Origin of the sequence: Nocardiopsis synnemataformans, assembly GCF_965343085.1 — a bacterium.
Classification (GTDB): domain Bacteria; phylum Actinomycetota; class Actinomycetes; order Streptosporangiales; family Streptosporangiaceae; genus Nocardiopsis; species Nocardiopsis alborubida.
Genome location: NZ_CBDRFA010000013.1, coordinates 57,672 through 113,695, shown reverse-complemented (window position 1 = coordinate 113,695; position 56,024 = coordinate 57,672). Strand labels below are relative to the sequence as shown.

The 56,024-nt window shown below is 73.1% G+C and carries 51 protein-coding genes (2 of these 51 cut by a window edge); 20 read left to right on the top strand and 31 right to left on the bottom strand.

Going from position 1 to position 56,024, the window contains the following annotated elements:
* The 3 genes from ACSIH6_RS10145 to ACSIH6_RS10135 form a co-directional block, all read right to left on the bottom strand.
* Positions 1-128, bottom strand: the 5' portion of a protein-coding gene (locus tag ACSIH6_RS10145; RefSeq protein WP_435107979.1) for a PTS sugar transporter subunit IIBC family protein. The gene continues 181 nt to the left of window position 1, outside the view; 128 of the gene's 309 nt are visible here — the first part of the coding sequence; its start codon is at positions 126-128; the stop codon falls past the left edge of the window.
* The gene (gene mtlA / locus ACSIH6_RS10140) at positions 128-1,237 is read right to left on the bottom strand and encodes a mannitol-specific PTS transporter subunit IIC (protein WP_435107978.1); all 1,110 of its coding nucleotides are present in this window, start codon (positions 1,235-1,237) and stop codon (positions 128-130) included. Before mtlA ends, ACSIH6_RS10145 begins: the two co-directional genes overlap by 1 nt.
* Positions 1,238-1,369: 132 nt before the next feature.
* Positions 1,370-2,131 carry a DeoR/GlpR family DNA-binding transcription regulator gene (locus ACSIH6_RS10135; RefSeq protein WP_435107977.1) on the bottom strand — a complete coding sequence of 254 codons (762 nt, stop codon included), beginning with the start codon at positions 2,129-2,131 and terminating at the stop codon, positions 1,370-1,372.
* Between the two features lie 329 nt (positions 2,132-2,460).
* Here ACSIH6_RS10135 and pfkB point away from each other — a divergent pair, with 329 nt between their 5' ends.
* From pfkB to ACSIH6_RS10120, 3 genes are all read left to right on the top strand, one after another.
* Positions 2,461-3,402 carry a 1-phosphofructokinase gene (pfkB, locus tag ACSIH6_RS10130; RefSeq protein WP_435107976.1) on the top strand — a complete coding sequence of 314 codons (942 nt, stop codon included), beginning with the start codon at positions 2,461-2,463 and terminating at the stop codon, positions 3,400-3,402.
* Positions 3,403-3,455: 53 nt separating this feature from the next.
* A complete protein-coding gene (locus ACSIH6_RS10125) occupies positions 3,456-3,725 on the top strand; it encodes an HPr family phosphocarrier protein (protein ID WP_061080697.1) in 270 nt (89 codons plus the stop codon).
* A gap of 131 nt (positions 3,726-3,856) precedes the next feature.
* A complete protein-coding gene (locus tag ACSIH6_RS10120) occupies positions 3,857-4,036 on the top strand; it encodes a hypothetical protein (protein ID WP_435107975.1) in 180 nt (59 codons plus the stop codon).
* 30 nt (positions 4,037-4,066) lie between these two features.
* Here ACSIH6_RS10120 and ACSIH6_RS10115 read toward each other — a convergent pair whose 3' ends face one another.
* Positions 4,067-4,831, bottom strand: a complete 765-nt coding sequence (locus ACSIH6_RS10115) for an SDR family NAD(P)-dependent oxidoreductase (protein WP_435107974.1) — start codon at positions 4,829-4,831, stop codon at positions 4,067-4,069.
* 316 nt (positions 4,832-5,147) lie between these two features.
* Between ACSIH6_RS10115 and ACSIH6_RS10110 the strand changes: the two genes are divergently transcribed.
* Complete coding sequence (locus tag ACSIH6_RS10110) at positions 5,148-6,035, top strand: LysR family transcriptional regulator (RefSeq protein ID WP_435107973.1); 888 nt, start codon at positions 5,148-5,150, stop codon at positions 6,033-6,035.
* 146 nt (positions 6,036-6,181) lie between these two features.
* Here the strand turns inward: ACSIH6_RS10110 and ACSIH6_RS10105 are convergent, their stop codons facing one another.
* The 4 genes from ACSIH6_RS10105 to ACSIH6_RS10090 form a co-directional block, all read right to left on the bottom strand.
* Positions 6,182-7,174, bottom strand: coding sequence for a YihY/virulence factor BrkB family protein (locus ACSIH6_RS10105; protein WP_435107972.1), 993 nt, complete (start codon positions 7,172-7,174; stop codon positions 6,182-6,184).
* 156 nt (positions 7,175-7,330) lie between these two features.
* Positions 7,331-7,903 (bottom strand): DUF3618 domain-containing protein, encoded by a 573-nt coding sequence (locus ACSIH6_RS10100; RefSeq protein ID WP_435107971.1) that lies wholly within the window; start codon positions 7,901-7,903, stop codon positions 7,331-7,333.
* Positions 7,879-8,295: a phage holin family protein gene (locus ACSIH6_RS10095; RefSeq protein WP_435107970.1), complete on the bottom strand. Its 417-nt coding sequence runs from the start codon at positions 8,293-8,295 to the stop codon at positions 7,879-7,881. Before ACSIH6_RS10095 ends, ACSIH6_RS10100 begins: the two co-directional genes overlap by 25 nt.
* Positions 8,296-8,305: 10 nt before the next feature.
* Positions 8,306-8,968 (bottom strand): hypothetical protein, encoded by a 663-nt coding sequence (locus tag ACSIH6_RS10090; protein ID WP_435107969.1) that lies wholly within the window; start codon positions 8,966-8,968, stop codon positions 8,306-8,308.
* A gap of 415 nt (positions 8,969-9,383) precedes the next feature.
* Between ACSIH6_RS10090 and ACSIH6_RS10085 the strand changes: the two genes are divergently transcribed.
* Together ACSIH6_RS10085 and ACSIH6_RS10080 are read left to right on the top strand one after the other, a co-directional pair.
* Positions 9,384-10,631 carry an MFS transporter gene (locus ACSIH6_RS10085; protein WP_435107968.1) on the top strand — a complete coding sequence of 416 codons (1,248 nt, stop codon included), beginning with the start codon at positions 9,384-9,386 and terminating at the stop codon, positions 10,629-10,631.
* A 368-nt stretch (positions 10,632-10,999) separates the two neighbouring features.
* Entirely contained in the window at positions 11,000-12,034 is a 1,035-nt protein-coding gene (locus ACSIH6_RS10080; protein WP_435107967.1) for a nitronate monooxygenase, read from the top strand.
* Positions 12,035-12,173: 139 nt separating this feature from the next.
* Here ACSIH6_RS10080 and ACSIH6_RS10075 read toward each other — a convergent pair whose 3' ends face one another.
* From ACSIH6_RS10075 to ACSIH6_RS10065, 3 genes are all read right to left on the bottom strand, one after another.
* On the bottom strand, positions 12,174-12,458 hold the full coding sequence (locus ACSIH6_RS10075) for a DUF1540 domain-containing protein (protein WP_435107966.1): 285 nt from the start codon (positions 12,456-12,458) through the stop codon (positions 12,174-12,176).
* A 427-nt stretch (positions 12,459-12,885) separates the two neighbouring features.
* On the bottom strand, positions 12,886-14,223 hold the full coding sequence (gene fes, locus ACSIH6_RS10070) for an enterochelin esterase (RefSeq protein ID WP_435107965.1): 1,338 nt from the start codon (positions 14,221-14,223) through the stop codon (positions 12,886-12,888).
* Positions 14,224-14,257: 34 nt separating this feature from the next.
* Positions 14,258-14,731, bottom strand: coding sequence for a MarR family winged helix-turn-helix transcriptional regulator (locus ACSIH6_RS10065; protein ID WP_435107964.1), 474 nt, complete (start codon positions 14,729-14,731; stop codon positions 14,258-14,260).
* A 56-nt stretch (positions 14,732-14,787) separates the two neighbouring features.
* On the opposite strand from ACSIH6_RS10065, the gene fepB reads away from it, so the two are divergent.
* The 3 genes from fepB to ACSIH6_RS10050 all read left to right on the top strand — a co-directional run bounded on the left by fepB (position 14,788) and on the right by ACSIH6_RS10050 (position 19,814).
* On the top strand, positions 14,788-15,783 hold the full coding sequence (fepB, locus tag ACSIH6_RS10060) for a Fe2+-enterobactin ABC transporter substrate-binding protein (protein WP_435107963.1): 996 nt from the start codon (positions 14,788-14,790) through the stop codon (positions 15,781-15,783).
* Positions 15,784-15,893: 110 nt separating this feature from the next.
* On the top strand, positions 15,894-16,931 hold the full coding sequence (locus ACSIH6_RS10055) for an SRA domain-containing endonuclease (RefSeq protein ID WP_488185971.1): 1,038 nt from the start codon (positions 15,894-15,896) through the stop codon (positions 16,929-16,931).
* Positions 16,932-17,243: 312 nt separating this feature from the next.
* On the top strand, positions 17,244-19,814 hold the full coding sequence (locus tag ACSIH6_RS10050; RefSeq protein WP_435107961.1) for a penicillin acylase family protein: 2,571 nt from the start codon (positions 17,244-17,246) through the stop codon (positions 19,812-19,814).
* A gap of 115 nt (positions 19,815-19,929) precedes the next feature.
* On the opposite strand, the gene ACSIH6_RS10045 is transcribed toward ACSIH6_RS10050, so the two are convergent.
* Positions 19,930-20,823: an oxidoreductase gene (locus ACSIH6_RS10045; protein ID WP_435107960.1), complete on the bottom strand. Its 894-nt coding sequence runs from the start codon at positions 20,821-20,823 to the stop codon at positions 19,930-19,932.
* Positions 20,824-20,932: 109 nt separating this feature from the next.
* Between ACSIH6_RS10045 and ACSIH6_RS10040 the strand changes: the two genes are divergently transcribed.
* The gene (locus ACSIH6_RS10040) at positions 20,933-21,526 is read left to right on the top strand and encodes a TetR/AcrR family transcriptional regulator (RefSeq protein ID WP_435107959.1); all 594 of its coding nucleotides are present in this window, start codon (positions 20,933-20,935) and stop codon (positions 21,524-21,526) included.
* A 31-nt stretch (positions 21,527-21,557) separates the two neighbouring features.
* Here ACSIH6_RS10040 and ACSIH6_RS10035 read toward each other — a convergent pair whose 3' ends face one another.
* The 5 genes from ACSIH6_RS10035 to ACSIH6_RS10015 form a co-directional block, all read right to left on the bottom strand.
* Positions 21,558-22,346: an ABC transporter permease gene (locus ACSIH6_RS10035; RefSeq protein WP_435107958.1), complete on the bottom strand. Its 789-nt coding sequence runs from the start codon at positions 22,344-22,346 to the stop codon at positions 21,558-21,560.
* Positions 22,343-23,332 (bottom strand): ATP-binding cassette domain-containing protein, encoded by a 990-nt coding sequence (locus ACSIH6_RS10030; RefSeq protein ID WP_435107957.1) that lies wholly within the window; start codon positions 23,330-23,332, stop codon positions 22,343-22,345. Before ACSIH6_RS10030 ends, ACSIH6_RS10035 begins: the two co-directional genes overlap by 4 nt.
* A 94-nt stretch (positions 23,333-23,426) precedes the next feature.
* Positions 23,427-23,636, bottom strand: coding sequence for an MbtH family protein (locus ACSIH6_RS10025; protein ID WP_435107956.1), 210 nt, complete (start codon positions 23,634-23,636; stop codon positions 23,427-23,429).
* An 11-nt stretch (positions 23,637-23,647) separates the two neighbouring features.
* Positions 23,648-33,946 (bottom strand): amino acid adenylation domain-containing protein, encoded by a 10,299-nt coding sequence (locus ACSIH6_RS10020; RefSeq protein ID WP_435107955.1) that lies wholly within the window; start codon positions 33,944-33,946, stop codon positions 23,648-23,650.
* A gap of 485 nt (positions 33,947-34,431) precedes the next feature.
* Positions 34,432-34,614, bottom strand: a complete 183-nt coding sequence (locus ACSIH6_RS10015) for a hypothetical protein (RefSeq protein WP_435107954.1) — start codon at positions 34,612-34,614, stop codon at positions 34,432-34,434.
* 201 nt (positions 34,615-34,815) lie between these two features.
* On the opposite strand from ACSIH6_RS10015, the gene ACSIH6_RS10010 reads away from it, so the two are divergent.
* Complete coding sequence (locus tag ACSIH6_RS10010) at positions 34,816-35,460, top strand: nucleotidyl transferase AbiEii/AbiGii toxin family protein (protein ID WP_435107953.1); 645 nt, start codon at positions 34,816-34,818, stop codon at positions 35,458-35,460.
* Between the two features lie 92 nt (positions 35,461-35,552).
* Here ACSIH6_RS10010 and ACSIH6_RS10005 read toward each other — a convergent pair whose 3' ends face one another.
* Entirely contained in the window at positions 35,553-36,809 is a 1,257-nt protein-coding gene (locus tag ACSIH6_RS10005; protein ID WP_435107952.1) for a hypothetical protein, read from the bottom strand.
* Between the two features lie 160 nt (positions 36,810-36,969).
* Here ACSIH6_RS10005 and ACSIH6_RS10000 point away from each other — a divergent pair, with 160 nt between their 5' ends.
* The 3 genes from ACSIH6_RS10000 (at position 36,970) to ACSIH6_RS09990 (ending at position 41,120) form a co-directional block, all read left to right on the top strand.
* Positions 36,970-38,775 (top strand): sensor histidine kinase, encoded by a 1,806-nt coding sequence (locus ACSIH6_RS10000; protein ID WP_435107951.1) that lies wholly within the window; start codon positions 36,970-36,972, stop codon positions 38,773-38,775.
* A gap of 49 nt (positions 38,776-38,824) precedes the next feature.
* Positions 38,825-39,478: a response regulator gene (locus ACSIH6_RS09995; RefSeq protein WP_435108002.1), complete on the top strand. Its 654-nt coding sequence runs from the start codon at positions 38,825-38,827 to the stop codon at positions 39,476-39,478.
* A gap of 277 nt (positions 39,479-39,755) precedes the next feature.
* Positions 39,756-41,120: an alpha/beta hydrolase family protein gene (locus tag ACSIH6_RS09990; protein ID WP_435107950.1), complete on the top strand. Its 1,365-nt coding sequence runs from the start codon at positions 39,756-39,758 to the stop codon at positions 41,118-41,120.
* A 125-nt stretch (positions 41,121-41,245) separates the two neighbouring features.
* On the opposite strand, the gene ACSIH6_RS09985 is transcribed toward ACSIH6_RS09990, so the two are convergent.
* Both ACSIH6_RS09985 and ACSIH6_RS09980 read right to left on the bottom strand, forming a co-directional pair.
* A complete protein-coding gene (locus tag ACSIH6_RS09985; RefSeq protein ID WP_435107949.1) occupies positions 41,246-42,163 on the bottom strand; it encodes an ABC transporter permease in 918 nt (305 codons plus the stop codon).
* Positions 42,164-42,237: 74 nt separating this feature from the next.
* A complete protein-coding gene (locus ACSIH6_RS09980) occupies positions 42,238-43,416 on the bottom strand; it encodes an ABC transporter ATP-binding protein (protein ID WP_435107948.1) in 1,179 nt (392 codons plus the stop codon).
* Between the two features lie 187 nt (positions 43,417-43,603).
* Here ACSIH6_RS09980 and ACSIH6_RS09975 point away from each other — a divergent pair, with 187 nt between their 5' ends.
* On the top strand, positions 43,604-43,798 hold the full coding sequence (locus ACSIH6_RS09975) for a DUF1918 domain-containing protein (protein ID WP_435107947.1): 195 nt from the start codon (positions 43,604-43,606) through the stop codon (positions 43,796-43,798).
* Positions 43,799-43,961: 163 nt separating this feature from the next.
* Here ACSIH6_RS09975 and ACSIH6_RS09970 read toward each other — a convergent pair whose 3' ends face one another.
* The 5 genes from ACSIH6_RS09970 to ACSIH6_RS09950 all read right to left on the bottom strand — a co-directional run bounded on the left by ACSIH6_RS09970 (position 43,962) and on the right by ACSIH6_RS09950 (position 46,322).
* Positions 43,962-44,453: an FBP domain-containing protein gene (locus tag ACSIH6_RS09970; protein WP_435107946.1), complete on the bottom strand. Its 492-nt coding sequence runs from the start codon at positions 44,451-44,453 to the stop codon at positions 43,962-43,964.
* Between the two features lie 367 nt (positions 44,454-44,820).
* Positions 44,821-45,402: a GNAT family N-acetyltransferase gene (locus tag ACSIH6_RS09965; RefSeq protein ID WP_435107945.1), complete on the bottom strand. Its 582-nt coding sequence runs from the start codon at positions 45,400-45,402 to the stop codon at positions 44,821-44,823.
* Positions 45,399-45,527 carry a hypothetical protein gene (locus ACSIH6_RS09960; RefSeq protein ID WP_435107944.1) on the bottom strand — a complete coding sequence of 43 codons (129 nt, stop codon included), beginning with the start codon at positions 45,525-45,527 and terminating at the stop codon, positions 45,399-45,401. Before ACSIH6_RS09960 ends, ACSIH6_RS09965 begins: the two co-directional genes overlap by 4 nt.
* A 160-nt stretch (positions 45,528-45,687) precedes the next feature.
* A complete protein-coding gene (locus ACSIH6_RS09955; protein ID WP_013155257.1) occupies positions 45,688-45,891 on the bottom strand; it encodes a hypothetical protein in 204 nt (67 codons plus the stop codon).
* A 62-nt stretch (positions 45,892-45,953) separates the two neighbouring features.
* Entirely contained in the window at positions 45,954-46,322 is a 369-nt protein-coding gene (locus tag ACSIH6_RS09950; protein ID WP_435107943.1) for a DMT family transporter, read from the bottom strand.
* A gap of 172 nt (positions 46,323-46,494) precedes the next feature.
* Here ACSIH6_RS09950 and ACSIH6_RS09945 point away from each other — a divergent pair, with 172 nt between their 5' ends.
* From ACSIH6_RS09945 to ACSIH6_RS09935, 3 genes are all read left to right on the top strand, one after another.
* On the top strand, positions 46,495-46,821 hold the full coding sequence (locus tag ACSIH6_RS09945; protein WP_435107942.1) for a DMT family transporter: 327 nt from the start codon (positions 46,495-46,497) through the stop codon (positions 46,819-46,821).
* A gap of 81 nt (positions 46,822-46,902) precedes the next feature.
* Positions 46,903-47,472 (top strand): TetR/AcrR family transcriptional regulator, encoded by a 570-nt coding sequence (locus tag ACSIH6_RS09940; RefSeq protein ID WP_435107941.1) that lies wholly within the window; start codon positions 46,903-46,905, stop codon positions 47,470-47,472.
* Positions 47,473-47,713: 241 nt separating this feature from the next.
* Positions 47,714-48,580, top strand: a complete 867-nt coding sequence (locus tag ACSIH6_RS09935) for an LLM class F420-dependent oxidoreductase (protein WP_435107940.1) — start codon at positions 47,714-47,716, stop codon at positions 48,578-48,580.
* 109 nt (positions 48,581-48,689) lie between these two features.
* Here ACSIH6_RS09935 and ACSIH6_RS09930 read toward each other — a convergent pair whose 3' ends face one another.
* The 6 genes from ACSIH6_RS09930 to ACSIH6_RS09905 form a co-directional block, all read right to left on the bottom strand.
* On the bottom strand, positions 48,690-49,094 hold the full coding sequence (locus tag ACSIH6_RS09930) for a four-helix bundle copper-binding protein (RefSeq protein WP_017563665.1): 405 nt from the start codon (positions 49,092-49,094) through the stop codon (positions 48,690-48,692).
* A 228-nt stretch (positions 49,095-49,322) separates the two neighbouring features.
* Positions 49,323-49,796, bottom strand: coding sequence for an SRPBCC family protein (locus tag ACSIH6_RS09925; protein WP_435107939.1), 474 nt, complete (start codon positions 49,794-49,796; stop codon positions 49,323-49,325).
* Between the two features lie 4 nt (positions 49,797-49,800).
* Positions 49,801-50,061 carry an acyl carrier protein gene (locus ACSIH6_RS09920; RefSeq protein ID WP_435107938.1) on the bottom strand — a complete coding sequence of 87 codons (261 nt, stop codon included), beginning with the start codon at positions 50,059-50,061 and terminating at the stop codon, positions 49,801-49,803.
* Positions 50,062-50,119: 58 nt separating this feature from the next.
* Positions 50,120-51,331, bottom strand: coding sequence for a beta-ketoacyl synthase N-terminal-like domain-containing protein (locus tag ACSIH6_RS09915; protein ID WP_435107937.1), 1,212 nt, complete (start codon positions 51,329-51,331; stop codon positions 50,120-50,122).
* Positions 51,328-52,596, bottom strand: a complete 1,269-nt coding sequence (locus tag ACSIH6_RS09910) for a beta-ketoacyl-[acyl-carrier-protein] synthase family protein (protein ID WP_435107936.1) — start codon at positions 52,594-52,596, stop codon at positions 51,328-51,330. Before ACSIH6_RS09910 ends, ACSIH6_RS09915 begins: the two co-directional genes overlap by 4 nt.
* Positions 52,597-52,897: 301 nt before the next feature.
* Positions 52,898-53,560 (bottom strand): HNH endonuclease family protein, encoded by a 663-nt coding sequence (locus tag ACSIH6_RS09905; RefSeq protein WP_435107935.1) that lies wholly within the window; start codon positions 53,558-53,560, stop codon positions 52,898-52,900.
* A gap of 538 nt (positions 53,561-54,098) precedes the next feature.
* Here ACSIH6_RS09905 and ACSIH6_RS09900 point away from each other — a divergent pair.
* Complete coding sequence (locus ACSIH6_RS09900) at positions 54,099-55,244, top strand: FecCD family ABC transporter permease (protein WP_435107934.1); 1,146 nt, start codon at positions 54,099-54,101, stop codon at positions 55,242-55,244.
* Positions 55,244-56,024: the 5' portion of an ABC transporter ATP-binding protein gene (locus tag ACSIH6_RS09895; RefSeq protein ID WP_435108001.1), read on the top strand. It continues 8 nt past the right edge of the window; 781 of the gene's 789 nt are visible here — the first part of the coding sequence; its start codon is at positions 55,244-55,246; its stop codon lies off the right edge, out of view. The genes ACSIH6_RS09900 and ACSIH6_RS09895 overlap by 1 nt, the downstream gene beginning before the upstream one ends.

Genomic DNA, 56,024 nt, shown 5'->3' with positions numbered 1-56,024 from the left:
TGCTCGACGGTCACGCCGTGCGGGGACAGGGTCTTGCTCAGCTGCGAGGTGAGCAGGACGCTGCTGCCCATGCCCGCGTCGCAGGCGACGACGACCTTCTTGATGGCGGAGCCCTCGATACTGCTCATCAGCTGTTCTCCTGGTTCTGGGCGGCTTCCTGCTGGGCTTTCTCCTCACGCTCGACCTTGCGCTCGGACCGGCCGAAGCCGAGCAGGAACGAGGCGATGACGAAGGAGACGATGGTGGCGGCGACGACCCCGGCCAGGACCGACAGGTGGCCCCCCGGCGGGGTGACCGCCATGATCGCGATGATGCTGCCGGGGGAGGCGGCGGAGATGAGCCCGGCGTCCAGGATCATGAAGGTCGCGACGCCGGACATGCCGCCGCCGATCGCGGCGAGGATCAGCTTGGGCTGGGCGAGGATGTACGGGAAGTAGATCTCGTGGATCCCGCCGAAGAAGTGGATGACGGCGGCTCCGGACGCGGTGGCGCGGCTGACCTTGGAGCCGAAGAACATCAGGGCCAGCAGGATGCCCAGGCCCGGTCCGGGGTTCGACTCGATGAGGAACTCGATGGCGCGGCCGTCGGCGAGCGCGCGGGCCGTGCCCAGCGGGGTGAAGACGCCGTGGTTGATGGCGTTGTTGAGGAACAGCACCTTGGCGGGTTCGACGATGACCGAGACCAGCGGCAGCAGGCTCAGGTCGATGAGGAACTGCACGCCCGCGCCCAGGCCCTCGGCGATGCGCTCCACCACCGGGCCGACCGCGTAGACGCCCAGGGCCGCCAGGAGCGCCGCGAGGATGCCGGCGCTGAAGTTGTTGACCAGCATCTCGAAGCCGGCCTTGATGCGCGGCTGGACGACCCGGTCGAAGTGCTTCATGAGGTAGGCCGCGAACGGCCCCATGAACATCGCGCCCAGGAACATCGGGATGTCCGCGGAGACGATCACGCCCATGGTCGCGGCCGCGCCGACCACGCCACCGCGCCTGTCGTGCACCAGCGCGCCGCCGGTGTAGGCGATCAGCAGCGGCAGCAGGTACTTGATCATCGGGTCGACGAGCCCGGCCATCTGCTCGTTGGGCCACCACCCGTCGGGGATGAACAGGGCGGTGATGAGGCCCCAGGCGATGAACGCGCCGATGTTGGGCATCACCATGCTCGACAGGAAGCCTCCGAAGCGCTGTACTCCGGAGCGCACCGAGGCGAGTCTGTCCGTGCTCTGCTGTTGTGTGGTCATGGGGGACCTCCTGGGAGGTGCGACGGGCGGGCAGCCCGCCGATGAGATGGGGAGGGGAAGTGGGTGGGCGCGGGGCGTCCGGGCGGGGCGGTCCCGGACGGTGGAACCGCCCCGCTCGGTGTCCCGCTCTGGTCAGACCACCTGGACCCGGGGTCCGGCGGCCTCCAGTTCGTCGGCGAGACCGCTGGCGAGACCGGTGTCGGTGATGACCAGGTCGAGGTCCTCGACCGCGGCGAAACGGGCGAAGTGGTCGTTGCCGACCTTGGTGTGGTCGGCGAGCAGGACGCAGCGGCGGGCCGAGGCGATCATGGTCCGTTTGACCTCCGCCTCAGCGGGGTCGGGGGTGGTGAGCCCGCGTTCGGTGGAGATGCCGTTGGCCGCCATGAAGGCGACGTCGACGTAGGACTCGGCGAGGGAGCGCAGCGCCCAGGCGTCGACGGTGGCCTGGGTGCGGGTGCGCAGGCGTCCGCCGAGCAGCATGAGGTTGATGTGGGTGCGTGGGGCGAGTGTGAGGGCGATGGACAGGGAGTTGGTGACGACGGTGAGTTCGCGGTCGGAGGGCAGCTGCTCGGCGAGGCGTCCGGTGGTGGAACCGGCGTCGAGCAGGATGGCGCCCTCCTCGGGGAGTTCGGCCAGGGCCGCCTTGGCGATCCGCTCCTTCTCCTGCGTCATGACGGAGTCGCGCACGTTGAGGGCGGGCTCGAAGCCCAGCCGCTCGACGGGGATCGCGCCACCGTGGACCCTGCGCAGGACCCCGTGGCGTTCGAGTGCCGTGAGGTCGCGCCGGATGGTCTCGTAGGTGACGTCGAACTCCGCGGCAAGCCCCGTGACGTCGACCCGGCCGTCCCGCCGGGCGCGTTCGAGGATCGCCTTCTGGCGCTCTTCCGCGTACATGTTGGATCACCTGTGTTTCGGTGTGGTTTTCTGTGAGTTTAGTGGTGTTGCCTGGGACACACAAGAGGTACCTTGAACCAATATCCCAGCAACACCGCTCGACGCGAAGCCCCTTGCTCCGCCCGAACCCACCAGGAGCGTTTCCTCTCCCTCCACTGCACCCGCGCACCCGGACACCGGTGACGCGAGCCTCCTCCACCCGTGACCGACAGTGGCCAGAACCGGAAACCAGGACACAACAGCATTGACACACGCAGATAAACACACATAATCAAAGGTAGTCCCACATCCGGACCGGGCCGGGCGCAGCCACCTCGAAAAGAGCACCCATGATCCTGACCCTCACCCCCAACCCGAGCGTGGACCACACCCTGGAGGTCAGCCACCTGACCCGCGGTGAGGTCCTGCGCGTGGGCTCCACCCGCGCGCAGGCGGGCGGCAAGGGCGTCAACGTCTCCCGCGCGCTACGCCGCGCCGGCGTGCCCACCACGGCGGTCCTACCCGTGGGCGGCGGCGGAGGCGCCGAACTGACCACACTGCTCGGGGACCTGCCCTGCGTCGCCGTCCCCATCGAGGGCGAGACCCGGGGCAACATCGCCGTCACCGAGGACGACGGCACCACCACCAAGCTCAACGCACCCGGCCCCGTGCTCTCCCCCGAGGAGACCGACGCCCTGCTCGCCGCCCTGGAGGGCGAGCTGGACCGGGGACCCGTGTGGGTGGTGGCCAGCGGCAGCCTTCCCTCCGGCACCCCCGACGACCTGTACGTGCGCGTCGCCGAACTGGCCGCCTCCCACGGGGTCCCGCTGGCCCTGGACACCTCCGGCAAACCCCTGGAGGCGGCGGCCCGCGCGGGGTCGGTGTCCCTGCTCAAGCCCAACCACGAGGAGCTGGCCGAGCTGATCGGCCGGGAACTGCCCACCGTGGGCGCGGTCACCGAGGCCGCCCGCGAGGTCCTGGGGTGGGGCAACGGCTCCGCCCTGGTGACACTGGGGGGCCACGGTGCGATACTCGTGGATCCCGAGCACACCTGGTGGGCGCGCGGGCCCCGGGTCCGCACGCGCAGCACGGTGGGCGCGGGCGACTGCTCCCTGGCCGGGTTCCTGGGCACGGACGGCTCCCCCGAGGACCGGCTGCGGCACGCCGTGGCGTGGGGGACGGCCGCGGTCTCCCTGCCCGGAACCACCGTCCCCTCCCCCGACGACGTGGCCGCCGACGCGATCACCGCGGTGGCCGACCCCGACCCGCAGTGGCCGGTCGACACGCTCTGACCCGGGCCTCCCCGCCCACCCGACGATCTCCCGACGACTTCCCTAGGACTGACATGCCCCAGCGCACCGTGGCCATCGCCTCCCAGCTCGGCCTGCACGCCCGCCCCGCCAGCCTGTTCGTCCAGGCCGTCAACGGCTCCGGCCTGCCCGTCAAGGTCGCCCGTGAGGGCCAGGACCCCGTGGACGCGCGCAGCGTGCTCGCGGTGATGGCGCTGGGCGTCAAACACGGCGAGACGGTCACCCTGTCCTGCGAGGAGCAGGAGAACGCGGACAAGGTCCTGGACGAGCTGGTGGAGATGCTGTCCCGGGAACTCGACGCCTGATCCGGGCTCCGCCCGGCCCCCGCCCGGCCCCCGCCCGGACACGGGCCGTCCCCCGGACGGGGGGCGGCCCCGACGGGGCACGGGGCCGCCCGACCCTGGTCTTCGGGGTCGGCCGGGGCTACCTTGCTGCCATGGACAACTCACGTGACGACACCGTCATCGGCCCCTCGGGGATCTGCAGGCGGGGGCAGCACGACTGGAAGCACGATCCCCCCGGGGCGAAGCGGCAGATCTGCACCCGGTGCCGTTCCATGTCCACGACGAACTACTGCGACTGCGCCGAGTGCGCGTCCGGCGGCGCGGAGGCCTGAGCCCCGTGGGGCCGGGCCGAAGGGCTGCCCCTATGCCTCTCCCCGCGCGACGCGGTGGACCTTGTGCTGGGCGGCCTGCGCGCGCGGGCGCACCACGAGCAGGTCGATGTTCACGTGCGGGGGCCGCGTGACCGCCCACACGATGGTGTCGGCGACGTCCCCGGCGGTCAGCGGGTCGGGCACACCGGCGTAGACGGCGTCGGCGGCGCCGGAGTCCCCGCGCATCCGGTTGAGGGCGAACTCCTCGGTCCTGACCATGCCCGGCGCGACCTCCAGCACGCGCACCGGCTCCCCGCACAGCTCCAGGCGCAGCGTGGCGGCCAGGGAGTGCGCGCCGTGCTTGGCGGCCACGTACCCGCCGCCGCCCTCGTAGGCCACGTGGCCCGCCGTGGAGGAGACGACCAGCACGGTGCCGTCCCCGCTGGCGATCAGCTTGGGCAGCAGGGCCTGGGTCATGTTGAGCACGCCGATGACGTTGACCTCGTACATGGCGCGCCAGTCGGCGGGGGCGGCCTCGGCGACGGTCTCGGTGCCGATGGCGCCGCCCGCGTTGTTGACCAGGACCTCGCACGAGGACAGGGAGTCGGCGAAGGCGTCGACGGCAGCCCTGTCGGTGACGTCGAGGACGTGGGCGCGGGCGCCGCGGCCCTCCTCGGCCAGTTCCTTCGCCAGCGCCTCGATCCGGTCGGCGCGGCGGGCGACCAGGACCACGTCGTAGCCCTCCTCGGCGAGGCCGCGCGCGGTGGCGGCCCCGATCCCGCTGCTGGCTCCGGTGACGACGGCGGTCGCTGACATGGTGGTTCCTCCCGGAAGTCGCTGTCGCGCCGAGCGTATCCGGTGGCCGTACCCGGCCCGTCGGGAGGAGGGGGCCGCCCGGGCCCACGGGTCCCAGCGGCGGCCGTGACGCCCCGGACCGAGGGGTGTCATACACGCGCACAACCCCACGGACCGAGCACCGCGCGGGTCCGCCTTTCGCCGCGCCCCTTCGCCACACGAGAGCCGGTCGACCGGGCGGGACGCGTCCCGTGCTTCTATGAGGGATGCTCGCCGGCCCGACGCGTGTCGGGGGCGGCGCGCGCCATGTCGGCGGACACGAGGGGGGACGGACCGGTTGCGGGGTATCGAGATCCGGGAGCTGGAGTGCTTCCTCGTCCTGACCGAGGAGCTGCACCCCGGACACGCCGCGGTGCGGCTGGGTGTGCCCGCGGACACGGTGGACCGGCTGCTGCGCGCCCTGGAGGACCGGATCGGCGCCCCTCTCCTGGACCGCGCGGGCCCGCGCCTGTGCCTCACCCCGTTCGGCGAGGAGTTCCTCGACGCCCTGCGGCCCGCCTACCAGAACCTGGCGGCGGTGGTGGACGGCGCGCGCGACCGCGCCCACGGCGGGCCGTCCCTGGTCCGCCTCGGATTCCGGGGAAGGGTGCACGGCCCGGTGGCCGAGGCGGTGCGCGCATTCGAGGAGCGCGAGCCCGGCACGCGGGTGCGGATCGTGGAGACGGCGCACTCGGACCCGTTCAGTCCGCTGCGCGAGGGTGAGGTCGACGCCGCCGTCGTCCTGCTGCCGGTGCGCGAACGCGACCTGGTCGTGGGGGCGGTCTTCTCCCGGCAGCCGCAGCGGCTCGCGCTGCCCGCCGACCATCCCCTCGCCTCGCGCCCCGGCGTCGGGGTCGAGGACATGGCCCGGGTCTCGCTCATCCCGGTCCGGCGGACCCCCGACCACTGGCTGCGCGTCCACGCCCCCACCCTCACCCCTCTGGGCAGGACCATCCACCACGAGACCGGCGTGGACACCCTGCGGGAGGGGTTCTCCCAGGTCGCGGCGGGACGGGGGGCCATGCTGCTGAGCGGGGACGTGGCGGACCACGCCGACCGGGACGAACTCGTCCTCGTCCCGGTCAACGGCCTGCCGGAGTCCTCCCTCGGCCTGGTGTGGCCGCGCGGGGACCGGCATCCGAGCGTGCCGGTCCTGGCCGCCGCCCTCGCCGAGACCCTGGGTTAGTGAGCTGGCCGGGTCTGTTATCAGCGTGAAGCATGGGGCTCTGACCTGGGATGATCTTGTACCTGTAGCGAGGTTCGACGGCCCAGACTCGCTATGAGTACAAGATCACGCTGAGGGGGCGCGCCCGTCGCCGCGGCCCGGGTCCCTCACTCCTGCTCGTGGTGGGCCCGGTGCTTCTTCTTGGGAACGTCGCGCATGTCGACGTAGGGCTCCTCGTCCACCGGCTGGCCGCCGGAGATGGCGCGTCCGCGTTCGATCTCGGCGTTGAACTCCTCGCCGAGCAGGATCGCGATGTTGGTGATCCACAGCCACACCAGGAAGACGATCACCGTCGCCATCGTCCCGTAGGTCCTGTCGTAGGACGCGAAGTTGGCCACGTAGAAGGCGAAGGCGGCCGAGGCGAGCAGCCAGATCACGACCGCCAGCACGCTCCCCGGGCTGACCCAGCGGAACCCGCGCTTGGCGTTGGGCGAGGCCCAGTACAGGAGCGCGATCATGAACACCACGATGAGCAGCAGCACCGGCCACTTCGCGATGTTCCACACCGTCACCACGGTCGAGCCCAGGCCCAGCAGCTGCCCGACCCAGGCCGCGGCGCTGCCGGTGAGGGCGACGCCGACCACGGTCAGGGACAGCAGGACGACCATCAGCAGGGTGACGCCGACGCGGATCGGCAGCGTCTTCCAGATGGGGCGCCCCTCGGGCACGTCGTAGACGACGTTGGAGGCGCGCATGAAGGCCGCGATGTAGCCGGAGGCCGACCACAGGGCGATCGCCAGGCTGACCAGGCCGAACACGCCCGCGGCCGCCTGGTTGCCCTGGAGGTTCTCGATGGCCGTCGTCACCAGCCCCGCGGCGTCGGCGGGCATGGTGGCGGAGATGTTCTCGGTCAGGGTCCGTGTCGCGGAGGGCCCCGCCAGGCCGAGCAGCGACACCAGCACGAGCAGTGCCGGGAAGAGCGACAGGATCGCGTAGTAGGTGAGTCCGGCGGCCAGGTCGGCCAGCGCGTCCTCCTTGAACTCGCCGACGGTCCGGCGCAGCGACGCCCACCACGACGACGCCGACATGTCGGTCGGTTTCTCGGCCTCCTCCGGAGAGGAACGGCCGTCGTAGGCGTCCGAGGAGTCGCGTCCCACCATCTTCCCGCTCCTTTCCTCACCGGTCCCGGGGACCGGGGCCCTGGAGGAGGCGGGGCGAAGGGCCCTCGGCCCCTCGCCCCGCCGCGCTTCCCCGCCGCGCGGACACACCCGGGCGGCGTCCCGGCCCGGAGGCGTTCCTCCGGGCCGGGGTGGGACTCAGGAACCGCGCATCTCGTCCTTCGCGGACATGGCCTCGTGGCGGGCCTGCTCGCCCGTGGTCTGCGCGGCCTCCGAGGCGCTGCCCTTGAGGTGCTCCCCCGCGGTCCGCGCGGACTCCACCGCCTGCTCCTTCACGTGGGCGGCCGACTCCGCGACCGCCTGGCGGGCCGGTTCGATCGCGTCGGCGTGCTCGCCCACCCGGCGGGCCGCGCGCTGCTCCGCACGGCTCTCGGAGAGGACGGACGCGGCCAGGAGACCGGCCCCGAAGGCGATCAGCCCCGCGGCGATGGGGTTGCCCTGGGTCTGGTGCACGGCCCGCTCCGGCAGTGACTTCGCCATGCCGACCGCCTGGTCGGTGGTGTGCCGGATCCCCTCGGCCGCCTCTCCGGACGAGAGGGCCGAACCCATGACCCGGTCCTTCAGGTCCCGCGTCCCGTGCCGGACCTTGCGGGTGCGCCGGTGCACGACGTTGCGCGGGTTGGCGTGGTCCACCAGGCGGTCGGTGTCGTGGGTCAGCTCCGAGCGGGTCCGCTCGATGTCCTGCCTTATCTGGTCGGGTGTTTCGCCCATTGCGCGTCCTCCTTGAGGGTCTCGATGGTGCGTTCCGGTTTCGGAGAGACCTCGCGCATGCGGTTGCGGCCCACGACGGCCAAGGCAGCGCCGACGATCGCCCACACCACCGCGACGACCAGCGCGGCCCAGCCCAGGCCGATGAGCTCCGCCAGGCCGAACATCACCGCGAGGCTGAGCAGCAGCAGGGCCAGGTATCCGGCCACCGCGGCCCCGCTCAGCAGGCCTGCGGCCTTGCCGGTCTTGACCGCCTCCTCGCGCATCTCGGCCTTGGCCAGCGCGAGTTCCTGGCGGAACAGCGTCTGTAGGTCTCCGGTCACCGCGCCGAGGAGTTCGGAGAAGGACTGCTCCTCCTCGCCCGTCTCCCGCCGTGCTCCGGGAATGGTCGCCATGTCAGCCCCCTCAGAACGTGCGTCCCCGCGGCCCCGGATCCGGCGGTGGCGGACCGATGTCCTCCGGCCGGGGTGTGACGGGCGGACGGGAGGACGCGCTCCCCTCGTCCTGGTCGGTCTCGCTCAGGCGCGGTGCGGGCGGACGGACCCGCTCACCGGCGGGGAGCGCCTCGGGACGGCTGTCACCGACCCCTTCCCTGCCCGCGGAGATGTCGGACGAGGCCTTGAGGACGCGCCCGAGCGCGAACCCGGCGATGGCGGCACCGGCCAGGAAGGCGACGGGCCTGCGGCGCGCGAAGCTCCTGGCCTCCTCCACCAGACCTTCCATTCCGCGTTCGTCCAGGAAGTCGGCGGCCCCGCGGCCGCTGTGGGCGATCTGACGCACGGCACCGCTCACCGGGGATCCCTGCTCCCCGCTGTCCGCCATGGACGACAGTTCCTCGGACCACTGGCGCAGGTTCTGCGACGTGCGCTGGGTCTGTTCCTGGACTTCCTCACGCAGGCGGGTCTGGACGTCGTCGGCGACGTGTCGGGCCTCGGACCGGGCCTCGTCCGCCAGGGAGCGCGCCTGGTCCCCCGCCGTGGAGGCGACTTCGCCCGCCGCCCCGCGAGCGGTGTCGGTCAGGCGGCCGCCCGTATCCCCGAGTCCGCCTCTTCCCTCGTGTGACTGCATCGCCAAGCCTCCTTGGAGTCGGCCTGTTGCTCGGTTGGCACCGCGACTACCCCGGCCCCGCCCGGTCATGCACACCGAAACGCCGCACTTCACACAAAACGTCGTTCCAGGTCACCGGGGCGCGGGCTGGCGTCTCCGGGGGCCGCCTCGTGCGGCGATCGGCCGCCGCGTCGCCGTCGGGCTCGGGGAGTCCGCCGCCGCGGGGAGCGGGGAGCGGGGAATTCGAACGGCCGCCGCGCTGTCGCCGGGCTCGGGAAAACCAGTCGGCCGCCGCGTCACCGCCGGGTTCGGGAAAAGCCGTGGCCGCTCCGGGACGCGCGTGCTAGCTTGGGCGGAATTTCCCTCCGGAACCGCGAATTCCCCGTAACCACGGGGCTCATCGGAGCCGCGACGTTCCTCGACCAGGAAAACGCCCATGCCCGTGGAGAGAACCGCCGAATCGTCATTGTTCCTGCGCTACACCTCGTTCGCCCTTCTCGGCGCTTCGGCCGATTTCCTTTTCGGCGCGGTTTTCGTCACGGTCCTGCTGGGACGCGGGGCGGATCCGTGGCTGCTGGGGTTGATGCTCGGCTCCACGAACCTGGTGGCCCTGCTGGTGGAGGCCCCCAGCGGTGCGCTCGGTGACCGCTACGGCCACCGCAGGCTGCTGGCGGTGGGACTCGCCGTGTGGGGCGCGGGCTTCGTGCTGATGGGGTACGCGGACGGGCTCGCGCTGACGCTCGCGTCCATGTACCTGTGGGCGGTCGGCTTCCACCTCCAGTCGGGGACGCTGGTCGCGCTCGTGGTCAACCGGATCGGTGACCGCGACCGCCCGGCGCGGATCGCGCGGACGGTGCGGTTCGTCCAGGTGGCGGGGAACAGCGGCGCGGTGCTGGGGGCGGCCTCGGTGATGGTGGCGGGCGCCTGGCTGTCCGCGGACGCCCTGATACTCGCGAGCGGCGTGGTGCTGGTGGCGCTGGCGCTGCTGGCGCCGGTGTGCTTTCCCCGCTCCCCCGGCCAACCGGGGCGTCCGCTCACCGCGATCGTCCGAGAGTCGGCCGTACTGGTGGTGAGCAGGCGTTTCGTGCCGCTGGTGGCCCTGACGGCGGCGTCGGTCTCGGGGCTGGCCGCCCTCGTGCTCTCCTGGCAGCCGATGCTCGCGGCCGAGCACGGCGCGGACGTGCGGCTCAACGGCCTGGTGCTGCTGGTGATGATGGCGGCCATGGCGGCGGGTTCGGCGTGTTCGCGGTTCGTGGGGCGCGACCGGCCCCATGTGTGGGGACCCGTCTTCGCGGCCTCCTCGAGCCTGCCCCTGGTGCTGGCGGCGCACGGGGCCGTGCCGTTGGTGGTGGGGCTGGCGGCGGCGGAGTTCCTGCTCGGCTTGGCCGTGGTGCTGTCGCACGTGTGGCAGCAGACGATGTTCTCCGACGCCAACCGCAGCACCATGTCCGCGATGCTGGGGATGGTGGGCAACGCGGTCAGGATGCTGACCGTGCTGTCGTTCGGGTGGCTGTGGGAGCTGTTCGGGCTGGACTGGACGGTGACGGCGGTGGCCGGGTTCGGGGTGGCCGCGGCGCTGGCGACCGTCCTGCTGTCCCGGCGCTTCCCGGAGTCGACGCGGTTCGTCGAGGGCGAGGAGGAGGGCTCCCCGGACGAGCCGGAACTGGATGGGATGGGCGGATAGCGGTGGGAAAGGGCAGACGGCGGACGGGACGGGCGGACAGCGGACAGGAGTAGGTGGGGACGCGCCGTTCGGGTGCCTTTCCCGGTGGGTCGGAACCGGGAAAGAACCCTCCCTTTTCGACCACCCCGAAAAACTCCCGTGTCCCATGTCACAGGAACTGTCGGGTGAACGGCGATACCGCGTTTCGGGGCGGGTGCGGTCGAACTTCGGAAAACGCGCGTCGGTAGCATTCCCTGGACTTGGGAGGCGCGGTCCGGCCAGCGGTCCGCTCGCGGGTTCCACGGGGCGGTCGGGCCCTGGCCGGGACCGCCGGAAACGGGGATGCCGCCGCGCCTTCACCGGACCGGCCGAGGACGAGGAGAGGAACCATGAGCCTGGCAGAGCTTCTGCGGGAGCGTCCGATCGTGCAGGCGCCCATGGCGGGCGGGGCCGCCACACCCGCGCTGGTGGCGGCGGTGGCGGGAGCGGGCGGAACGGGTTTCCTCGCGGCTGGGTACCTGGCCCCCGACACCCTCGCCGACCAGGTCAGGGCGGTGCGGGACGCCGGAGTCGGCGCGTTCGGCGTGAACGTGTTCGTACCGGGCCCGCCCTCCGATCCGGAGGTGGTGGCGTCCTACCGGCCCGACCTGGAGTCCGAGGCCGAGCGGTACGGGACGCCGGTCGGCGCTCCGGTGCACGACGACGACGCGTGGGCGGCCAAGATCGACCTGCTGGCGGAGGCGGCCGTGCCGGTGGTGAGCTTCACCTTCGGCTGCCCGGACACCGCCGTCCTGGAGCGGCTGCGCGCGGCGGGCAGCGCCACGGTGGTCACCGTGACCACGGTCGGGGAGGCACGCGAGGCCGTGGCGCGCGGAGCCGACGGGGTGTGCGCGCAGGGCGCGGAGGCCGGGGGCCACCGTGGCGCGTTCGACCCGGTCGGGAGCGGCGGTCTGCCGCTGCGGGAGCTGTTGGCGGACGTGGTCGGCGCGGTGGACGTCCCGGTGATCGCCGCCGGGGGGATCATGACCGGGGCCGACGTGGCCGGGGTCCTGGACGCCGGTGCGGCCGCCGCGCAGCTGGGCACGGCGTTCCTGCGCTGTCCCGAGAGCGGCGCCAACCCGGTCCACAAGGCTGCCCTGGCCGACCCCGCGTACACGGAGACGGCTGTGACGTGGGCTTTCACCGGGCGTCCGGCGCGGGGGCTGGCCAACAGGTTCATCGCCGAGCACCCGCGGACACCCTCCGCCTACCCCGAGATCCACCACATGACGAAGCCGCTGCGCGTGGCGGCCGCCCGGGCGGGGGACCCCGGCGGGATGGCGCTGTGGGCGGGAGAGGGTTTCCGGGCGGCCGGTGACGATCCCGCGGCGCTGGTCGTGGAGCGGCTGCGCCGTGAGGCCGCGGAGGCGGGCCGGAAGGTCTGAGGGCGGTGGGGGTCTGAGCCGGGGTCGCCGGTCGGTGTGGGTGAAGCGGCCGCACCGAGACCGCGGAGGCGGGTCCGAACGCGGAGTGACCCCGGGCACCGTGCCCGGGGCCACGAAGCGAGCCGGTGCGCGGTGCCGCTCAGGCGGGCGCGTAGGTGAGGCAGTCGGCCTGCTGGTGCACGTACCCGACGGCGATGGCCGGGGCCTGGCACTCCAGCTGGACGTTGTGCTCACAGTTCGACATCTTGCAGGCGCCGACCTGGCCGGTGGCGACGGGGTCACCGCCCCGGTCACCGGCACCGAAGAAGGTGTCGCACTGGGCGTGGGAGGAGTTCCCCACGGTGATGGCCAGTGCGTGACAGGAGTGGTCGGTGTTGTAGGCGCAGGCGTCCACCTGGCACGAGTTCACCACGGGCATGTCCATCGCGTTTTCCCCCAGAGCATCGACGGCGCGTCCGAGGCTGCCAGAGAGGGCGCCCCGCTGCCAGAACACCGCCTCGTGTCACCGCGAGCAGGACGAAGTGTTGACGAGGGCTTGGCGCGGACGCGACCCGGAGCACGGTTCCGCCGGGCAGGACGGGAGCTGTCCACAGGCGGATGGGAGGGGGCAGCGGCGCAGGTCGTCTGCGCCCTAACCTGGAAACAGGGGGTCCCCGGGCCCGTCCGCCTCGTGCTGCCCGCGCCGCGCTCCGTCAGCACTTCCGGTCGGTGCTCTCATTCGCCCCTTCCCTCCGAGTCTCTCCGCAGACCTTCCCTCTCAGCGTTCCCGGTCAGGGCTCTCGTTCGCTCCTCCCCGCCGGTCCGCTCCGCGGGCCCCCGTCAGCACCCCGGCCAGCGTTTCCAGTCGTCGGTCAGCGTTCCCAGTCGGCGGTCGCGAACGCCAGCCCGTCCGGCAGTCCGGCCCGCCAGCAGGCCCGGTCGTGGCCGCCGTTGTACTCCTCGAACACCGCGAACCCGGGATCGCGGCCCAGCGCCGCGCCGCGTTCGAGCAGGGCCGCGTGCAGGCGGCGGTTGGCGTCCAGCAGCGACCACTCGTTGGTCCCCGCGGTGAGGTGCACCCGGTCGGGGACCGTGTCCGCGGCGGCCACCAGCTTCGTCATCCGCTCGCTCTCTCCGCCGGTCACCGCGACGTTGGGCCACCAGAACGACCCCGACTGCGACACCGCCCGCCCGAACCGCTCCGGCGCCCGGTGGGCCGCGTACACGGCGGTGAGCCCGCCCAGGCTCTGCCCGGCGACCGCCGTGCGCCCGGGGTCGTCGCTCACCCGGTGGCTCCGCCCGAGCCAGGGCAGCAGTTCCTCTCCTAGGAAGGCGACGAAGGCGTCCGAACACGCCAGCTCCGCGACACGGGTGGGCATGTCGAGGGAGTCGACCATGACGGTCAGCGCCGGGGGCAGCGTGCCGTCGGCGACGAGGCCGTCCAGCAGCGGTTCCAGGGGCAGGCCGTGCCAGTCGCGGCCGTCCAGCAGGACGACGACCGGCCAGGGCAGCCCGTTCGGCGGGCGCCGGGCGGGCTCGTGGACCCACACGGTGCGGGTGTTGCCCAGGAGGTCGCTGGTGATCTCGGCCGTGCTGATCCGCCCGGTCGGGGTCGTCGGGTTGGGCGCGCGCCACAGCTCGGGCGGCGCCTCGGGCAGGGAGACCACGGACAGGGAGTCGTCCAGCCGCTCGCGGGAGAGCGGGTCGGGGACGGCCCGGGCCAGGGCGTCGAACCAGCGGGCGACGGCGGGCCGGTCCGCCGCTTCGGAGACGGCGAGGGCGCGCTCGCGGCGGACGCGTACCGACTCGGGCCACGCCTCGGGCGGAAGGGGTTCGCCGTGCGCGGGGACCGGGGCGACGGAGTAGGAGGCCCTCCAGTCCCCGCGCATCCGGTAGGTCAGGTGCCACACGTCCGTGCCGGGGATCCGCTCCATGCGGTTGGCGTCGTAGGAGGAGGCGTCGGCGACCTTGTTGGCCACGAGCAGGACGTCCGCGAGCTCGTCGCCGCCGCGCCACAGGAAGGTGACCGCGCGGTGCCCGTCCGCGTCGGGTTCCCCGACCAGGGGTGTTCCCTCCTCGGCGACGCGGCGCCAGAACGCCTCCGGATCGCGGGCCGCCTCAGCCGCACACGGGGTGGCGACGCGTTCGGGGCGCACGTTCGGCTTGAGGTGCGGGGGGATGGTGTGGATTACGGATGTCGGTGTGGGCACGGGGCGGCCTTTCTGCGCGGTCGGGCGTGGAGTCTCACCGATCGGGAACGGACTCCACGGCGCGGAGAAGGTGGAACAGGTCCTCGACCTGCCCGTCGTCGAGCCCTTGTTCCAGCGGCGACCGGGACGTGAGCTCCGCGCCGATCGCCTCGACGGCCCGACCGCCCTCCTCGGTGAGCCGCGTCACACGCATGCGCCGGTCGCTCCTGGAGGGGACCCTGCGGACGAGCCCTCGTTCCTCCAGTTCGCCCGTGACGATCGACACACGGGAGGCCGTGCAGCCGAGCTGACGCGCCAGCGCCGCCTGGGAGGGGTCGTCGCGCAGCGCGCGCAGGGTCCGGGCCTGGAAGGCGGAGAGCCCGTGCTCGGCGGCCAGTTCGGTGAGCAGCCCCTCCAGGCGCTGGGCCACGCGCAGGAGAGCCTCGCCCACGTCACGGAGCGTGGGAGGGCTCTCCCGCTCCGGCCTGGTGGGGGCGCCGACGCGGTCGGACGAGGTCTGCGCGGCCAAGCTTCGCTCCGCTCCACGAGTTGACATGAGGGTAGGCATACCTAACTATACTTTTCATGAAGCAAGCAAATTCCTCCCACAGCCTAGCGACCTGCGGTGTCGTCGCCGCCCTCGTGTTTCCCCTCGCCGCGTGCGGCGCCCCGGATGCTGAGGAGGAGGCCCCGGCGGCGGCCGGGGAGACCCAGACGGCCACCCACATGTACGGCGAGACCGACATCCCCGTCGACCCCCAGAACGTGGTCTCGGTGAGCGTCACCGCCACCTCGGCCCTGCTGAGCCTGGACGTCCCGGTCATCGCCTCCGCCACCACCGCCCCGAGCGCGCTGACCGACGACAACGGCTTCTTCGCCCAGTGGGCCGACGTCGCCGACGAGCGCGGCGTGCAGCCGCTGGCCGGACCGGAGGTGGACATCGAGGAGGTCGCCTCCGCCCAGCCCGACCTCATCGTCGGCAACGGGTTCGGGGCCGACGCCGTGGACGAGGCCGTCTACGAACAGCTGTCCCAGGTAGCGCCGACCGTCGTCTACGGCGAGTCCGACATGGCGTGGCTGGACGTCACCGACCAGTACGCCGAGGCGTTCGGCCGCCAGGACCGGGCCGCGGAGATCGCGGAGGAGTACGAGCGGTTGGTCGCGGACACGTCCGGGCAGCTGTCGGCCGAGCACGACGTGGTGGTCCTGACCGGGACGCCCAACGGGTTCAACGTGTTCACCGAGGAGTCCGCCCAGGGGCGGCTGGCCGCCGATCTGGGCCTGATCCTGCACGAGCTTCCCGAGGACCTGGCCGCCCCTTCGAGCCAGGGCGGCGACGGGCGCGGGGACATCGTGCAGGTGTCCACCGAGCGCGCCTCGGACTTCGGCGACAGCACGCTGCTGTTCGTCAACACCCAGGGCCAGGAGCCCGAGGACTACCTGGAGACGGCCCCGGTCCTGGAGAACCTTCCGGCGTGGGAGGACGGCCGCGTGCTCACGCTGGGCGCGACCTCGTTCCGGATGGACTACTACAGCGTGCCGCTCGCGGCCGAGCGCCTGGCCGAGGTCCTGGGCTCCTGAACCCGTGGGGGCGGGCAGCGCCGCCCGCCCCCACGCGCCTGCTGAACTGCACCGATGCCTTCTTCAATCCGATCCTTGCAGGTCAGGTGGGACAGACTCCGGCCTCTTTCATGGCTCAGATCCCACGCACGCCAAAGCTGTACATTAATCTCATGGCTGGCAAAGGGATCAAACCTGGCGAACTGACCACTCGTGCGGAAATGAAGGCGGCCTTTGGAGGCGGGCAGGGCCAAGGGATCCATCCTTGCTCTACCTCCCCCAACGTGTTGCTCTACACCGACCCTGCCTCAGGTGAGCAGTTCGGCTACTACGACGGCTGGGTCCCCGACGAAGAAAACTCCGAGCCCCTCTTCGAGTACACCGGAGACGGAGAAGAAGATCAGGTCTTCGAAGGCCGCAACGGCCAAAGAAACCGTGCCATTTTGCTTCACGTAGACGACGGGCGAGCGCTACGCGTCTTCAAAGCTGTGGGCACTATCCCCGGAAAAAAGATAAGGATTCAGCGCTATATCGGAAAGTTCGAACTGGACAAGGAACTCCCCTACGTCTTTCGCGAAGCACCAAACAGGCAAGGCATCTTCAGAAGAGTCATCGTCTTCCGCTTGCGCCCAGTTGAGGAACTAGCGCCATACCCAGAAGACATCATTGAGCCTCTACCTAGCACCGAGGTCCGGCAAGTATCCGCCGATGTCTCCACCATCACCACGAGCATCATGGTGGAGCCAGAGGCACACAACGGCAAGCCCATTTCCAGGTCAGCCGTCCCACAGACCAAAGTCGGCCGCAAAGAGGCCGAACTATGCGATGCTTTCAAGGCCATGCTCGAAAAGCACGAACACGAGGTCAAGCGATATCAAATTAGAGTCGCAGGACTCTCATCCAGCCTTCTCACTGATCTCTATGACAACAAGTCCAATGTTCTCTATGAGGCCAAAGGAACCAGCTCACGCGAAGCCGTGCGCATGGCCATCGGACAACTCATGGACTACCGGAGACATATCACGCCGACCCCCACGCTCGCCATCCTGCTACCCGAGAAACCCCACTCGGACCTACAAAGCCTTCTTTCCTCAGTGAATATCCACCTTGTCTACTGGGACAAGGTCGCCTTTGCTGGGTGGCCAGTCGGTTCTACTTCTTCAACATGACCCCATCCCAGACATAGCCTTCTCGAATAGCCTGATTGCTTTGAATTATCTGAGTCACCCGACACAGAGGGCCGGCGCACCTTGAGGATGCTGAGGCGGCAAGCCCACTCGGTGGTGACGCAGGCAAGGCAGACGCGGCCGGTTGCGGACAGCACGGATCCAACCGGGCGGCTGTCCGCTTCTGACCAGGTGGTTCGCGTCGGCGGGCGTTCGTCTCCCCGTCACCTACCAGTTGGTAACAATTGGGTCCGCGTGCCCCTCGGACTCTGGAGACTGTGACCACGGGCACCCTAGGGTTCCGCCATGGGTGTAATGCGTAAGCGTGTCCTTGTTCGCGTACTTCTGGGCTTCCTCGCCGCGGTCGTGGTGCTGGCCCTGGTCGGCGCGCTCCTGGGGATATGGACCGTCCGGAGGTCGTTCCCGGAGACCTCCGGCGAACTCTCGCTCCCGGGACTGGAGTCCTCCGTCACCGTGCTGCGCGACGAGCACGGCGTCCCCCACGTCTACGCGGACAACACCCACGACCTGTTCATGGCGCAGGGCTTCACGCACGCCCAGGACCGCTTCTGGGAGATGGACTTCCGCCGCCACGTCACCGCCGGGCGCACCGCCGAACTCTTCGGCCCCGACCAGGTGGACACCGACGTCTACCTGCGCACCATGGGCTGGCGGCACGTGGCCGAGCAGGAGTACGACATCCTCGCCCCCGAGACGCGGGCCCACCTCGACTCCTACGCGGCCGGGGTCAACGCCTGGCTGGCCGAGAACGACGGTGCCGAGGCCAGCCTGGAGTACGGGCTGCTCTCCGTGCTCAACGGCGGCCACGAGATCGAGGAGTGGACGCCGGTCGACAGCCTCGCCTGGCTCAAGGCCATGGCCTGGGACCTGGGCGGCAACATGGGGGAGGAGACCGCGCGCGCCCAGCTGCTCGACGCCGGGCTGACCCGCGAGCAGATCGAGGAGCTGTACCCGGCCTATCCCCACGAGGAGCACCTGCCCATCACCGACACCGACGAGCACCTGCCGGACGGGGCCGACGAGGACGCCGCGTCCGACGGGGGCGACCTGCGGGAGGGCGACGGGGATGACGGGGGCGACGAGCGGCGCGCGCCCGAACTGCCCGGGGAAGCCGTCTCCGCGCTGACCGGGGTGGCCGAGGCCTCCGCGTCGCTCCCGGAGATGCTCGCCCCCCGCGACGCCTCCGGGATCGGCTCCAACTCCTGGGTGGTCGGTGGGGAGCACACCGAGAGCGGCCTGCCCCTCCTGGCCAACGACCCCCACCTGGGCGCGTCGATGCCCTCCACCTGGTACCAGATCGGGCTGCACTGCACCGAGCTCACCGAGGAGTGCCCCTACGACGTCAGCGGCTTCGGCTTCTCCGGTCTGCCCGGCGTGGTGATCGGTCAGAACGAGTCCATGGCCTGGGGGTTCACCAACCTCGACCCCGACGTCATGGACCTGTACGTGGAACGGATCGAGGGCGAGGACTACGTGGTCGACGGCGAGCCCCGGCCGCTGGAGACGCGTGAGGAGACCGTCCGTGTCGCGGGCGGCGAGGACGTCGACATCGTCGTGCGCTCCACCCACCACGGACCGCTGCTGTCCGACGCCACCGCGGGCGCACACCTGGCCGAGCTGGCCGAGGAACCGGAGTTGGAGGGCGCGGAGGGCGGCGAGTACGCCGTCGCCCTGCGCTGGACCGCCCTCCAGCCGGGCACGACCGCGGACGCCGTCTTCAGCATGAACCGGGCCCGCGGCTGGGACGAGTTCCGTGAGGCGGCCAGCCAGTTCGACGTCCCCTCCCAGAACCTCGTCTACGCCGACGACGAGGGCAACATCGGCTACCAGGCCCCCGGGCTGGTGCCGGTGCGCGGCGAGGGCGACGGCCGCTACCCGGCGCCCGGCTGGGACTCCGACTACGACTGGCAGGAGTACGTCCCCTTCGACGAACTGCCGAGCGTGTACAACCCCGAGTCGGGCGTCATCGTCACCGCGAACCAGTCGGTCGTGGACGAGGACTACGGGCCCTACCTGACCGAGGACTGGAACTACGGCTACCGGAGCCAGCGGATCAACGACCTGCTGGAGGAGGCGATCACCCAGGGGCCGGTCACGGCCGAGGACATGTCGCGGGTCCAGAACGACCCGGTGGACCTCAGCGCCGTGAGGATCGTCCCCCACCTGCTGGAGGCCGAGGTCGACGGGGTGACCGCCCAGGCGCAGGACCTGCTGCGCGACTGGGACCACCGCAACGAGACCGACTCCGCCGCGGCCGCGTTCTACAACGCGACCTGGCGCCACCTGCTGCCCCTGCTCTTCGACGAGCTGGGCGAGCAGGACATGAACGGCGACTCGCGCGGGATGTACGTGGTGGGGCGATTGCTGGAGGACCCGGAGTCGCCGTGGTGGCGGGGCGCCGAGGCCAGCGGACGCGAGGAGGTGCTGGCCGCGGCGATGGACGCCGCCGCGCGGGAGCTGACCGAGCTGCTGGGCGAGGACCCCGCCGACTGGCGCTGGGGCGACCTGCACACCCTGACCGCGACCCACGAGTCGTTCGGAACGTCGGGCATCGGTCCGGTCGAGTGGCTGTTCAACCGGGGTCCGGTGGAGAGCGCGGGCGGCTCCAGCATCGTCAACGCCACGGGCTGGGACCCGGCCGAGGGCTACGGGATCAAGACCGTGCCGTCGATGCGGATGGTGGTGGACCTGGCCGACCGCGACGCGTCGACGTGGATCCACCTGACCGGCAACTCCGGCCACGCCTTCCACCCCAACTACGACGACCAGCTGGAGCCGTGGAGCCGGGGTGAGACCCTGCCGTTCGCGGTCACCGAGGAGGCCGTGCGCGCGGCAGCCACGGACGAGCTGGTCCTCAATCCCTAGGGACGATCGGCCGGAACCGGCGCGGGTGTGAACCAGGGGGTTCCGCCCGCGCCGATCCCGTACTCACCGTGAGGCCGGGCGTTCCGGACCCGCCACACGTGCGGGCCCGCGCCGGTCAGACCGGGTCGGCCGACCCCAGTGGGAAGGCCACCCCGGTCATCTCCTCCGACAGCGCCCACAGGCGCTTGGCGGCGCGACCGTCCCAGGCGGCCTCGCTCCGGCTGGACAGGGCGGGGGCGCCGCGCGTGCCACCCATGGCCTTGGGCCCGGCGAAGGCCGCGCCGGGCACGTCCTGGGTGGCGGCGAAGACCGTGGGGAGGGCGCCGTTCGCGGCGCTCTGGGCGAAGATCCTGTTGCCGAGCATGAGGGCCGCCCTGGAGATCGGGTTGGCCCCGTGGCTCTGGAGGTTGGTGGCCGCGTAACCGGGGTGGGCGGCGGTGGAGAGCACCGGGGAGCCCACCGCCTCCAGGCGGCGCTGGAGCTCCAGCGTGAACAGCAGGTTGGCGAGCTTGGACTGGTTGTAGGCCCGGTAGGGCGTGTAGCCGCGGTCCAGGTTGACGTCGTCGAAGTCGATGCCCCGGGCCATGCGGTGCAGTCCGGAAGAGAGGGTCACCACCCGTCCCGTGACGTGTTCCAGGAGCAGGTTGGTCAGGGCGAAGTGGCCGAGGTGGTTGACGCCGAACTGCGTCTCGAACCCGTCCTTGGTCACCCCCTTGGCGACCGCCATGACGCCCGCGTTGTTGATGAGCAGGTGGAGGTCGCCGCTCCAGGCCTCGGCGAAGGCGCGCACGGACGCCAGGTCCGCCAGGTCCAGGTGGCGCACCTCGGTGTCGCCCTGCACTCCGGCGGCCTCGGCGCGCCCCTTGGCGACGTCGCGCACGGCCATCACGACGCGCGCGCCCGCCCGGGCCAGGACGCGTGTGGTCTCGATGCCCAGGCCGCTGTTGGCTCCGGTGACGACCGCCGTACGGCCGCTCAGGTCGGGGATGCTGACCGCTGTGGTGTCCATTGCGCCACGGTAGGCGAGCGCCCGCGGGCTGTCCATGGCCGCCACGGCGGCCACCGGCTGTCCACGGCGGCCACGATGGCGGCGGGGGCGTCCGTCTATCCTGGTTTCCATGACCGACCGCCCCTACCACCACGGAGACCTGCGCGCCGTCCTGCTCACCAACGCCGAGCGCGCCCTGGCCGAACGGGGGCAGGCGGCACTGTCCCTGCGCGAGATCGCCCGCGCGGCGGGGGTGAGCCACGCCGCGCCGGGCCGCCACTTCCGGGACAAGCAGGCGCTGCTGGACGCGCTCGCGCTCAGCGGTTTCGAGCGCCTGACCGAGCGGTTGGAGGAGGCGTCCCTGGACGCGGGGGACGCGCGGGCCCGGATCCTCGCCTTGGCCAGGGTCTACGTGGGGTTCGCGGGGGAGCACGCCGCGCTGCTCGACCTGATGTACGCGCGCAAGCACGACTCCGACGTCCCCGAGCAGCTGTACGCCGCCGTGGGACGGCTGCTCGAACAGGTGATGCGCCCCATCCTCGACGCCCAGGCCGCAGGGGAGATCGCGGGTGGCACCCCGGAGGCCGTCACGATGACCGTGTCCGCCGCGATGCACGGCCTGGTCTCGCTCACGGCCACGTCCTCCTCCGAGGAGATCGACGCCAAGCTCGCGGACATGGTCGGGGTGCTCTTCGAGGGCCTCGGGCCGCGCACCATCGGCTGAGCCCGCCCCTCCCCCGGCCCCCGACCGGCGCTCAGCGGCGGTTGATGCGCCGGTACTGCGCCAGCGCGATCGGGGCGAAGACCGCGATGATCGCCACCGAACTGAGCACGGCGTACAGGGCGGCGTTGTCCGCGGGCCAGCCCGCGGGCGGGGCCAGGCCCTCCGGGGCCGGGTTGTCGAACAGCCCGCGCACGGCGGTGGCCACGGCGGTCACCGGGTTCCACTCGGCCACGGTCCGCAGGGGCGCGGGCATGGCGGCGATCGAGACGAACGCGCCCGAGACGAAGGTGACCGGGAAGAGCCAGATCAGCCCCAGGCTCTGGGCGACCTCGACGCTGCGCGCGGTCAGGCCGATCACCGCGCCGATCCACGACACCGCGAAGGCGAACAGGAACAGCAGCAGGAACCCCGCCACCGCGTCCGCGAACCCCCCGTTGATCCGCCAGCCGATCGCCAGGCCGCACGCGACGATGACCGCGACCGACAGCACGCTGACGGCCAGGTCGGAGGTGGTGCGGCCGAGGATGACGGCCATGCGCGACATGGGCAGCGACCGGTAGCGGTCGATCAGGCCCTTCTGGAGGTCGTTGGCCAGCCCGATCGCGGTGAGCGACGCGCTGAAGGTCAGGGTCTGCACGAAGATCCCCGCGACGAGGAACTCCCGGTAGGAGTCGCCGCCCAGGCTCCCGCCGAACACGTAGGCGAGCAGCAGCACGAAGATGACCGGTTGCACGATCGCGGTCACCAGGGACCCCGGCGTGCGCCGGACGTTGAGCAGGTTGCGCCAGGCGACGACGCCGCCGTCGCGGACGGTGCTCACGAGAGGACCTCCTCGGGTCGGGGTGCCGCGCCGCCGCCGTCCCCGTCCGGGGCGCCCCCGGCGCGGTGTCCGGTCAGTTCGAGGAAGACGTCGTCCAGGGTGGGTCGGCGCAGGGCCACGTCGAGCACGGTGACGCCGCGGGCGTCGAGTTCGGCCAGGACGTCGCCGAGGGTCTTGTGCCCGTTGGCCACGGCCACCGAGGCCCGCCGCGCCTGCGGGTCGACGGTGGGTTCGCCCGAGCCCGCGGCGGCCAGCACCCCGCGCGCCTCGGGCAGGTCGGCGCCGCGTTCCAGGACCAGGTCCAGGCGCTCGCCCCCGACCTGGGTCTTGAGCTCGTCCGCGGTGCCCCGGGCGATGACGCCGCCCTGGTCGATGACCACGATGCTGTCGGCGAGCTGGTCGGCCTCCTCCAGGTACTGGGTGGTGAGCAGGACGCTCGTGCCCCGCGCGACCAGCTCCGACACCACCGCCCAGGTGTCCATGCGCCCGCGCGGGTCGAGTCCGGTCGTGGGCTCGTCGAGCACCACCACCGGCGGGTCGGCCACCAGGGCCCCGGCGAGGTCGAGCCTGCGGCGCATCCCGCCGGAGTACTGGCCCGCGCGGCGGTCGGCCACCTCGTCCAGGCGGAAGCGGCGCAGCAGGGCGTCGGCCCGGCGGTGCGACTCCGCGCGGCCCATGCCGTAGAGCATGGCCACCATGAACAGGTTCTCGTGGCCGGTGAGCTTCTCGTCGACGGCGGCGTACTGGCCGGACAGGCCGATGGAGGCGCGCACCCGGCCCGGGTCGCGCACGGCGTCGTGCCCGGCCACCCGGATGGTGCCGGAGTCGGGCCGGGTCAGGGTGGTGATGGCCCTGACCGCGGTGGTCTTACCGGCGCCGTTGGGCCCGAGCAGGCCCAGCACGTGGCCGCGCGGCACCTCCAGGTCGATGCCCCGGAGCGCCCGGTGCGCCCCGAAGGCCTTCGTCAGTCCCCGGACCTCGATCATGGGACCCTGTGGCGCCCGATGGCTGCCCATGTCACTCCCTCGTGGTGGGCGGGCCCGCCCCGCGGCTCGGGGCGGGTGTCCGCGTCGATCGGTGTCAGCCCTGGTCCAGGTCGCGTACGCGGCGGGGTCTCATGTCGGTCCAGTTCTCCTCGATGAACTCCAGGCAGGCCTGGCGCTCGTCGGGGCCGTGCAGGACCGCCCAGCCCGCGGGCACCGCGAGGAACTCCGGCCACAGCGAGTGCTGGCCCTCGTCGTTGACGAGCACGAGGAAGCGGCCGTCCTGGGCGTCGAAGGGGTTGGTCATCGGTGCCTCTCTCAGATGGTGGAAGGTGTGGGCCGGTCGGCGCCGGGCAGCCGGAGCGCCCCGTCCAGGCGCTCCCTGAGCACGGGGCCGATCTCGGCGAGGGCCTCGTCGCGGGTCATCAGGGAGTGCGTCGCGTCGACGGGTCGGTCGTCGATCCCCCCGGTGACGAACGGCGCCCACGACCGCGCCTCGGGCGAGTCGGGGCCGCGCCCCCGGGTGGCGGTGAAGAACAGCACGTCGCCGTCGTGGAGGCCGGGCTCCCCCGCGCGCAGCAGGGCCGCGTGGTGCAGGAAGTCCCCGGCCAGGCGGTCGACGGTGTCCTCGTCCAGGGCGCCCATGGGGTTGTGGTTACGGCGCAGGACCTCCAGGACGCCCGCCGCGTCCAGCCCGTCGGCCTCACCGGGCTCGGGCGCGTAGCCCAGGGCGTGGAGGTAGGCGGTGAACATCGCCGCGTCGTCGGCGAAGTCGGCGTTGCGCTCCTGCCCGACGGGGAAGGCGTCCATGATCGCCAGCACGGCGACCCGCTCCCCCTTCTCCCGGAGCCGGGAGGAGACCGCGTGGGCGATGTTGCCGCCGAAGGACCACCCGAGCAGGTGGTAGGGGCCGTGCGGCTGGACCGCGCGCATGTGCGCGATGTAGTCGTCGGCGAGCTCGGTGACGGTGGCCGCCTCGGCGGGGCGGTCGGGGTCGACGGCGGGTGACTGGAGCCCGTAGACCGGCTGGTCGGGGTCCAGTCGGCGCAGCAGGCCCGCGTACCCCCAGGCCAGTCCGCCCGCGGGGTGGACGCAGAACAGCGGCGGCCGCGAGCCGCCGGGCCGCAGGGCCAGCAGGCGGGCGAGGCTGTCGCGGGGCGAGCCGTCCTCGGTGGCCGCCAGCAGCAGGGAGACCGTGGGGAACCGGAACAGCATCGGCACGGTGACCTCGACGCCCAGCGCGGCGCTGAGGCGGTCCACGAGCCGCGGCGCGAGCATGGAGTGCCCGCCCAGCTCGAAGAAGTTGTCGTGGACGCCGACCAGCGGGCGACCCAGCGCCTCGGCGAACAGGGCGCACGCCTCGGCCTCGTGGGGTCCGCGCGGCACGCCCCGCACCTCGTCGACCCCGAAGTCGGGTTCGGGCAGCGCGGCGCGGTCGAGCTTGCCGTTGGGCGTCAGGGGCAGCGCGGTCATCGGCACGAAGGCCGAGGGGACCATGTACTCGGGCAGGGACGCGGCGGCGTGCCCGCGCAGCCGTTCCACCGGCGGCGCCGTGCCGTCGCGGCCCACCACGTAGGCGACCAGCTGGCGCCCGGTCGCGGGGTCCTCGCGCACGACGACCGCGCACTCGGCGACGTCGGGGTGCTCGCCCATGGTCTGGGAGACCTCCCCCGGTTCGATGCGAAAGCCCCGGATCTTGACCTGGTCGTCGACGCGGCCGAGGAACTCCAGCGCTCCCCCGGAGCTCCAGCGGGCGAGGTCGCCGGTCCGGTACATGCGGTCGCCGCCCCCGGAGAAGGGGTCGGCGACGAAGCGCGCCCCGGTCAGGGCGGGCTGGCTGCGGTAGCCGCGGGCGACGCCGGTGCCGGAGATGTACAGCTCGCCGACGGCCCCTGCCGGAACGGGCTGCAACCCGCCGTCGAGGACGTAGACCCGGCTGTTGGCCACCGGGCGGCCGATCACCGGTCCGGGCTCCTCGCCGACGGCGGCGATGACGCTGTCCACGGTGCACTCGGTGGGGCCGTAGAAGTTGTAGGAGCGCACCGAGGGCCGCGATCCCAGCTCGCGCCACAGGTCGGCGTCGACGGCCTCGCCGCCCAGCGCCACCACCCCGGGGCCGCCGTCGCCGTCGAACAGTCCCTCGGCCAGCAGCTGGCGGACGTAGGTGGGCGTGGTCTCGATCGAGTCGATGCCCTCCCCGCGCAGGTGGGCGACCATCGCCGGGGGGTCCTTGCGCAGGTCGTCGTCGATGATGTGCAGTTCGTGCCCGTCGACGAGCCACAGGACGGGGTCCCAGGAGGCGTCGAAGGCCACTCCGGCCGTGTGCGCCACCCGCAGCCTGCCGCCGCGCTGGCGCGCCGCGGGGGCGAAGAGGTCCTCCCGGTGCTGGGCGTAGAGGTTGACCAGTGAGCGGTGCTCGACCTCCACGCCCTTGGGGCGCCCGGTGGAGCCGGAGGTGTAGATGACGTAGGCGACGTCGGAGCCGTCGACCGGGCGGACCGGTCGGGTGCGGCGCTCGCCGACCAGCGGGACCGCGGGCAGCGGCCCGTCGAGCACCAGGGCCGGGTGGCCCTCGGGCACGCGGTCGAGCAGGTCGGAGACGGTGACCACCAGCGTCGGCCGCGCGTCGTCGAGCATGTGCGCGATCCGGGCGTCGGGGTAGCCGGTGTCGACGGGCAGATAGGCCGCGCCGCTCTTGAGCACGCCGAGCAGGACGGTGACGGTGCGCGCGGACCGGGGCAGCAGCACGGCGACGGTGTCCCCGGCGCCGATGCCCTGCCCGCGCAGGGCCAGGGCCAGCAGGTCGGCCCACTGCCGCAGCGCCCCGAAGCTCATCCGCTCGGCGCCGTGGACGAGCGCGGTGTCGCCGGGTGAGGCGGCGGCCCGGTCGTCGAAGAGGTCGACCAGGGTGGTGGCGGGGAGCGCGTGTTCGCGGCCGCTGCCGCCGCCGATCAGGCTCTCTCGTTCGGCCGGGGTGAGCACCTCCAGCCTGCCGAGCACGGTCGAGGGGTCCTGGGTGGCCTTCTCCAGGAGCAGGACCAGGCGTTCGACCAGGCTCCGCGCGGTGGCGGGGTCGAACATGGCGGCGCTGTACTCCAGGGTCCCCTCGATGCCGTCGGGCGCGCCGAGGCGGTCGGTGCGCTCGCTCATCGTGAACAGCAGGTCGAACTTGGCCTCGCCGCCGCCGACGCCCCGCTGCGGCTCGACGCGCAGGCCGGGCAGCTCGACGGTGGCGTCCTGGGTGTTCTGGAGGGCCAGCATGGTCTGGAAGAGGGGGTGGCGGCCCAGGGCGCGCTCGGGGCGCAGCCGTTCCACGACCCTCTCGAAGGGCACCTCCTGGTGGGCGTAGGCGGCCAGGCCGTCGTCACGTACCCGCCGGAGCAGTGCGTCGAAGGTCGGGTTGCCCGAGGTGTCGGTGCGCAGCACCAGGGTGTTGACGAAGAACCCGACCAGGTCGTCCAGCGCGTCGTCGGTGCGCCCGGCCACCGGGCTGCCGATGACGACGTCCTCGCCCGCGCCCAGCCGGGTGTAGAGCGCCGCCAGCCCGGCGTGCAGCACCATGAACAGGCTGGCCGAGGAGGAGCGGGCCAGCGCGAGCAGCCTGCGGTGCAGGGTCCGGTCGATCCGGACGGGCACCGAGCCCGCGGGCTGGCGCGAGGACAGCGGCCGGGGCCGGTCCGAGGGCAGTCGCAGCTCGCCCGGGGCGTCGGCCAGGCGGTCGGTCCAGTAGTCCAGCTGACGGCTGACGAGGCTGTCGGGGTCCTCCTCCGAGCCCAGCAGCGCCTCCTGCCACAGCGTGAAGTCGGCGTACTGGACGGGCAGCGGGTTCCAGCGCGGCGGGACCCCCTCGGTCCGGGCCGCGTAGGCGGTGGACAGGTCGCGTGCCAGGGGGACGGTCGACCACGCGTCGCCCGCGATGTGGTGCACGACCACCAGGAGCAGGTGATCGGTGCCGCCCCGGGACAGCAGGTGCGCGCGCAGCGGGCGGTCCCGCCGCAGGTCGAAGCCCTGGGAGGCCAGGGCGTCGAGCCGCTCGCGCAGGGCTCCCTCCCCGTCCACGGGGACCACGTCCAGCCGCGTCGGGGCCCGCTCGGGGTCCAGGACCAGCTGGTGGGGGACTCCGTCGTCGTCGGGGAAGACGGTGCGCAGGCTCTCGTGGCGCCGGGTGAGGTCGGTGAGCGCGCCGCGCAGCGCGGCGGTGTCGACGTCGCCCGTGAGCCGCAGCGCCATGGTGATGTTGTAGTCGGCGGCGTCGGGGTCCATGCGGTTGAGGAACCACAGCCTGCGCTGGGCGTGCGAGAGCGGGACGCGGCCCGGGCGCACGGCGGGGCGCAGCGGTGCCTGCGCGCGGCGGCCCGAGTCCAGGAAGGTGGCCAGCCTGGCCACCGTGGGCGCCTGGAACAGGGCCCGGATCTGGAGCTCCACGCCCAGGACCGAGCGGATACGCGCCACCAGGCGGGTGGCGAGCAGCGAGTGGCCGCCCAGGGCGAAGAAGTCGTCGTCGATGTCCACCTCGGGCACCCCGAGGGTCTCGGCGAACAGCGAGCACAGGGTGCTCTCGTCCCCCGTGCGCGGGCGGCGGCCCCGGACCGTGGCGGGGCCGGGGTCGGGCAGCGCGCGCCGGTCGAGCTTGCCGTGCGGGGTGAGCGGCAGCGCGGGCAGCTCCGTCACGGTGGCGGGAACCATGTGTTCGGGCAGGCGAGCCGACAGGTGGGCGCGCAGCTCACCGGGGTCGAGGCGATGTCCCTCGCGGGGCACGGCGTAGGCGAGCAGGCGGGCGTGCTCGGTCCCGGCCCCGGCGGCGACCACGGCGGCCTGGGCGACGTCGGGGTGGGCGGCCAGGACCCCCTCGGTCTCGCCCGGTTCGATCCGGAAGCCCCGGATCTTGACCTGGTCGTCGGCGCGGCCGACGTGGCGCAGCGCGCCGTCCGCGCGGCGGGTGACCAGGTCGCCGGTGCGGTACATGCGCGCTCCGGCGCTGCCCTCGGGGTCGGCCACGAAGCGCTCGGCCGTGAGCGCGGGCCTGCCCCGGTACCCCTGCGCCAGCCCGGCGCCGTACAGGTACAGCTCGCCGACGACGCCGGGGGGCACGGGCCGCAGGCGCGCGTCGAGCACGCGCGCGCCGGTGTTGGCCACCGGACGGCCGATGACGGGGTCGGCCTCGGTGGCGGAGCTGGCCATGACGCTGTCGACGGTGCACTCGGTGGGGCCGTAGAGGTTCAGGGCGGTCACGCCCTCGGTGGCGCGCAGCTCCCGCCACAGCGCCGGGGGCACCGCCTCGCCGCCCAGGGCGACGATCCGGGGGCCGCCGCCGTCGGCGAGCAGGCCCGCGTCCATGAGCTGCCGGGCGTGGCTGGGCGTGACCTCGACCGCCTCGACGCCGTCGGCGCGCAGGCGCTGGGCCAGGAGCGCGGAGTCGCGGCGCACGTCCTCGCCGACCACGTGCAGTTCGTGTCCGGCGACCATCCACAGGATCGGGTCCCAGGAGGCGTCGAAGGCCACCCCTGCCGTGTGCGCCACCCGGAGCGGGCGCCCGTCGGCGCGCTGCGCCGGTGCGAACACGCGCTCGGCGTGCGAGTGGAACAGGTTGGCCAGCGCCCGGTGCCCCACGGCGACCCCCTTGGGCAGGCCGGTGGAGCCGGAGGTGTAGATGAGATAGGCGGTGTCGTCGGGGCGCGGGGTCCGCGGGCGGACCCCGCTGGGCGCGCACAGGGACGGGTCGTCCACGGCCACCCTGGGCAGGCCGTCGGGCAGCGCGACCGGCTCCCGGCGGGTGGTGACCACGCAGGAGGGGCGGGCGTCGGCCAGCAGGGCGGCCACGCGCTCGGGCGGATAGGAGGTGTCCACGGGCAGGTAGACCGCGCCGCTGGAGAGGACGCCGAGCAGGGCGGCGACCGTGTGCGCGGACCGGGGCAGCGCGACCGCGACGACGTCGCCGGGGCCGGTTCCCCGTCCGGCGAGGACCCCGGCGATGCGCCGGGCCCGGGCGTCGAGCTCGGCGAAGCCGACCCGTTCGTCCCCGGAGACGACGGCGGTCGCCTCCGGTGTGGCGCGGACCCGCTCCTGGAACAGGTCGACGAGGGTGTGGCCGGGGACGGTCCCGCGGGCGCGCTCGTCCTCGGCCCGCTCCACGGCCCGCTCGTCCGCGGTGCGCAGGTCGGGCGCGCTGACGGGCGCGCCGGGGTCGGCGACCAGGGCGGCCAGGAGCCGCACGTAGCGGTCCGCGACCAGCTCCGCCGTGGCGGGGTCGAACAGGTCGGCGCTGTACTCCAGGGTGCCGCCGATCCCCTCGCCGGGCGTCTCGCTCAGGCTCATCGAGAGGTCGAACTTGGCCCCGCCCGGTGCGGCGCCCGGTTCGGTCCGCACGGTGCAGCCGGGCAGTCGGAGCTGCGCGTCGGGGGTGTTCTGGAGGGTGAGCATGGTCTGGAACAGCGGGTGGCGTCCCGTGGCGCGCGCGGGGTTGACCTCCTCGACCACGCGCTCGAAGGGCGCGTCCTGGTGTGCGAAGGCCGCGAGGTCGGCGGCGCGCACGCGGTCCACCAGGTCGGCGAAGGACGGGTCGCCGGAGGTGTCGGCGCGCAGGGCCAGGGTGTTGACGAAGAACCCGACGAGTTCGTCCAGGGCCCCGTCGCCGCGTCCGGCCACGGGGGTGCCCACGACCACGTCCTCCCCCGCGCCGAGCCGGGTGAGCAGCGCGACGAGTCCGGCGTGCAGGACCATGAAGGGGCTGGCGCCCCGGGCGCGGGCGAGGTCGGCCAGGGCGCGGTGCAGCTCCGGTCCGATCTCCAGCGGGACGGAACCGGCGCCGCGCTCGGGCTCGGCGGGCCGCGACCGGTCGAAGGGCAGTCGGGCCTCCTCGGGGGCGTCCGCGAGCGCGTCGCGCCAGTACGCGAGCTGCCGGGCGCCGAGGGAGCCGGGGTCGGCCTCCTCTCCGAGCAGCTCGTGCTGCCAGAGGGTGTAGTCGGCGTAGTGCACCGGCAGGGGCGTGAACCGGGGCGGCTCCCCCGCGCGCCGGGCGGCGTAGGCCTGGGCCAGGTCGCGGCCCAGCGGCGCGAGCGACCAGCCGTCGCCCGCGATGTGGTGCACGACCATCAGCAGCACCGCGTCGCCGGAGTCGAGCGTGAACAGCCGGACCCGCAGCGGCGCGTCCAGGGTGAGGTCGAATCCGCGGGCGGACTCGTTGGCCAGCAGCCGCGGCAGGGACTCCTCGGCGCAGCGGACCGTGGTGAGGTCGGTGCGCGCCTCGTCGGGGGCCAGCACCCGCTGGAGGGGGCCGTCCCCGTCGTCGGGGAAGAGCGTGCGCAGGGTCTCGTGGCGGGCCACGACGTCGCGCACCGCGGACAGGAGCGCGTCCGGGTCGAGGTCGCCGCCCACGCGCAGGGCGACGGGGATGTTGTAGGAGCCCGAGGCCGGGTCCATCCGGTTGACGAACCACAGCCGCCGCTGGGCGGGCGACAGCGGCAGCCGCTCGGGGCGGGGGCGCGGCCGCAGGGCCGGGGCCGCCCCGTCCCCCGCGCGCAGGACGGCGGCCAGACCGGCGGGGGTCGGGTGCTCGAACAGGTCGCGGATCGACAGCGCGCCGGCCTCCAGTTCGGTGCGCACGCGCGCGGCCAGCCGGGACGCGGTCAGCGAGTGGCCGCCCAGGGCGAAGAAGTCGTCGTCGGCGCCGACCTCGTCCACGCCCAGGACCTCGGCGAACAGCGCGCACAGGACGCGCTCGCGCTCGGTGGCGGGCGGGCGGGAGGCGGTGGCGCTCCGCTCCGGGACGGGCAGCGCCGCGCGGTCGAGCTTGCCGCTGGGCGTCAGCGGGAGGGTGTCCACGCGCACGAGCGCGGACGGGACCTGGTGGGCGGGCAGCCGCTCGGCGGCGTGCTCGCGTACCAGGTCGGTGTCCAGGCCGGGCTCGCCGACGACGTAGCCCACCAGCCGCGCCCGGTCGCCCTCGGACACGGCCACGACGGCCGCCCGCGCGACCGCGTGGTGGCCCTCCAGGACCGCGGCCACCTCGCCGGGTTCGATCCGAAAGCCCCGGATCTTGACCTGGTCGTCGCTGCGGCCGACGAACTCCAGCGCGCCGTCGGGCGCGCGCCGTACGAGGTCGCCGGTGCGGTACATGCGGCCGCCGTCAGCCGCGACCGGGTCGGCGACGAAGCGCTCGGCGGTGAGCTCGGGACGGTTGAGGTAGCCGCGCGCCAGGTTGGCGCCCGCGAGGTAGAGCTCGCCCACGGCGCCGTCCGGGGTGGGCGCGAGTCCGCCGTCGAGGACGTAGCCGCGGCCGTTGGCCACCAGCGCGCCCAGGTCGGGGCCGGTGGCGCCGGTGACGGTCGCGGTCATGCTGTCGACCGTGGTCTCGGTGGGCCCGTAGAGGTTGAGGGCCAGGGCGGGGGCGTCGGCCAGCGTCCGCCACAGCCCGGTGTCGACGGCCTCGCCGCCCAGGGCCAGGACCGAGGGGCCGTCGTCGAGCAGCCCCTCGGCCAGCAGCGCCCGGACGTAGGAGGGCGTGGTCTCCACCGCGTCGATCCGCTCCCGGCGCAGGTACGCGACCAGCGCCTCGGGGTCGCGGCGGACCTCGTCGGGCACCAGGTGCATCTCGTGTCCGTCGAGCATCCACAGGACGGGGTCCCAGGAGGCGTCGAAGGACAGGCCCGCGGTGTGGGCGGCGCGGGCCGGGCGGCCCAGGCGCTCCCGGGCGGGCCCGAACAGGCGCTCGCGGTGGTGGAGGAGCAGGTTGAGCAGGGACCGGTGCTCGACGGCCACGCCCTTGGGGCGTCCGGTGGAGCCGGAGGTGTAGATGACGTAGGCGAGGTCGTCGGGAGAGGGCTCCGCAGCGCCGTCCGCGGCGGACGGACCCGCGGGCAGCCCGTCGATCTCGGCCCGGGTGGCGGGGTCGTCCAGCAGCACGGTGCCCTTGCCCGAGGCGGTCTCGGGGGCGGTGGGGCCCACGGCGACGGTCAGGATGGGGGCGGCGTCGGCGGCCATGGCCGCCAGGCGTCCGGCCGGGTAGGAGGGGTCCAGGGGCAGGTAGGCCGCGCCCGACTTGAGCACGGCGAGCAGCGCGACCGGCAGGTCGGTCGTGCGCGGCAGCCGCACGGCGACCACGGCGCCGCGCCCGGCGCCCCGGTCGGCCAGGTGGCGGGCGAGGCGGTCGCTGCGGGCGTCGAGTTCGGCGAAGGTCAGGCGGCCGTCCGGGGCGGCCACCGCGGTGTCGCCGGGCGCGTCCAGCACACGGTCGCGGAACTCGGTGAGCACCGTGTGCGGGGGCAGGTCGCGGACCGGTCCGGTTCCGGCGGCGAGCAGCGCGGCGCGCTCGCCGTCCTCCAGCAGGTCGACGCGGCCCACGGCCGTGGCGGAGTCCTCGCCGAGGGCGCGGAGCATCCTCAGGAAGCGCCGCTGGTGCTCCTCCAGCCGGGCCGGGGTGTAGAGGTCGGCGCTGCCGTCGAAGTCGACGCGGATGTCGCGCTCGGCCGTGATGCCGTGGACGACGATCGACAGGTCCTCGACCGGGCCGATGGCCAGGTTGTGCGCCGTCGCGGGCAGTCCGGCGAAGGTGAGTTCGCGTCCGACCGGCATGATGTTGACCGAGGGGCCGGTCAGCCGCCCCTCGCCGGGGGCCATGCGGCGCAGCTCCTCGTAGCGGGTCCGCTGGTGGCGCAGCACCTGGCGGGCCTCCCGGGCCACCTCGCGGGTCAGGGACTCCAGGGACTGCTCGGGGCGCACCCGCACGCGCAGGGGCACGATGTTGGACAGCGTCGAGGGGACCGAGCGGGTCAGCGCGTTGCGGCGCGCGGTCACCGGCAGGCCCAGCACGACGTCGTCGGCGCCGGTGGCGCGGTGCACGTAGGCGGCGGTGGCGGCGAGCACGGCGGAGTGCAGACCGGTGCCCGCGGACCGCGCCGCGGCCACCGCCCCGGCGGCGTCCGCGCGGCGGATGTGGACGGTGGAGCGGTGCAGGGCTCGGGGCACGCGCTCGGGCGCGGCGGCCAGTCCCGCGGGCTCGACGCCCTCGGCCAGCCGCCCGGCCCAGAACTCCCGGTCGGCGCGGGCGGTCCCGGACTCCGCGTACTGCGCCTCGGCGTCCAGCAGGTCGCGCAGCGAGCCGAACGGCGCGGGGCCCGGGTCGCGGCCCTCGGTCATGGCGTCGTAGTACTCGGTGATGCGCCCGAGGACCAGCATCGCGCCGTAGCCGTCCAGCAGCAGGTGGTGGACCCGCTGGTAGCAGTAGTGGCGGTCGTCGGCGAGCCGGAACAGCACCTCGGCGAAGAGCTCCCCCCGCGCGACGTGCGACCTGTGCAGGTCCTCGCGCATCCACGCGAGCGCGACGGCGTCGGGGTCGTCCTCGCCGCGCAGGTCCACCACGCGCAGGCGCCAGTCCTCGGGGTACTCGACCCGCTGCCGGGGAGCCTCCCCGTCCTCGCCGAAGACCAGGTGCAGGGCCTCGGTCTCCAGGACCGCGCCGCGCACGGCGTCCGCGAAGCGGTCGGTGTCCAGTTCCCCGCGCAGTTCGACGTACTCGGCGATGTTGTACAGCGGGTTGTCCGGGTCGAGCTGCTGCGCGTACCACAGCCCCTTCTGTGCGGCGGTCAGGGGAAGTCCGGCGGACGACTGATGATGCGGCATCGACTACCTTCCGTTCGCGCCGCGAGGCGGCGTTGGTGCGTGGCACTCACGAGGGCGGGAGTCCGGACCGTTCCCGGCCTGGTCGCGGCTGTGAACTGGCGGAAGCAGGTCCGGACGCGACCGTGTGCGAGGTGTCGCGTGAAGCGGTCGGGTGTGGGGCCCGACGCGCGAAGCAGCGGGACGGCTACGGAGTGGCACCGGTTCCGGGCACTGTGCCGCCCGGGGTTCCGGTCCGTTGACGTCCTGTGTGCCGGTCACACGTTCCGTGGTGTCATTCGTGGCTCATGCGAGGTTTGGACGGGATGACCTGAATCACACCGAGCGGGCTCACGCTCTGAGGGTGTGTCCGGGAGGCGCGCGGGTGCGTGGTCACCCGTGCCGTGTGCGCGGGTGCGGGATCGCACTGGTCCGTGGTCGCGCTGGCGCGCCCCGGGGCGGCCACAGGGACCGCGGGCACGACGTCCGGCCCGCGGCCCGACTGGGGGTTAGTTGTTGATCTGGTAGTTGCCGATGAACAGGGTGATCAGGCTGGTGTCGCCGAGCAGCGAGCCGAGGACGCCCCCGGAGCCGTCGGCCGCGGCGGCCGGGGCCGCGGAGCCGAGGAAGAGGGCGGTTCCGGCGAGGGAGGCGACGGCCAGGGCGGCGGTCCGGCGGGCGAGGGAGAACATGGGTGGTTCCTTCCGTTCGGGCGATGCGTCTACCGATGGCGGGTGCCTCTGGTGATACGTAGCGGCGGTGGTGTCTGGATTGGTGCAGAAGTTGCCAAAAACCAAGAATCCTCCTGACCTTCACTTACGCCGCAAAAACATGGACGGCACCCGTGGACCCGACGGACAGCCCCAGAGCGGGTGAGCTCGGGAGCGCGCGGTGTGGGGGACAGCCTCATGCTGCGTGGCAGCATGCTCATGCCGGTGTGGGTGGGTGACGCCGCCCGACGCCCCCGGGACCTGGACTTCGTGGTGGTCCCGGCCGGGACCGCCCCGTTCGGGGACCCGGCCGACCGCATGTTCGCGAACGTGGTCGGGGCCGTCACGGACGCGTCCGCGCGGGGAACCTCCTTCGACGCCGAGGGGGTTCGGCTGGAGAGCGTCTGGACCTACGAGCGTGCGCCGGGCCGCCGCGTGGTCGTCCCGTGGCGGGCCGAGGGCCTGCCCCCGGGCACCGTGCAGATCGACGTGGTGTTCAACGAGTCGCTTCCCGAGCCGCCGGTGTCGGTGTCGGTGGCGGGGGCGGACGTGCTGGCGGCCGGTGCGGAGCTGTCCCTGGCCTGGAAGGTGCTGTGGCTGTACACGGACACCTACCCGCAGGGCAAGGACCTCTACGACGCGGTCCTGCTCGCCGAGAGCGCGCGACCCTCGCGCGAACTGCTGGTCAGCGTGCCGCGTCCCGAACTGGGCGACCGGGCCGAGACCGTGGACGAGCGCTTCCTCCGCGAGGAGGGCAGCCTCGTCTTCGACGAGTGGGCCGACTTCGCCAGCGACTGCCCGTGGGTGGAGGGCGGCCCCGGGGAGTGAGCGGACCGCTTCGAGGCCGCGATGGCTCCCGTGTTCCGGGGGGAGTGAGCGGACCGCCCCTCTCCCGGGTCGAGTGAGGGGCGCATCGGCGGTCAGGCCGGGCGGACGAACGGGTCGGCGGGCGGCTCGTAGGGGATCTCCTCGTCGAGCAGCCACACCCAGTCCGGACGCCATTCGGGGGCGCGGCGGGCCATCTCCGCGGCGACGTCCCCTACCCACACACCGATGCCGAGGGCGGACTCCGTCGACCACTCCGGCCGGTGGTCGTAGGCCCGGTCGACCTCCACCGCGTCGGGGGTCGCCCGGGCGCGCAGGAAGAACCACATGCCGTGCTCGGGGTGGCCTTCGGCCTGGCGGAGTTCGTAGTCGTGGTGGCCGCGCGGTTCCTCCTGGATCCGGTTTCCCTCGGCGTCCACCAGCCTGGACTGGCTCAGACTGTTCCCGCCGGTGATCGTGTAGATCACCTCACCTCCGTGCTCGGCGGCCAGGCCGCGCAGGAGGTCGCCCAGCTCGCGCAGCGGTTCGGTCTCCCGGGGTACGGGTCGCGGCCTCTCCACGGCCGTCCGCATCACGGATTCCACCAGGATCGACCACTCCTGGTCGCTGAGCACGCGGGTCCGAGCGCGTTCGGCCGGTTTCTCCGTACCGGCGGGAAGCGGCGCGACGGGGCGACCGTCCCCGGCGATCCCGGCGGCTCGAAGGACGTTCGTGGCCGCGGCGGTGTCGAAGGGCATCGGGTCCAGGAAACCGAAGTCGATCGTTCCTCCCTCGACGGTGTGCTTCGCCTGGGTGTAGATCCGCTCCCCCAGGTCGTCGAAAGGGTCGTCGCCCTCGTCGGGACGCTGTTCCCCGGTCACCGACACCACCTCGTTGACGAAGTCCACGAGGTCCAGGGCGGCCTCCTCCGGACTGACGAAGGCGGACAGCCGCACCCCCAGGCCGTCCTCATCCACCTGGTCGTGGTAGGTCGAGCGCGCCCACGTCCCGCCCTCCCACCAGTACACGAAGCCGATGGGGACGTTGCTCTCCAACCGGGAGATCCACTCCCAGGGGAGCCACTCCGGGGCGTCCGCGTACGGATTGACCGGGGGCTGGAAGGAGCTGTCGGTCCTCCCCGCCCGGTCCCAGCCGATGAGCAGGTACCGACCGCCCTCGACACGGGCCATCCGCCACCAGTCACCGCCACCGTCCTGTAGGAGCAGGACACCGTCGTCCTCGACCCGGTGCCCCTCCGACCAGACGGGGCCGAGGCCGGTAGACAGCGCGATCTTCACCGCGCCGAGCGACCAGAGCACCTCGGGGTGCGGCAGGTCCTCGGGAAGCGGGGGGCTGTGGAAACCGGATGACACGGGCGCTCTCCTGAGAGGCCGGGGGCCGGGGGCGGTGATGACTTTGTCCCATGTGCCTCCGACACTCCACGCGCCGGGAAGGTTCGGCGCGGCTCAGGAGGCACCGCTGACGGGAGTGCTGGCGGGGGTACTGACGGAAGCGCTGACTAGCCTGGGGTGCATGCGGGAGATCCGGAAAGAACCGCGCGGGTGGACCCGTCCGGCCTTCGAGGCCGTGCTGTGGGCCCTTCTGGGCGCGCTGGTCGTGGTCGAGCTCTCCGGGGCCCGCGACCGGCCGCCGGTCCTCGAAACGTGCTTCCTGCTGCTCGCCCTGGTCGTCGCGGCGGTCCTGTCCCGCTCCCTGCCGCTCGTCTCCCTGGGCGTCATGCTCGCCGGGGCGGTCCTACAGACATCCGCCTCGGTCCTCCTGGCGGTGGAGACCGCCGTGTTCACGCCCTGGCTGGCCGTGGCGGTGCTGGCACTGCTCACCGGCCTGCGTTCGGAACGGGTGCGCCCGGTGGTGGCGCTGGTGGTCGTGGCGTGCTCGTTCACCCTCGTCCTGCACCTGCTGACGGGGCTGGTGTCCGGCACCGGCGTCCGCGCGTTCCTGTCCGACTCCGTGGACTGGCTGGGCGTCGTCCTCACCATCGCGCTGAGCACGCTCACCCCGTGGCTGTTCGGCCGCTACCAGCGCCTGCGCCGCCGGGTGTGGCGGGGCGGCTGGGAGATCGCCGAACGCATGGAGCGGACCCGCGCGGCCGAGGCCGACCGCGCCCGTCTGCGCGAGCGCGCCCGGATCGCGACCCGGATGCACGACTCCCTCGGCCACGACCTCGCCCTGATCGCGGTGCGCGCGGCGGCCCTGGAGATGACCGCCCAGGAGGACTCCGGGCAGGGCCGGGCCGCCGGTGAGCTGCGCGCGGCGGCGCACGAGGCCAACCTGCGGCTGCGGGAGATCATCGGGGTACTGCGCGAGAACGACGACGGTGACGGCGGCGGCCACGGCGAAGCCGCTTCCGGGCTGGGCGCGGGTGAGCCGGACCCGGGCGGGTTGAACGCGAGTGAGCCGGGTGCAGGCGGACTGGACGTGAGCGGGCCGGACCCGGGCGGGTTGAACGCGGGCGAGCCGGGTGCAGGCGGGCTGGACGTGAGCGGGCCGGACGCGGGCGGGTTGAACGCGGGCGAGCCGGTGGCGGTCCTGGTGCAGCGCGCCGCGGACGCCGGTATGCGGGTCCGCCTGCTGCGGGAGGGCCCCGACCCGGACCCGTCCGCCCCGGGCGGCTGCGCCGTGCACCGGGTGGTCCAGGAGGCACTGACCAACGCGGCCAAGTACGCGCCGGGGGCGGAGGTGACCGTGCGGGTGGTCCGCGAGGCCGACCGGACCCGGGTGTCGGTCGACGACGCCGGACCGCCGGAGGCCGTGCGGACGGTCCTGCCCGCGCGGAGCGGGGACGGGTCCGGCCTGGCCGGACTGCGTTCCCTGGTGGAGGAACTCGGCGGGAGCTTCGCCGCGGGCCGGGAGGAGGGCGCGGGGTTCACCGTACGGGCGACCGTGCCCGACCCCGGCGCCGAGGGCGTGGCGGAGGAGCCCGGGGAGTCGGAGACGCACCGCGCCCACAGCGAGGCCCGCGACCGCGCGCGGCGTCGGCTGGTGACCGCCGTGGCCGTTCCGGTCGCGCTGGGCCTGGGCCTGGTGGCGGTCGGTTTCGGCCTGCTGACCTGGGTCGGTGTCAACACCGTGCTGTCTCCGGAGCGGTACGGGCGGTTGTCCGTGGGGGACGACCGGGAGCGGGTGGAGGGGGTGCTCCCCCGGTTCTCCTATCCCGAGGGTTCGGTGTCGGCACGGGCTTCCGAGCCGCCCGCGCCGCCCGGTGCCCGGTGCTCCTTCTACCTGTCCCGGTACGAGAACGGGCTGCCGCCGGTGTACCGGCTGTGCTTCGAGGGCGGCGTCCTGGTCGCCAAGGACGAGATCCACCGGACCGACTGACCGGGCGGCCCAGTAGGGTGTCGGCGTGAACGCGACAGACGGCGCCGGGGTGCTGCGCCTCGTCCTCGCCGACGACGAGGCGATGATGCGCGCGGGACTGCGCGCGATCCTGTCGGCGGCGCCGGGGATCGAGGTGGTGGGTGAGGCCGGGGACGGTACCGCCGCCGTGGCCCTGGTCGCCGAGCACCACCCCGACATCGCGCTGCTGGACGTGCAGATGCCCGGCACGGACGGCCTGGCAGCGACGGAGGTCATCGCCCGGGAGTATCCGGGGACCGCGGTCGTCATCCTCACCACGTTCTCCGAGGACGCCTACATCGCGCGGGCCCTGTCCGGGGGCGCCAGCGGGTTCGTGCTCAAGAGCGGGGATCCCCGGCAGCTTGTGGAGGGGCTGCGCGCGGTCGCGGAGGGCGGGGCGTACCTGTCGCCGGAGGTGGCGCGCCGGGTGATCGACGAGCTGGACTCCTCCGGGGGTCGGTTGTCCCGCGCGTCGGCCGCACGGGAACGGATCGGACGGCTCACCGAACGCGAACGCGGGGTGCTGGCGCTGGTCGGCGAGGGGTGCTCCAACGACGAGATCGCCCGCCGCCTGGCCATCGCCCCGGGCACGGTCAAGGTGCACGTGGGTTCGATCCTCACCCGGCTCGACGTGCGCAACCGGGTGCAGGCAGCCATCGTGGCCTACGAGGCCGGACTGGTCTGAGAGGGCTGCTGGCTTCGATCCGCGGGCACGGACGGTTGTCCACAGGCGCAGATCGGGGCTGGCGGCGAGGGCGTCCGCTGCGGTTCGATGGGAATCGGGGGGTCCCCAGGGCCCTCTCCGTCGGCGTGCCCGCGCACCCGCACTCCCGCGCCCCGTCCCCACACACCGCTCCCACCGCTCCCGCTGCTCCCACCACTCGCCCTACCCCTTTGTGCCTACCCGACCGCTGTCGTCCAGGAGATGTGCGCGGGGGTCCCCGGCCCGGAGCATTGCCGGCATGAACACCGCCAAATCCATCCGCGCGAAGCGCGCGACCGCCTACGGTTCGGCCGTCCTCGTCCTCGCCGCGGCCTTCTCCATCCCCACCGCCCTCGACGCGGCCACCGACTCCGGGAGCGTGGTCCTCACACCGCCCGAACCCACCGGCCCGCACGCCGTCGGCCGGACCGAGCTGCACCTGGTCGACCCCGACCGCGGCCACCCCTGGGTGGAGGAGGCCACCGAGCGGGACGTCATGATCAGCATCTGGTACCCGGCCGGGGACGGCGCCGCCTCTGGGGACAACGCCGCCTCTGGGGACGGCGCCGCCTCTGGGGACAACGCCACCTCCGGGGACGGCACGGGCACCGGCGAACCCGCGCCCTACGTCACGCCGTCCGTCGCCGGGGTGCTCAAGAGCGAAATGGAACAGGGGGGAATCCACCGCGACAGCGTCGACTTCGACGCCTTCCGGGTCAACGCCCTCCAGGACGTTCCGGTCGCCGACGCGGGCCCGTTCCCCGTGGTCCTCTACTCCCCCGGGATGGAGCAGTCCCGGTTCCTCAACGCCCTGCACCTGGAGGAACTCGCCTCCCACGGGTACGTGGTGGCCGCCATGGACCACCCCTACGAGACGCTCGCCGTGGACATGCCCGACGGCCGGGTCCTGCGCACGAGCGCCCCCTCCTTCAGCACCGAGTCCCTCAAGGAGGCCGTCACGGTCCGGCGCGCGGACACCCGACTGGTCCTGGACGGGCTGACCGCGCTCTCCGAGGGCCTCAGCCCCGACGCGGGCGGCCAGGAGCCGCCCGCGGGTCTGGGCGAGGCGCTGGACCTGGACGCGGTGGGCATGTTCGGCCACTCCGCCGGAGGGCTCACCGCCGCCGAGGTGATGCTGGAGGACGAGCGCGTCGACGCGGGGCTGGACCTGGACGGCACCATCGGCTACCACGTCGGGCACGAGGTGTGGTCGGAGGCCAACCTGCGGGGCGCCGACCGCCCCTTCGCGCTCCTGACCGCGGGAAGGGCCGGGGTCGAGCTCCAGCCGCACCACAGCGGGTACAGCGCCGGTTTCCGGACCTTCGTCGAGGCCTCCTCGGTCGACGTCCTGGAGCTGTACATGGCCGAGGGCGAGCACTTCAGCTACACCGACCACCAGTGGGCCCTGCCCGCCATCGACGAGGCCCTCCAGCCGAGCAACCGCTCCTGGCCCGACCTGGTGGAGGGGTCGATCGGCACCGTCGACCCCGAGGAGTCCGTCCGGGCGCAGCGCGCCTACGTCACGGCCTTCTTCGACGCCCACCTACGCGGTGAGCGGGAGCCGATCCTGGACGGTCCCTCGCCGGACCTCCCCGTGATGGAGTTCGTCGACCACGGCCGGTGACCCGCCGGTCCCCGTCTCCCGGGTCCGTCACCCCGTGGGCGACGGACCCCGGCGAACACCGGTGGGCCGCCCGACACCGAGCGGCCCACTGGGGCGGCGTCGCGGCCGCCCCGTCGCCGCGTCCCCTACACGTCGCGCACGCGCAGTTCGGTGTGGGCCACGATCTGCGCTGCCAGGGCCCAGCCCACGACCGCGGCGATGTTCACCGGCCCGTCGTGCGGCGCCGTGTAGAAGCCCACGTCACCGCCCGCGTAGAACTCGATCCCGGCCGTTCCCGGCATCAGAGCCGCGAAGTCGCTGATCATCTGCACCTGGGAGAGCTGCATGACCATCGGCAGCCCCAGGAGCAGCAGGAACCCCACGATGAACGTGCCCGGCATGCTCCGCGTCGCCGTGCCGATCCCGACGAACAGCACCGCGAACAGCGCCATGCACACGCCCGCGCTCAGCGCCGTCACCAGGGTCTCGGCGACGTCGGCGGAGGCGTACCGGCCGACGAACACGCTCAGCACCGCGACCGCCGTCACCGTGGCGAGCACGCCCGCCGCGAAGGCCAGACCGGCGGTCACCAGCGTGCGCGCGATCAGCACGGTCCCCCGGGCGGGCCGCCACAGCAGCGTGCTGGTGACGCTGCCGTTGCCGAACTCCCCGGTCGCGGCCAGCGCGGCCATCACCAGCACGGCGATCTGCACCAGGTAGAAGTGCCCCTGCGAGGTGAGCCGCGTGAACGCGGCGCCGTCCGCCTCGTCCGGGTTCTCGATGATCCGGGTCCACTCGGTGTAGCCCATGAGCGCGGCGAACACGGCCATGCCCGCCAGTGCGGCGCCGAACGCCCACCACGTGGAGCGCAGGGACGACTGCCGGACCCACTCGGCGGCGACCTCACGGAACAGGTCCGTCCGGAGGCGGCTCCCGGCGCGGTCGGCCCTCGCCCCCGCCGCCTTCGCCGACCTCTCCGCCCACCCCGTGCTCGCGGGGCTTGCGGGGCTTGCGGGGTCTTCCCTCACACCCGTGGCACCCGACACCTTCGACACACCCGACATGCTCTCCTCGCTCCTGCCGTCCTGCCCGTTCCCGCTTCCGTTTCGGGCTTGCGCCCCCTCTTCCTGCCATCGGATCACCGGGACCTCCTGCGTCCCAGGCGGCGCGGCGGCCCGGCCGATCCCGCGGTGTTCCCGGGAGACGCCGGATTACCGGCAGCGGCTCCCCTTCTCCCCATGGCGCTCCCAGAGGCGGGTACCGCGTTCCCCGGGGCTTTCCGGCCGGAGGCAGCGGGTCCGGAGCGGGCTCCGTACTCGACGGCGTCCCCGGTCAGTTCCAGGTAGGCCTCCTCCAGCGAGGCCTCCTCCAGCCGGAGCCCGTGGACCCGCGCTCCCACGGCGTGCGCGTGGTCGCCGACCTCCGCCGCGCCGAGCCCGAACACCCTCAGGCCGGCGCCTCGGGCGCCTCCGTCGTCACGAGCACCTCCGTCGTCACGGGCACCTCCATCGTCACGGGTGCCACTGGTCTCCCTGTCGCCCCGAACACCCCTGTCGTCCCGGAAGTCCTCCGCGGCCTCGACCCGCACCGACGACCCCAGCCGCTCCAGCACTTCCCGCAGCCTCACGGCGTCCGGGCTGTGGACCAGCACGTGCGTGCGCGACCAGGCCGCGATCACGTCGGAGATCGACGCGTCCGCGATCAGCCGTCCCCGGCCCACCACGACCAGGTGGTCGGCGACCATCTCCATCTCGCTCATCAGATGGCTGGAGACGAACACGGTGCGCCCCTCGTCGGCGAGCCGCCGCGTCAGGTCGCGCATCCACCGCACGCCGTCCAGGTCGAGCCCGTTCACCGGTTCGTCGAACAGCAGTACTCCCGGGTCCCCCAACAGCGCGTCCGCGACGCCCAGCCGCTGGCGCATGCCCAGTGAGTACCCGTGGACCCGCTGGCGCGCGACGTCGGTCAGGCCGACCTCCTCCAGCACCTCGTCCACCCGGCTCCTCGGGATCCCGCCGCCCGCGGCCTTCGCGGTCAGGTGGGCGCGGGCGCTGCGCCCGGGGTGGGCGGCGTCCGGCGACAGCAGGGCGCCGACCTGCCGCGTCGGCCGGTCCAGCCGCCCGTACTCCCGGCCGTTGACCAGCGCCTCTCCCGACGTGGGCCGGGCCAGGCCCAGCAGCATCCGCATGGTCGTGGACTTCCCGGCGCCGTTGGGCCCCAGGAAGCCGGTCACACGCCCGGGTTCGACGGTGAAGGTGAGCCCGTCCACCGCCGTCCTCCCCCCGTAGCGTTTGGTCAGTTCGCGCACCGTGAGCACGGTTTCCCCTCTCTTCCGCTCTCCTGGTGCACCACGCTAGGAAGAGGGGCCCGGGTCCCACATCTGTGGTTCGTCGGGAACCGGATACGCACTTGTGCCTACCCGGCGCCGCCCGGGGCCGTTTCGCCGGACCCGCGTTTCGGGTAGGTCCCGTTGCGACCAACCGATCGAACGGGGGGGAGAGACCATGCGGGCGTCCATCGGCGACTACGTGCATACGCACGGGGTCGTGAGCACCGAGGGTCAGCACGTCGGGGAGATCGTGGAGATACGCGGCGCCGACGACGGGCCGCCGTACGTGGTGCGGTTTCCCGACGGCGAGGAACGGCTCGTCTACCCCGGGCCGGAGACGGTGGTGGAACCCCGGCACCCGGTGGACTGAGGGGCGCCGGACGGGCTACCGGGGCTGGCTGCCAGGGCTGCCGGGACAGCCGGGACACCCGCCCCCCGGGGCCGGACCCGACAACGGCCGCGCACACGGCGGACACACAAGACGGCGGCGGGCGTGACGCCCGCCGCCGTTGTGTCCTGGGTCCGCGCGAGGGTCAGGCCGACAGCCGGTCCAGGAAGCCGCCCAGGTTGGTCGAGGCGCGGGCGATCTGCTCGTCCACGGTGAGGGACTCCTCGAACCGCCCGCCCGGCTCCGGCTCCTTCTTCCCGCGGATGTACAGCGAGCAGGCGAAGTCCGTGCACATGTACAGTCCCACCGTGCTGCCCGCCTGACCGGAGCGCCTCGCCTTGGGCGCTGCCAGCAGCGCCACGCCCCGTCCGGGATGGGTGGTCAGGCACACCGAGCACATGCTCCGGCGCAGTCCGGCGCGGACGTTCGACAGCCGGAAGGCCACGCCCACGAGCCGGTCACCGTGCTCGGTGACCAGGTAGGCGCGCTCGTGCGCGGTGTGGTCGCGCCAGCCGAGGAAGTCCAGGTCCTCCCACGGGCGCCGGTCCAGGTCGCGCGGCAGTGAGAGCCGCTGCGCCTCCCCCTTCGAGCAGTTCACGAACGACGTCCGGATGTCCCGCTCAGTCAAAGCTCTCATGGGAGGGACGCTAACCCCGCAGGTCGGGCCCCGGCAACGCTTTTACGACGCGGCGGACTCCACCCGCGCGACGCGGAACGCCCGCGCCACCGGGCGCGTCGCCCGCTCCGTCCGCACCGTCCGCGCCCCATGTGTCCCATCCCACCCGTGCCGACCGCTCCCCGGAGCGGACCGGCCGTCCCGCCGCCGTTCCCCGAACGCCTGCCCGAGCCGTCGGCCCGGACCGCCTGCCCGAGCCGCCCGCCGGGCCCCGCAGCGCCTCTCTCCCGCGCCTGTGGACGACTCCACGGGCGCGCATCGCCGCCCGGCGCTCACGGTCTTCGGGTCTTCGCGGCCTGCGAGCCTGCACCTCGTGCCCCCCACCGTCTCAGGAGCGCCTGATCAGGTAGAGCGCGAAGGGTTCTCCCCCGTGGCGGATCTCGCGCGCGTAGCCGAACCCGAGCCGTTCCATGACCGCGCGGGAACGGAGGTTGTGCACCTCGGTGAAGGAGGCCACCTCGTCCGCGCCGAGGTCGTCGAAGGCGAACGCCAGTCCCGCGCGGCCGATCTCGCTGGCGTAGCCGAGCCCCCAGAAGCACTCGCGGATCGCCCAGCCGACCTCCAGGCACCAGAGGGAGTCCACCACAGCGTGGGACAGACCGCCGCGCCCCACCAGCTCACCGGTCCCCCGATCGTGCGCGATCCACTTGTGGACGCCGTCGGTCTCCCAGGCGCGTCCCATGTGCAGGGCGCTCTCCCAGGCCTCTCCCCGCGTCCACCTGCCGCCGTACCACCGGGCGACGCCGGGGTCCCTGTGCAGCCGCCACAGTTCGCGGGCGTGCTCGGGGCCGATGGGGTCCAGGCGCAGCCTCCGCGTGAGGCGGACGCCGGACGGGCCCCGCGGTCCGGCGGGGTCGGCCGGGGTTCCCGGTGGAGCGCGGCGGCGGTGTCTGCGGTCGAAGCCGGTCACAGGTACTCCAGCCGGGCGTGGGTGTCGGACAGGACGGCGGCGTGGTCCCGGTCGCCGAGGGAGTCGCCGAGTGCGTGGAGGAGCTCCTCCGACCGGGGGCGGCGGTCCCGCGACCAGACGGCCACCCGCGGGTTCCGGGCGCGCCCCCGTCCGCCCTCTCCGCTCCCACGCGAGAAAGTCTAGGTCCCGGCCCTCCCGTACGGCCGTCACCGCCGTGTACTGGGACTTTCCCGTTATCCGCCGGACACTCCGCGCGTACTGTCCCTCCGCGGCGCCGACAGGACGTCAGTCCCGCTGGAAGAGCCGCGCCGTGTACAGGACCGCGCCGGAGGCCAGCCCGGCCAGGGCCAGCGAGGCCGCGAACGAGGCGGCTTCGAGCACGAAGCCGGAGAGCTCGACCGTCTCGGCCAGGAACCGGCGCGAGGCCTGGCGTGAGAGGACGAACACGGCCACGAAGACGACGAAGGAGACGACCGAGGAGACCTTCACCGGAGTGTTCCGGGGTGGTGGAGAGGGCGCATGCGGGCCATCCTAGGACGCGCCGCCCCAGGTCACTCCCCGGGCCCGGAGGTCGGACCCGCGACGGCCCGCTCCCCCTCCCCCTGCCCGCCCATCTGGAGGAACGCCGTGCCGACCGCCACCAGCAGCAGGCCGCCCAGTTGCGGCCAGGTGAGCGCCTCGCCGAGCAGGGCGACGCCCAGGACCGCCACGGCGGCCACGCCCAGCGCCGTCCACAGGCCGTAGGCGACCCCGACAGGCATCCCGTGCCGCAGCGCGAGGGAGAAGAGGTAGTAGGCCGCCACCACGCTGACGACCGCCAGCGCGGTGGGGACCGGGGCGGTGAAGCCGTCCGAGGCACGGGTCGCGAACGCCCCGAGTACCTCGGTCACGATGGTCGCGACCAGGAAGAACCAGGCCATGGCGTACCCCTCCGCATCACGGGGCTTCCGCGCCCCGAAATTATATGAACGATGGTTCAACTTATAGCGCAACCCACTGGGCTGGAACAAGGTTCATGAACAACGAAAGTAGTTGAACTATCGTTCGTTTTGTGTGAGGCTCTGGTCCGACGGAACACATCTGGGAGGAAGCATGCTGCTCGCCTACGCCCTCCTCGCCGGGACCGTGGCGCTCGAGGTGGTCGGAGCCCTCGCCACGCGCTACTCCGACGGGTTCACCCGTCCCCTGCCCACAGTGCTCACGGTCACCTCGGTCCTTGGCGCCTACTACCTGTTCTCGCTGGCGCTCCTCGAAGGGCTCGACCTCGGGGCCGCCTACGCCGTCTGGGCCGCCGCGGGCGTCGTCTCCGTCGCGCTGGTCGGCGCCCTCCTCCTCGGTGACAGACTCACGCGCACCCAGACCGCGGGCATCGGACTCGCGACCCTCGGGGTGGTGTTGTTGCAGCTCGGAGCGGCCTGAGGGCTGTCGCCCGACCGCTCACCCGGAGCGTGCGCTGCTAGACTCCAGCGAGCCGAACAGCACGCGGCCCTGGAGGCGGAGATGACGCGAACGACCGGTGCGCAGGTCGACGGACGCCGCGCCCGGGGCGAACGCAAGCGGGAGGCGATCATCGCCGCGGCCCTGCGCGTCATCGAGCGCGACGGGGTCTCCGGGGCCACCCACCGGACGGTCGCCGGGGAGGCCGGGGTCCCCGCGAGTTCGGTGGCCTACTACTTCGCCACCCTGGACGACCTGCTCGTGGCGGCTCTGACCGTGGCCTCGGACTCCTACATCGCCCAGCTGCGCCGGGTCATGGACGCCGACGGCGACGACCTCGCGACCCTGGCCCAGCTCATCGCCGAGGCCGCCGGGCCCGACCGGCGCCGGGCCCTGGCCGAGCGCGAGCTGACGCTGCTCGCCGCGCGCCGCCCCGCACTGCGCCCCATGGCCCTGCGCTGGCGGGAGACCCTCACCGAGATCGCACGGCGCCACACCGACGACCCGGTCGCGGTGGAGGCCTTCCCCTCGGTGTCGGACGGGTTGTGCGCACGCGTGCTACTGGGAGGGGACACCCCCACCGTGGGCGAGATCGAGGCCGTCCTGCGCCACACCCTGCGCACCCGGAGCTGACCGCGCGGGCCCGAACACCACGTGTATCCAGCTCCGACGCTCACCTCGGACACCAGGCGCACCCGACGCCGACCGCCCGCACCTCGAACAGCACGCCTCGAACACCACGCGCACCCGGCGTCGACCGAGTCCCACCCCCGCGCACCCAGCTCCCGGACCGTGTCACACCCTGGCAGGCACGGGGCACAGGCAGCAGACTGGGCCCCGTCCGGACCCTCCGGGCACGCGTCGAGGAGGACACATGGAACTCGGTATGCACGTCGCCGACTTCACCTGGGACGGCGGCACGCCCGCCATCGGCCCCACGCTCGCCGACACCGCCCGCGCCGCCGAGGCCGCGGGCATCTCGCGGCTCACGGTGATGGACCACTTCTGGCAGATGGGCGGGGACATCGGCCCACAGGAGAACGCCATGCTGGAGGCGTACACCACCCTGGGGTTCCTGGCCGCGCACACCGAGCGGGTCCTCCTGCACACCCTGGTCACGGGGGCCGTGTACCGCGAGCCGGGTGTGCTGGCCAAGCAGATCAGCACCCTGGACACGCTGTCCGGCGGACGCGCCGGACTCGGCGTGGGGGCCGCCTGGTACGCCGACGAGGCGCACGGCCTGGGCATCCCGTTCCCGTCCACGGCGGAGCGGTTCGAGCGCCTGGAGGAGACGATCCAGATCTGCCTCCAGATGTGGGGCGGGGACGAGGGCCCCTACCGGGGCAGGCACCACACGCTGGAGCGCACCCTCAACTCGCCGCAGAACACCTCCGCCCCGCATCCGTACCTGATGGTCGGCGGCGGCGGCGAGCGCAAGACCCTGCGGCTGGTCGCCCAGTACGCGGACGCGTGCAACATCTTCGGCGGCCCGGAGGCGGCGCACAAGCTCGACGTACTCAGGCGGCACTGCGAGGACCTGGGGCGCGACTACGACCGGATCGAGAAGACCACGACCTTCTCCGTCACCCCCGCCACCACGCGGGACGCACTGGTCGGGCAGCTGCTGGAGCTGGCCGAGACCGGGTTCTCGGTCGCCTACGTGTACGGCCAGGGCTTCTCCGACCCCCGCCGCGCGGTCGAGCTGTTCGGCTCCGCCCTGCCGGAGGTCGCGGGCGCCTGAGCCGGGGCGGTACCACCACCGCTCCGTTCCCCCGTCCCGAGCACCGCGAAGCCACCCGAGCGGCCCGACCCGCCGGGCGGACGGGCCAGAACCGCCTTCCGGGCAGGGATCAGAGCGTGTCGATCAGCTCACGGCACGCCTGCTCACAGCGTCGGCACGCCTCCGCGCACACCCGGCAGTGCTCGTGCATGGAGGCGTGCTGCTCGCACTCGTCGGCGCAGGTCTTGCAGGTCTGCGCGCAGGCCTCCAGGACCGCGCGGGTCAGGTTGGCGTCGTAACCGGTGTGGCGCGAGAGCACCCGACCGGTGGTCTCGCACTGGTCGGCGCAGTCGAGGTCGGTGCGGACGCACTTGACGAGGTCGGCCACACCGTCCTCGCTCAGACAGGCGTCCGCGCAGGCGGTACAGGCCTGGGCGCACTCGAAGCACGCCTCGATACAGGCCCGCAGCCTCTCGCGGTCCACCCCGCCCAGGTCCTTGGGATAGGTCTCCAGCATCTGGCTCGCCACGCTCATGGCGTTCCCCCTCGGCGTCATACGGCGCCGGAGGCGGGCGCCCCCGGCCCTGGTCCGCACTTCCTCTAACCGGCGGGGATCTGGGCAAACACGGGGGCGGCCGGTGCGGGCGCCGGGTGGTCCCGAATCACCCCCTCCCCCTGGCGGGTAAGCAGGACCGCGCCCGCCCCCGTACATGGCACACGGGGTCGGGCGCGGTCCCGGCGGGCACCGGTCAGCGGGCACCGCTCAGGTGGTGACCTCCTCCACCCGGGCCCGCGCCGCCGCCTCGACGTTCTTCTTGATGTGCTCCATCTCGACCGGGATGTTCTGGTGGTACTTGGCGGCCATCTGCTCGTCGTCGAAGGGCGCGTCGGGCCTCATGGCGAACTGGTACCGCCAGGTCAGACGCACTCCCTCCGGGACCTCCTCGTAGGACCAGTGGATCCGCACGTACTCGAAGCCCTCGGTCTGGACGCGGTGGGACCACGCCTCACCCGCCTCGCGGTCCACGGTGCGCTCGGACACCCAGCTCCACACGCGCCCCTGCTTGTCGGGGTTCTTGGTGACGCGGAAGCGCGTGGTGTCGCCCTCCTGGTGGAGGATCTCCACCGAGGAGTGCCAGGTGAAGATCTCCGGCCAGGAGGCGACGTCGTTGGTCAGCTCCCAGACGAAGTCGTAGGGCGCGTCGATGACGACGCTGTGCTCGATGCTTCCGGGCACGGGATCACATTCCTTTCGCGGGGGCCGGAACGCCCCCGTTGACGAGGGTGGCCAGCGCGACCGGGGAGGGCGCCGCCTCGGCGTCCGCCCCGAGCCTGCGGCCGACACGGCGCTCGATCTCGGCGACGATGCCCATGACGCCCAGGGAGTCGATCCCCAGTTCGTCGAAGGTGCTCGTGGAGGCGGTGGCGGCGTCGGTTCGGACACCGGCGCAGGTGGACATGAGTTCCACCAGCTCCTCCATCTCGATGTGTCTGTCGGACATGGCTCTCCTCGGAATCTCGTGTGTCGGGTCACGTGTCGGTTCGTGTGCCGGGCGCGTGTCAGGCGTGGTCGGGGCGTGTCAGGACGACGGCGGAGTTGCCACCGCCCAGGCCGCGCGACAGGACCAGCGCGGTGCGCAGGCGTGCGGCGCGCGGCACCCGGACGACCAGGTCGAGGCCGCTGGGCGCGTCGGGGACGTTGGGTGTGGGCGGAACGACCTGGTGTTCCAGGCTCAGGACCGCCGCGGCCACGTCCAGCGCACCCGCCCCGGCGTAGGCGCGTCCGAAACCGGTCTTGGGCGCGGTGACGGCCACCCCGCCCGGGAACAGCTCGCGCAGCACCGCCGCCTCGTCGGCGTCGGCCTTGGGCGTGCCCACCGCGTCGGCGAAGACCACGTCCACGTCCTCGGGGGCGACACCGGCCCGGCGCATCGCCTCCCGTGCCGCGTGCAGGAGTCCGGCGCCGCCCGGGTCGAACGCGCCGACCCCGCCGAAGGTGCTCGCGTGCCCCGCGACCACGGCCCGGATCCTGGCGCCGCGCGTCCGCGCGGCGGCCTCGTCCTCCACCACGGCGACGGCCGCGCCCTCGGCCGGGACGTAACCGCCCGCCCCCTCGGTGAAGGGGAGGTAGGCCGTGCCGGGGTCGTCGCCGCGGCTGAGGACGTCGGCCCCCGCGTGGCAGGCCAGGGCGAACGGGGAGCCGATCGGGGCCTCGCTGCCGCCGACCAGCATCGCGGAGGTCCCGCGCCGCAGGGCCTGTTCGCTCTGGCCCAGGGCGTCGAGCATGCCCGGTTCGTCGGTGACCAGGACCCCGCACATGCCCTTGAGTCCGTTGCTGATGGAGATCTGTCCGGTGCTCGCCGCGTAGAACCAGGCGATGGACTGGTAGGGGCCGACGTGGTCGGGGCCCCTGCTCCACAGGGCCTCGATCTCGCGCTGGCCGAACTCGACGCCGCCCGTGCAGCTACAGATCAGCACGCCGACCGCGTAGGGGTCGGCGCCGGGGTCCAGCCCCGAGTCCCGCAGGGCCTCACCGGCCGCGACCATCGCGAACCAGCTGAAGGCGTCGGTCTGGACGACGTAGCGGCCGTCGAGGTGGTCGTGCGGGTCGAAGCCGGGGATCTTCCCGCCCACGCGCACGTGGAAGCCGTCGGTGTCGAAGTCGGGGATCGGCGCGAGGAGCGACCTCCCCCGCCTGATCGCGTCCCAGTACCCCGGGACGCCCACCCCCGCGGGAGAGACCGTGCCGAGTCCGGTGATCACCGTGCTCATACGCGCACCTCGTTCCCCCGGTCCAGGACGACCGCCGACTGGAACCCGCCGAAGCCGCTGCCCACGGAGAGCACCACGTCGGTCCGCCGCTCCCGCGCGGTCACCGGCACGTAGTCCAGGTCGCACTCGGGGTCGGGCGTGCTCAGGTTGGCGGTCGGCGGCACGACGCCGGTGTCCATGGCCAGCACGCAGGCGGCCAGTTCGATGGAGCCGATCGCGCCCAGGGAGTGCCCCACCATCGACTTGATGGAGGACATGGTCACCCCCCGCGCGTGCTCGCCCAGGGAGCGCTTGACGGCGTCGGTCTCGTGGCGGTCGTTCTGCACGGTGCCCGACCCGTGGGCGTTGACGTAGTCCACGTCGGTGGCCGGACGCCGCGCCTGGTCCAGGGCGGCGGTGATGGCCCGCGCCATCTCCTGCCCCTCGCGGCGCAGGCCGGTCATGTGGAAGGCGTTGCCGTGGTTGGCGAAGCCCGCCACCCGGCAGCGGATCCGCGCGCCCCGGCGCCGGGCGATCGAGGCCTCCTCCAGGATGAGGACGGCCGCGCCCTCACCCATGACGAAGCCGTTGCGCTCGCGGTCGAAGGGCCGGGAGGCCCGCGCGGGGTCGTCGTTGCTGTCCGAGGTCGCCCTGATGGCGTCGAAGCAGGCCATGGCGATGGGGGAGATCGGCGACTCGGCCGCTCCCGCGACGACCACGTCGGCGAGGTCGTCCTCGATGGCCTGCGCGGCGTAGCCGACCGCGTCCAGGCCGGACGTGCAGCCGGTGGAGACCGTGCGCACCGGCCCGCGTGCCCCGACCAGCTCGGCGATCTCACCGGACAGGGCGCTGGGTGTCACCGCCCGGTACAGGTGGGGCGAGGCGGCCTCGGGGTCGACGACCCAGTCGGCTCCGCCCCGGCTCATCTCGACGTAGTCCCTCTCCAGACGCGTGGTGCCGCCGACCGCCGTCCCCATGCTCACGCCCACGCGCCAGGGCGGGACCTCGGCCAGGGGCGGGGCGCTGTCGGCCAGCGCCTCGGCGGTGGCGACGGCGGCGAACTGCACGTACCTGTCCATGCGTTCGGCCTGGCGCTCGTCCAGCCCGTGCGCGGCGGGGTCGAAGTCGACCTCGGCGGCGATCCGGGAGCGGAAGGCGGTCGCGTCGAACAGGGTGACGTGGCGGGTGGCTGTGCGCCCCGCGGTGAGCATGTCCCAGAACGCGGCCGCGCCGATCGCTCCGGGGGCCACCACGCCGATACCGGTGACGACGGCCTCGCGTCTCAAGACGCCTCCCCGGGGAGGTCGCGGGCCCGGCTCAGGTCCAGGGCGGGGGCCGCTTGCGCGCCCACCGCGGGGTTGTGACAGGGCTGGGTCATGCGGTGTTTCCTCCACATGGTCTGAGGGATGAGAGAACGCGGCTTCCTCATTCACGTTCGGTAGCGTGTGTATCACGATGGGTCGATCTCCCCCGTGATGGACGCGCACCCACACGCCACCTGGCCAGCCAGCTTCCACCGCCCCGGACGCGTCCAGGCCGGGGTGCGCTCGTCCGGCTCCCGCACAGGTCATCCCCACCGTGGGCGGGTCAGGCCGCCTCGGCCTCGACCACGGCGTCAGGGCAGTCCGCGGCGAGCCCGGCGAGCGCCTCGTGCTCGGCCGGGTCCACCGTCAGGCTCCAGCGGACCTTCACCGTGGTCCACTCGGTGACGTAGCGGCAGTGCGCCTCCGGCGAGGCGGGCAGCCAGTCCGCGGGGTCCTGGTCGGCCTTGGAGCGGTTCTGCGCCGCGGTGACCGCCACCAGCGCGACCGGTTCACCCAGGTCGTTGGCGTAGTCGCGGCGCCGGGCGGTGGTCCACTCCGAGGCGCCCGAGTCCCACGCCTCGGCCAGCGGCACCATGTGGTCGATGTCCAGGCCGCGGGCCTCGGTGTGGGTGCGCCCGTCGTAGTAGGACTCCCACTCCCCGCCGCTCAGGCGGCACCGCTCACCGACCTCGGGCATGAGGACGGCCTCCTCCATCAGGACCTCGGCACGGGTGTTGCAGCCGTTGCGGTCGGCGTCGACCCAGTGCGGGAACAGGGAGCGGTCGTATCCCTGTCTGCTCTCGTCGGTGACGGGCAGACCGGCGACGGCGACGGCGAGCGGGACCGCCTCGGCCGCGTGCGCGGCGGCGGGTGCCAGTGCGGTGACGGGTGTCAGCGCGGCGGCGAGCAGGACGGCGGCGGTGGTGGTGCCCACGGTGACGCGCACGCGAGCCTCCTTCGGATTCGACTACGGGTTGTCACTGACCATTTCCGAAGAGTGCACACAGGTAACCCGCGGGCGGCCCGCCCCTCCGCGGGACACGGGGCGCATCAGGACGATGCAGGAGAGTCCGGCACATCGGCGCACCGGAATCGGCCCTGCCGTCCACAGCCTTCCGGCCAGGCGCTATCGACCGAACCCGAAGCGCGGGCTCTCGCCGCCCACGCCGACCGGAACCCGGCGGCGGGACGCTCCAGCCCGCCGGAAAAGGGCCGCCACCCCAGGAGGGAACCATCGCGCACACCCCTCCCGGAGCACCGGCGGCGGGGCGGCCCCGTCCGCGCCAGAGCCCCACGTACCCACGGGGGGCGGTGACCGCGTGCGCACATCCCGACGGCCAGCCCCCACCCGCACGGAAACCCCGTTCCCCACCGGAAAGGGTCGCCGCGTACACACATCCGCCCCGGCCGTTCCGACGGGAACGACTTTGCCCTAATATGAAAACCATTATCGTTTTTGCTGACCCAGCGGGAGGAGAAACCAGGTGCGGCACGTGTCCCTCCCGCCTGGCAGGTCGCGCCCGGCACCCGACGAAGCGGCACCCGAGGACGCGGTATCCGAGCGGACCGGCCCGGCCGGGGTCAGATGGCTGGCCACACGGGCGGGCACGGCCACGGCCGCGATCGTCCTCGGCGTCCTCCTCGTGGTCTCCGCGGTGGCGGCCATCGGACTGGGGTCGGCGATCGTCCCCCCGGGCGAGACGGTGCGCTACCTGTGGGCGGCCCTGAGCGGAGGCGTGATCCAGGCCGACGAGGTGGTCCGCTACCAGATCATCTGGCAGATCCGCACCCCCCGGGTCCTGCTCGCCGCCGTCGTCGGCGCCGGTCTGGGGGTCGTGGGCGTGGCCGTCCAGGCCATGGTCCGCAACGCCCTCGCCGACCCCTACATCCTCGGGGTCTCCTCCGGCGCCTCCGTCGGCGCGGTGCTGGTCAGCGTGCTGGGCGCGCTGTCCGCGCTCGGTATCCACGCGGTCTCCGCCGGGGCCTTCCTGGGCGCGCTGGGCGCGACGCTGCTCGTCCACCTGGTCGCCCGCTCCCCCACGGGGGTCACCCCCCTGCGCCTGGTGCTCACCGGTGTGGCGCTCTCCTTCGGCTTCCAGGCCGTGATGAGCGTGATCGTCTACCTGGCGCCGAGCAGCGAGGCCACCGCGACCGTGCTCTTCTGGACCATGGGGAGCTTCGGCGCGGCCACCTGGAGCTCCCTGCCCGTGGTCGCCGTCGTGGTGGTCCTGGGAATCCTCGTGCTGCGCGGCCTCGCGCGCTCGCTCGACGTGCTGACCCTGGGCGACGAGACCTCGGCGAGCCTGGGCGTGGACGCGGCCGGGCAGCGCAGGATCCTGTTCGCGGTGACCGCGGTCATGACCGGGGCCATGGTCGCCGTCAGCGGCGCTATCGGCTTCGTCGGGCTGGTCATCCCGCACATCGTGCGGATCGTGGTGGGCGCCGACCACCGGCGCGTGCTCACCGTCGCCCCCCTGCTGGGAGCGGTCCTCATGGTCTGGGTGGACCTCTTCTCCCGCGTGGTGGTGGCCCCGCGCGAACTCCCCCTCGGCGTCATCACCGCCCTGATCGGCGTACCGGTGTTCCTCACCCTCATGCGCCGCCGCGGCTACCTGTTCGGAGGACGATGATGGACCTGCGCGTGGACGGGCTGTCCGTCGAACTCGGCGGCGCCAGGATCGTGGACAGCCTCTCCCTGGACGTGCCCGCGGGGCAGGTCGTGGGGCTGGTGGGTCCCAACGGCTCGGGCAAGTCCACGGCCCTGCGCTGCGTCTACCGGGCGCTGCGCCCCAGCGGCGGAACCGTGTGGGTCGGGGACGAGGACCTGTCCTCCCTGAACCTGCGCCAGAGCGCCCAGCGCGTGGCCGCCCTGACCCAGGAGAACGGCAGCGACCTCGACTTCACGGTGGAGGAGGTCGTCGCCCTGGGGCGCGCCCCGCACCTGCGCGGCAACCAGCCGCTCGACGCGCGCGAGCGCGACCTGTGCCGCCGGGCCATGGAGCGCCTGGAGGTGGCCCACCTGGCCCACAGGGGCGTCATGGAGCTGTCCGGGGGCGAGCGCCAGCGGGTGCTGGTGGCCCGGGCCCTGGTCCAGGAGCCCCGGGTGCTGGTCCTGGACGAGCCCACCAACCACCTGGACATCCGCCACCAGATCGCGCTGTTGTCCCTGCTCCGGGACTCGGGGCTCACCGTCCTGGTGGTCCTGCACGACCTCAACCTGGCCGCGGCGGCCTGCGACCGGATCGGCGTGCTCTCCGAGGGTCGCCTGGTGGCCGCGGGCGGTCCCGCGGAGGTCCTCACCCCCGCCCTGCTCCTGGAGGTCTTCGGCATCGAGGCCTCCGTCGTCCCCCATCCCCTGACCGGGGACCCCCAACTGCTGTACCGGCTCCTCCCCGCCGTCGAGAAAGGCC

Coding starts and splice junctions, on each gene's coding strand:
- mtlA (WP_435107978.1), bottom strand. CDS start 1,237: ATGACCACACAACAGCAGAGCACGGACAGACTCGCCTCGGTGCGCTCC.
- ACSIH6_RS10135 (WP_435107977.1), bottom strand. CDS start 2,131: ATGTACGCGGAAGAGCGCCAGAAGGCGATCCTCGAACGCGCCCGGCGG.
- pfkB (WP_435107976.1), top strand. CDS start 2,461: ATGATCCTGACCCTCACCCCCAACCCGAGCGTGGACCACACCCTGGAG.
- ACSIH6_RS10125 (WP_061080697.1), top strand. CDS start 3,456: ATGCCCCAGCGCACCGTGGCCATCGCCTCCCAGCTCGGCCTGCACGCC.
- ACSIH6_RS10120 (WP_435107975.1), top strand. CDS start 3,857: ATGGACAACTCACGTGACGACACCGTCATCGGCCCCTCGGGGATCTGC.
- ACSIH6_RS10115 (WP_435107974.1), bottom strand. CDS start 4,831: ATGTCAGCGACCGCCGTCGTCACCGGAGCCAGCAGCGGGATCGGGGCC.
- ACSIH6_RS10105 (WP_435107972.1), bottom strand. CDS start 7,174: ATGGTGGGACGCGACTCCTCGGACGCCTACGACGGCCGTTCCTCTCCG.
- ACSIH6_RS10100 (WP_435107971.1), bottom strand. CDS start 7,903: ATGGGCGAAACACCCGACCAGATAAGGCAGGACATCGAGCGGACCCGC.
- ACSIH6_RS10095 (WP_435107970.1), bottom strand. CDS start 8,295: ATGGCGACCATTCCCGGAGCACGGCGGGAGACGGGCGAGGAGGAGCAG.
- ACSIH6_RS10090 (WP_435107969.1), bottom strand. CDS start 8,968: ATGCAGTCACACGAGGGAAGAGGCGGACTCGGGGATACGGGCGGCCGC.
- ACSIH6_RS10085 (WP_435107968.1), top strand. CDS start 9,384: ATGCCCGTGGAGAGAACCGCCGAATCGTCATTGTTCCTGCGCTACACC.
- ACSIH6_RS10080 (WP_435107967.1), top strand. CDS start 11,000: ATGAGCCTGGCAGAGCTTCTGCGGGAGCGTCCGATCGTGCAGGCGCCC.
- ACSIH6_RS10075 (WP_435107966.1), bottom strand. CDS start 12,458: ATGGACATGCCCGTGGTGAACTCGTGCCAGGTGGACGCCTGCGCCTAC.
- fepB (WP_435107963.1), top strand. CDS start 14,788: ATGAAGCAAGCAAATTCCTCCCACAGCCTAGCGACCTGCGGTGTCGTC.
- ACSIH6_RS10055 (WP_488185971.1), top strand. CDS start 15,894: ATGGCTCAGATCCCACGCACGCCAAAGCTGTACATTAATCTCATGGCT.
- ACSIH6_RS10050 (WP_435107961.1), top strand. CDS start 17,244: ATGCGTAAGCGTGTCCTTGTTCGCGTACTTCTGGGCTTCCTCGCCGCG.
- ACSIH6_RS10045 (WP_435107960.1), bottom strand. CDS start 20,823: ATGGACACCACAGCGGTCAGCATCCCCGACCTGAGCGGCCGTACGGCG.
- ACSIH6_RS10040 (WP_435107959.1), top strand. CDS start 20,933: ATGACCGACCGCCCCTACCACCACGGAGACCTGCGCGCCGTCCTGCTC.
- ACSIH6_RS10030 (WP_435107957.1), bottom strand. CDS start 23,332: ATGATCGAGGTCCGGGGACTGACGAAGGCCTTCGGGGCGCACCGGGCG.
- ACSIH6_RS10025 (WP_435107956.1), bottom strand. CDS start 23,636: ATGACCAACCCCTTCGACGCCCAGGACGGCCGCTTCCTCGTGCTCGTC.
- ACSIH6_RS10020 (WP_435107955.1), bottom strand. CDS start 33,946: ATGCCGCATCATCAGTCGTCCGCCGGACTTCCCCTGACCGCCGCACAG.
- ACSIH6_RS10015 (WP_435107954.1), bottom strand. CDS start 34,614: ATGTTCTCCCTCGCCCGCCGGACCGCCGCCCTGGCCGTCGCCTCCCTC.
- ACSIH6_RS10000 (WP_435107951.1), top strand. CDS start 36,970: ATGCGGGAGATCCGGAAAGAACCGCGCGGGTGGACCCGTCCGGCCTTC.
- ACSIH6_RS09990 (WP_435107950.1), top strand. CDS start 39,756: ATGAACACCGCCAAATCCATCCGCGCGAAGCGCGCGACCGCCTACGGT.
- ACSIH6_RS09985 (WP_435107949.1), bottom strand. CDS start 42,163: ATGTCGGGTGTGTCGAAGGTGTCGGGTGCCACGGGTGTGAGGGAAGAC.
- ACSIH6_RS09975 (WP_435107947.1), top strand. CDS start 43,604: ATGCGGGCGTCCATCGGCGACTACGTGCATACGCACGGGGTCGTGAGC.
- ACSIH6_RS09970 (WP_435107946.1), bottom strand. CDS start 44,453: ATGAGAGCTTTGACTGAGCGGGACATCCGGACGTCGTTCGTGAACTGC.
- ACSIH6_RS09950 (WP_435107943.1), bottom strand. CDS start 46,322: ATGGCCTGGTTCTTCCTGGTCGCGACCATCGTGACCGAGGTACTCGGG.
- ACSIH6_RS09945 (WP_435107942.1), top strand. CDS start 46,495: ATGCTGCTCGCCTACGCCCTCCTCGCCGGGACCGTGGCGCTCGAGGTG.
- ACSIH6_RS09940 (WP_435107941.1), top strand. CDS start 46,903: ATGACGCGAACGACCGGTGCGCAGGTCGACGGACGCCGCGCCCGGGGC.
- ACSIH6_RS09935 (WP_435107940.1), top strand. CDS start 47,714: ATGGAACTCGGTATGCACGTCGCCGACTTCACCTGGGACGGCGGCACG.
- ACSIH6_RS09930 (WP_017563665.1), bottom strand. CDS start 49,094: ATGAGCGTGGCGAGCCAGATGCTGGAGACCTATCCCAAGGACCTGGGC.
- ACSIH6_RS09920 (WP_435107938.1), bottom strand. CDS start 50,061: ATGTCCGACAGACACATCGAGATGGAGGAGCTGGTGGAACTCATGTCC.
- ACSIH6_RS09915 (WP_435107937.1), bottom strand. CDS start 51,331: ATGAGCACGGTGATCACCGGACTCGGCACGGTCTCTCCCGCGGGGGTG.